The 57,671-nt window shown below is 74.0% G+C and carries 50 protein-coding genes and 1 pseudogene (1 of these 51 running past the window's edge); 29 read left to right on the forward strand and 22 right to left on the reverse strand.

The genetic code is table 11. The features are described from left to right. Positions 1 to 107: 107 nt before the first annotated feature. The 16 genes from ACR807_RS14680 to ACR807_RS14755 all read left to right on the forward strand — a co-directional run bounded on the left by ACR807_RS14680 (position 108) and on the right by ACR807_RS14755 (position 14,536). On the forward strand, positions 108 to 1,625 hold the full coding sequence (locus ACR807_RS14680) for a phage tail sheath family protein (protein WP_438921853.1): 1,518 nt from the start codon (positions 108 to 110) through the stop codon (positions 1,623 to 1,625). Between the two features lie 27 nt (positions 1,626 to 1,652). Then, positions 1,653 to 2,096, forward strand: a complete 444-nt coding sequence (locus tag ACR807_RS14685; protein WP_306745517.1) for a phage tail protein — start codon at positions 1,653 to 1,655, stop codon at positions 2,094 to 2,096. Then, on the forward strand, positions 2,096 to 2,554 hold the full coding sequence (locus ACR807_RS14690; protein ID WP_438921854.1) for a hypothetical protein: 459 nt from the start codon (positions 2,096 to 2,098) through the stop codon (positions 2,552 to 2,554). Before ACR807_RS14685 ends, ACR807_RS14690 begins: the two co-directional genes overlap by 1 nt. Continuing rightward, positions 2,551 to 2,709 (forward strand): DUF6760 family protein, encoded by a 159-nt coding sequence (locus ACR807_RS14695; protein WP_438921855.1) that lies wholly within the window; start codon positions 2,551 to 2,553, stop codon positions 2,707 to 2,709. Before ACR807_RS14690 ends, ACR807_RS14695 begins: the two co-directional genes overlap by 4 nt. Positions 2,710 to 5,260: 2,551 nt before the next feature. Continuing rightward, on the forward strand, positions 5,261 to 5,425 hold the full coding sequence (locus ACR807_RS14700; protein WP_438921856.1) for a hypothetical protein: 165 nt from the start codon (positions 5,261 to 5,263) through the stop codon (positions 5,423 to 5,425). Positions 5,426 to 5,443: 18 nt separating this feature from the next. Next, the gene (locus tag ACR807_RS14705; RefSeq protein ID WP_438921857.1) at positions 5,444 to 5,869 is read left to right on the forward strand and encodes a phage tail protein; all 426 of its coding nucleotides are present in this window, start codon (positions 5,444 to 5,446) and stop codon (positions 5,867 to 5,869) included. A 14-nt stretch (positions 5,870 to 5,883) separates the two neighbouring features. Then, positions 5,884 to 6,588, forward strand: a complete 705-nt coding sequence (locus ACR807_RS14710) for a CIS tube protein (protein WP_438921858.1) — start codon at positions 5,884 to 5,886, stop codon at positions 6,586 to 6,588. Then, positions 6,585 to 8,402 (forward strand): VgrG-related protein, encoded by a 1,818-nt coding sequence (locus tag ACR807_RS14715; RefSeq protein WP_438921859.1) that lies wholly within the window; start codon positions 6,585 to 6,587, stop codon positions 8,400 to 8,402. The genes ACR807_RS14710 and ACR807_RS14715 overlap by 4 nt, the downstream gene beginning before the upstream one ends. An 18-nt stretch (positions 8,403 to 8,420) precedes the next feature. Next, positions 8,421 to 8,732 carry a PAAR domain-containing protein gene (locus tag ACR807_RS14720; protein ID WP_438921860.1) on the forward strand — a complete coding sequence of 104 codons (312 nt, stop codon included), beginning with the start codon at positions 8,421 to 8,423 and terminating at the stop codon, positions 8,730 to 8,732. Between the two features lie 4 nt (positions 8,733 to 8,736). Beyond that, entirely contained in the window at positions 8,737 to 9,135 is a 399-nt protein-coding gene (locus ACR807_RS14725; RefSeq protein ID WP_438921861.1) for a GPW/gp25 family protein, read from the forward strand. Between the two features lie 2 nt (positions 9,136 to 9,137). Next, positions 9,138 to 11,075 carry a putative baseplate assembly protein gene (locus tag ACR807_RS14730; protein WP_438921862.1) on the forward strand — a complete coding sequence of 646 codons (1,938 nt, stop codon included), beginning with the start codon at positions 9,138 to 9,140 and terminating at the stop codon, positions 11,073 to 11,075. Then, complete coding sequence (locus ACR807_RS14735) at positions 11,072 to 11,614, forward strand: phage tail protein (protein ID WP_438921863.1); 543 nt, start codon at positions 11,072 to 11,074, stop codon at positions 11,612 to 11,614. Before ACR807_RS14730 ends, ACR807_RS14735 begins: the two co-directional genes overlap by 4 nt. Next, positions 11,607 to 12,509, forward strand: a complete 903-nt coding sequence (locus ACR807_RS14740) for a zinc-ribbon domain-containing protein (protein WP_438921864.1) — start codon at positions 11,607 to 11,609, stop codon at positions 12,507 to 12,509. The genes ACR807_RS14735 and ACR807_RS14740 overlap by 8 nt, the downstream gene beginning before the upstream one ends. A gap of 20 nt (positions 12,510 to 12,529) precedes the next feature. Next, positions 12,530 to 13,666, forward strand: a complete 1,137-nt coding sequence (locus ACR807_RS14745) for an NAD-dependent epimerase/dehydratase family protein (RefSeq protein WP_438921865.1) — start codon at positions 12,530 to 12,532, stop codon at positions 13,664 to 13,666. A 116-nt stretch (positions 13,667 to 13,782) separates the two neighbouring features. Then, entirely contained in the window at positions 13,783 to 14,358 is a 576-nt protein-coding gene (locus ACR807_RS14750; protein WP_438921866.1) for a helix-turn-helix transcriptional regulator, read from the forward strand. Between the two features lies 1 nt (position 14,359). Beyond that, positions 14,360 to 14,536 (forward strand): hypothetical protein, encoded by a 177-nt coding sequence (locus ACR807_RS14755; protein ID WP_438921867.1) that lies wholly within the window; start codon positions 14,360 to 14,362, stop codon positions 14,534 to 14,536. A gap of 165 nt (positions 14,537 to 14,701) precedes the next feature. Here ACR807_RS14755 and ACR807_RS14760 read toward each other — a convergent pair whose 3' ends face one another. Next, on the reverse strand, positions 14,702 to 18,106 hold the full coding sequence (locus ACR807_RS14760; RefSeq protein WP_438921868.1) for an ATP-binding protein: 3,405 nt from the start codon (positions 18,104 to 18,106) through the stop codon (positions 14,702 to 14,704). Between the two features lie 223 nt (positions 18,107 to 18,329). Further along, positions 18,330 to 22,022: an ATP-binding protein gene (locus ACR807_RS14765; protein WP_438921869.1), complete on the reverse strand. Its 3,693-nt coding sequence runs from the start codon at positions 22,020 to 22,022 to the stop codon at positions 18,330 to 18,332. A gap of 341 nt (positions 22,023 to 22,363) precedes the next feature. On the opposite strand from ACR807_RS14765, the gene ACR807_RS14770 reads away from it, so the two are divergent. The 4 genes from ACR807_RS14770 (at position 22,364) to ACR807_RS14785 (ending at position 24,988) form a co-directional block, all read left to right on the forward strand. Continuing rightward, complete coding sequence (locus tag ACR807_RS14770; protein ID WP_438921870.1) at positions 22,364 to 23,551, forward strand: serine hydrolase domain-containing protein; 1,188 nt, start codon at positions 22,364 to 22,366, stop codon at positions 23,549 to 23,551. 126 nt (positions 23,552 to 23,677) lie between these two features. Then, complete coding sequence (locus ACR807_RS14775; RefSeq protein WP_438921871.1) at positions 23,678 to 23,950, forward strand: hypothetical protein; 273 nt, start codon at positions 23,678 to 23,680, stop codon at positions 23,948 to 23,950. Beyond that, complete coding sequence (locus ACR807_RS14780) at positions 23,899 to 24,666, forward strand: S8 family serine peptidase (protein WP_438921872.1); 768 nt, start codon at positions 23,899 to 23,901, stop codon at positions 24,664 to 24,666. The genes ACR807_RS14775 and ACR807_RS14780 overlap by 52 nt, the downstream gene beginning before the upstream one ends. A 238-nt stretch (positions 24,667 to 24,904) precedes the next feature. Further along, positions 24,905 to 24,988 carry a hypothetical protein gene (locus tag ACR807_RS14785; RefSeq protein WP_438921902.1) on the forward strand — a complete coding sequence of 28 codons (84 nt, stop codon included), beginning with the start codon at positions 24,905 to 24,907 and terminating at the stop codon, positions 24,986 to 24,988. A 7-nt stretch (positions 24,989 to 24,995) separates the two neighbouring features. Here the strand turns inward: ACR807_RS14785 and ACR807_RS14790 are convergent, their stop codons facing one another. Further along, positions 24,996 to 28,028 (reverse strand): family 78 glycoside hydrolase catalytic domain, encoded by a 3,033-nt coding sequence (locus tag ACR807_RS14790; RefSeq protein ID WP_438921873.1) that lies wholly within the window; start codon positions 28,026 to 28,028, stop codon positions 24,996 to 24,998. A 313-nt stretch (positions 28,029 to 28,341) separates the two neighbouring features. On the opposite strand from ACR807_RS14790, the pseudogene ACR807_RS14795 reads away from it, so the two are divergent. The 3 genes and pseudogenes from ACR807_RS14795 to ACR807_RS14805 all read left to right on the forward strand — a co-directional run. Further along, positions 28,342 to 29,790, forward strand: a pseudogene (locus tag ACR807_RS14795) (endo-1,4-beta-xylanase); the annotation flags it as partial. A 189-nt stretch (positions 29,791 to 29,979) separates the two neighbouring features. After that, positions 29,980 to 30,369: a cellulose binding domain-containing protein gene (locus tag ACR807_RS14800; RefSeq protein WP_438921903.1), complete on the forward strand. Its 390-nt coding sequence runs from the start codon at positions 29,980 to 29,982 to the stop codon at positions 30,367 to 30,369. A gap of 1,095 nt (positions 30,370 to 31,464) precedes the next feature. After that, the gene (locus ACR807_RS14805) at positions 31,465 to 32,052 is read left to right on the forward strand and encodes an LURP-one-related family protein (RefSeq protein ID WP_438921874.1); all 588 of its coding nucleotides are present in this window, start codon (positions 31,465 to 31,467) and stop codon (positions 32,050 to 32,052) included. A 15-nt stretch (positions 32,053 to 32,067) separates the two neighbouring features. Here ACR807_RS14805 and ACR807_RS14810 read toward each other — a convergent pair whose 3' ends face one another. The 9 genes from ACR807_RS14810 to ACR807_RS14850 form a co-directional block, all read right to left on the reverse strand. Continuing rightward, a complete protein-coding gene (locus ACR807_RS14810; RefSeq protein WP_438921875.1) occupies positions 32,068 to 32,832 on the reverse strand; it encodes a hypothetical protein in 765 nt (254 codons plus the stop codon). A 27-nt stretch (positions 32,833 to 32,859) separates the two neighbouring features. Then, entirely contained in the window at positions 32,860 to 35,022 is a 2,163-nt protein-coding gene (locus tag ACR807_RS14815; RefSeq protein ID WP_438921876.1) for an MMPL family transporter, read from the reverse strand. Between the two features lie 48 nt (positions 35,023 to 35,070). After that, positions 35,071 to 36,372 (reverse strand): hypothetical protein, encoded by a 1,302-nt coding sequence (locus ACR807_RS14820; RefSeq protein ID WP_438921877.1) that lies wholly within the window; start codon positions 36,370 to 36,372, stop codon positions 35,071 to 35,073. 36 nt (positions 36,373 to 36,408) lie between these two features. Further along, positions 36,409 to 37,338 (reverse strand): hypothetical protein, encoded by a 930-nt coding sequence (locus ACR807_RS14825; protein WP_438921878.1) that lies wholly within the window; start codon positions 37,336 to 37,338, stop codon positions 36,409 to 36,411. 27 nt (positions 37,339 to 37,365) lie between these two features. After that, positions 37,366 to 37,866 (reverse strand): type II toxin-antitoxin system RatA family toxin, encoded by a 501-nt coding sequence (locus tag ACR807_RS14830; RefSeq protein ID WP_438921879.1) that lies wholly within the window; start codon positions 37,864 to 37,866, stop codon positions 37,366 to 37,368. A 1-nt stretch (position 37,867) separates the two neighbouring features. Beyond that, a complete protein-coding gene (locus ACR807_RS14835; RefSeq protein WP_438921880.1) occupies positions 37,868 to 39,148 on the reverse strand; it encodes an aspartate aminotransferase family protein in 1,281 nt (426 codons plus the stop codon). Between the two features lie 17 nt (positions 39,149 to 39,165). Then, positions 39,166 to 40,296 (reverse strand): acyl-CoA dehydrogenase family protein, encoded by a 1,131-nt coding sequence (locus tag ACR807_RS14840; RefSeq protein WP_438921881.1) that lies wholly within the window; start codon positions 40,294 to 40,296, stop codon positions 39,166 to 39,168. After that, positions 40,293 to 41,897: an aldehyde dehydrogenase family protein gene (locus ACR807_RS14845; protein WP_438921882.1), complete on the reverse strand. Its 1,605-nt coding sequence runs from the start codon at positions 41,895 to 41,897 to the stop codon at positions 40,293 to 40,295. The genes ACR807_RS14840 and ACR807_RS14845 overlap by 4 nt, the downstream gene beginning before the upstream one ends. Positions 41,898 to 42,122: 225 nt before the next feature. Beyond that, entirely contained in the window at positions 42,123 to 42,554 is a 432-nt protein-coding gene (locus ACR807_RS14850) for a helix-turn-helix domain-containing protein (RefSeq protein WP_438921883.1), read from the reverse strand. 1,072 nt (positions 42,555 to 43,626) lie between these two features. On the opposite strand from ACR807_RS14850, the gene ACR807_RS14855 reads away from it, so the two are divergent. The 4 genes from ACR807_RS14855 (at position 43,627) to ACR807_RS14870 (ending at position 47,641) form a co-directional block, all read left to right on the forward strand. Then, entirely contained in the window at positions 43,627 to 44,229 is a 603-nt protein-coding gene (locus tag ACR807_RS14855) for a DUF4956 domain-containing protein (RefSeq protein ID WP_438921884.1), read from the forward strand. Then, the gene (locus ACR807_RS14860; RefSeq protein ID WP_438921885.1) at positions 44,226 to 45,044 is read left to right on the forward strand and encodes a polyphosphate polymerase domain-containing protein; all 819 of its coding nucleotides are present in this window, start codon (positions 44,226 to 44,228) and stop codon (positions 45,042 to 45,044) included. The genes ACR807_RS14855 and ACR807_RS14860 overlap by 4 nt, the downstream gene beginning before the upstream one ends. Continuing rightward, positions 45,035 to 47,128, forward strand: coding sequence for a CotH kinase family protein (locus ACR807_RS14865; RefSeq protein WP_438921886.1), 2,094 nt, complete (start codon positions 45,035 to 45,037; stop codon positions 47,126 to 47,128). The genes ACR807_RS14860 and ACR807_RS14865 overlap by 10 nt, the downstream gene beginning before the upstream one ends. Before the next feature lie 153 nt (positions 47,129 to 47,281). Beyond that, positions 47,282 to 47,641 (forward strand): histone-like nucleoid-structuring protein Lsr2, encoded by a 360-nt coding sequence (locus tag ACR807_RS14870; RefSeq protein WP_438921887.1) that lies wholly within the window; start codon positions 47,282 to 47,284, stop codon positions 47,639 to 47,641. A 6-nt stretch (positions 47,642 to 47,647) separates the two neighbouring features. On the opposite strand, the gene ACR807_RS14875 is transcribed toward ACR807_RS14870, so the two are convergent. Together ACR807_RS14875 and ACR807_RS14880 are read right to left on the reverse strand one after the other, a co-directional pair. Further along, a complete protein-coding gene (locus ACR807_RS14875; protein ID WP_438921888.1) occupies positions 47,648 to 48,757 on the reverse strand; it encodes a sensor histidine kinase in 1,110 nt (369 codons plus the stop codon). Continuing rightward, positions 48,757 to 49,410, reverse strand: coding sequence for a response regulator transcription factor (locus tag ACR807_RS14880; protein ID WP_438921889.1), 654 nt, complete (start codon positions 49,408 to 49,410; stop codon positions 48,757 to 48,759). Before ACR807_RS14880 ends, ACR807_RS14875 begins: the two co-directional genes overlap by 1 nt. Positions 49,411 to 49,526: 116 nt before the next feature. Here ACR807_RS14880 and ACR807_RS14885 point away from each other — a divergent pair, with 116 nt between their 5' ends. Continuing rightward, positions 49,527 to 50,918 carry a S41 family peptidase gene (locus ACR807_RS14885; protein WP_438921890.1) on the forward strand — a complete coding sequence of 464 codons (1,392 nt, stop codon included), beginning with the start codon at positions 49,527 to 49,529 and terminating at the stop codon, positions 50,916 to 50,918. Between the two features lie 48 nt (positions 50,919 to 50,966). On the opposite strand, the gene ACR807_RS14890 is transcribed toward ACR807_RS14885, so the two are convergent. The 6 genes from ACR807_RS14890 to ACR807_RS14915 all read right to left on the reverse strand — a co-directional run bounded on the left by ACR807_RS14890 (position 50,967) and on the right by ACR807_RS14915 (position 54,298). Then, on the reverse strand, positions 50,967 to 51,746 hold the full coding sequence (locus tag ACR807_RS14890) for a hypothetical protein (protein ID WP_438921891.1): 780 nt from the start codon (positions 51,744 to 51,746) through the stop codon (positions 50,967 to 50,969). Then, on the reverse strand, positions 51,743 to 52,666 hold the full coding sequence (locus ACR807_RS14895) for an ATP-binding cassette domain-containing protein (protein ID WP_438921892.1): 924 nt from the start codon (positions 52,664 to 52,666) through the stop codon (positions 51,743 to 51,745). The genes ACR807_RS14890 and ACR807_RS14895 overlap by 4 nt, the downstream gene beginning before the upstream one ends. Then, on the reverse strand, positions 52,663 to 52,926 hold the full coding sequence (locus ACR807_RS14900) for a helix-turn-helix domain-containing protein (RefSeq protein WP_438921893.1): 264 nt from the start codon (positions 52,924 to 52,926) through the stop codon (positions 52,663 to 52,665). The genes ACR807_RS14895 and ACR807_RS14900 overlap by 4 nt, the downstream gene beginning before the upstream one ends. Further along, positions 52,926 to 53,405 (reverse strand): DUF2975 domain-containing protein, encoded by a 480-nt coding sequence (locus tag ACR807_RS14905; RefSeq protein ID WP_438921894.1) that lies wholly within the window; start codon positions 53,403 to 53,405, stop codon positions 52,926 to 52,928. Before ACR807_RS14905 ends, ACR807_RS14900 begins: the two co-directional genes overlap by 1 nt. A 76-nt stretch (positions 53,406 to 53,481) precedes the next feature. Further along, the gene (locus tag ACR807_RS14910) at positions 53,482 to 53,985 is read right to left on the reverse strand and encodes an STAS domain-containing protein (RefSeq protein WP_438921895.1); all 504 of its coding nucleotides are present in this window, start codon (positions 53,983 to 53,985) and stop codon (positions 53,482 to 53,484) included. Positions 53,986 to 54,091: 106 nt separating this feature from the next. Beyond that, complete coding sequence (locus ACR807_RS14915; RefSeq protein WP_438921896.1) at positions 54,092 to 54,298, reverse strand: hypothetical protein; 207 nt, start codon at positions 54,296 to 54,298, stop codon at positions 54,092 to 54,094. 87 nt (positions 54,299 to 54,385) lie between these two features. Here ACR807_RS14915 and ligA point away from each other — a divergent pair, with 87 nt between their 5' ends. Further along, positions 54,386 to 56,377: an NAD-dependent DNA ligase LigA gene (ligA, locus tag ACR807_RS14920; protein ID WP_438921897.1), complete on the forward strand. Its 1,992-nt coding sequence runs from the start codon at positions 54,386 to 54,388 to the stop codon at positions 56,375 to 56,377. A 190-nt stretch (positions 56,378 to 56,567) separates the two neighbouring features. Here ligA and ACR807_RS14925 read toward each other — a convergent pair whose 3' ends face one another. Then, entirely contained in the window at positions 56,568 to 57,203 is a 636-nt protein-coding gene (locus ACR807_RS14925; RefSeq protein WP_438921898.1) for a hypothetical protein, read from the reverse strand. A 376-nt stretch (positions 57,204 to 57,579) separates the two neighbouring features. After that, positions 57,580 to 57,671: the 3' portion of a hypothetical protein gene (locus ACR807_RS14930; protein WP_438921899.1), read on the reverse strand. Its footprint extends 577 nt past the window's final position; the window shows 92 of its 669 coding nt (coding positions 578-669); its start codon lies beyond the right edge, outside the window; its stop codon occupies positions 57,580 to 57,582.

Raw genomic sequence — 57,671 nt, forward strand, 5'->3', positions numbered from 1 at the left:
GCGGGAGTGCCCCCGGCAGGGGTCCGGCGGTCCTGCCGCCCGGTGCGCCGCCCGACGAAACTCGTCCTCAGCAGAGCGGAAGAACGCCCGACAGACGAGGAGCGACCATGCCGCAGTACCTCTCCCCCGGTGTGTACGTGGAGGAGGTCCAGACCGGGGCGCGACCGATCGAGGGGGTCGGCACCGCGGTCGCCGCCTTCGTCGGGTTCGCCGAGCGCGGTCCCTTCCACCAGCCGACCCTGGTGACCAACTGGAACCAGTACGTGCGCGAGTTCGGCGGCTTCACCGAGGGCGCCTACCTGCCGCACTCGCTGTACGGCTACTTCGCGAACGGCGGCGGCGCGGCGTACGTGGTGCGCGTCGGCGGCGCGGCGCGGGAGGCCGAGCCGGTGGCCGCGGTGCCCGCGGTGCTGGGCGGCCTGCGCATCACCGCGCTGCCGGCGGCGGGACCGGACGTGACCGTCGAGGTCGCCGACGCCGACGGCGAGAACCCGCCCGAGGACCGGTTCAAGCTGCTGGTGCGGCAGGGCGAGCGGGTCGTGGAGACCTACGACGTGTCGACCCGCCGCAACCTCAAGAACTACGTGGTGACGCAGGTGACCGAGCGGTCCAAGCTGATCGCCGTCACCGAACAGGCCGGCACGGCGCTGAGCAGGCCGGACAAGCAGTCCGTCGCGCTGCCCGCCGCGCCCGCCGACGCGGCGAGGCCCGCGAAGGTCGACGCGAACGAGTACGTCGGCGACCCCGAGGCCCGCACCGGCTTCGGCGGCCTGGAGAACGTCGACGAGGTCACCATGGTCGCGGTGCCCGACCTGATGAGCGCCTACCAGCGCGGCATGATCGACCTCGAAGGCGTGAAGACCGTGCAGAACGCGGTCATCGGGCACTGCGAGCGGATGGGCGACCGGGTCGCCCTGCTCGACGCCCCGCCCGGCCTGTCGCCGCAGCGGGTCCGCACGTGGCGGCAGGACGAGGCCAACCACGACTCGCGCTTCGCCACCCTGTACTACCCGTGGATCAAGGTCTTCGACCCGGCGACCGGCCGCAACTCCCTCGTGCCGCCGTCCGGGCACGTCGCCGGCGTGTGGGGCCGCAGCGACGCCGAGCGCGGCGTGCACAAGGCACCGGCGAACGAGGTGATCCGGGGCGCGGTGGACCTGGAGGTCGCGCTCAGCAAGAGCGAGCAGGACCTGCTGAACCCGGTCGGCGTGAACTGCCTGCGCTCGTTCCCCGGTCGCGGCATCCGGATCTGGGGCGCGCGCACGCTGTCGTCCGACCCGGCGTGGCGCTACCTGAACGTGCGGCGGCTGTTCAACTTCCTGGAGGAGTCGATCCTGATCGGCACCCAGTGGGTGGTGTTCGAGCCGAACGACGACCGCCTGTGGGCGGGCATCCGGCGCAACATCACCGCGTTCCTCACCGAGCAGTGGCGGCAGGGCGCGCTGTTCGGCCGCACCCCGGCCGAGGCGTTCTACGTCAAGTGCGACCGGGACAACAACCCGCCGGAGTCGATCGACCTCGGGCAGGTCGTGTGCGAGATCGGCGTGGCGCCGGTCAAGCCCGCCGAGTTCGTGGTCTTCCGGCTCGCCCAGTTCTCCGACAACACCAGCCTCGTCAGCGAGTGACCTCTTCCCTTGTGAAAGGCGGCAGCCATGGCAGACGGTGATGCCCTCTCCACGCACATCTTCGGCCTCCAGCTCGGCGCGTACGTCGTCGAGTCGCTCCAGGAGGTCAGCGGTGTGACCGTCGAGGAGGACGTGGTCGAGATCTCGCAGGTGACCCCGCAGGGCAAGCCGCTGCTGCGCAAGCAGCCCGGTGCCCGCAAGGGCGGCGAGATCACCGTCACCCGCGGGATGGACAAGAGCAAGGAGTTCACCAAGTGGCTCAAGGAGACCCTCAACAAGGGTGACGTCGAGTCCGCGCGGCAGAACATCACGATCGAGATCATGAACAGCAAGGGCGAGACCGAGCGGCGGCTCAACCTGGTCAACGGGTGGGTCAGCCGGTGGGAGGGCCCGTCGCTGAAGGCGGGCGAGTCCAGCGCCGCGACCGAGAAGGTGACGATCACCTTCGAAGACATCACCCTCGAAGACTGATGCGCCGCCGGGTGATCGGCCTCGACTCGCTCGACGAGCTGGCCGAGGTCAAGAAGAAGCCGGTCGCCACCCCGCCCGACGCGCCCGCCGCGCTCACCGAGTTCGAGTTCGAGCTGCCGCGCGGCTACGTGGACGGGGACGGCCAGGTCCACCGGCACGGCCGGATGCGCCTGGCCACCGCGCGGGACGAGTTGAGGCCGCAGATCGACCTGCGGGTGAAGGAGAACCCCGGGTACCTGAGCGTGCTGCTGCTCAGCACGGTGATCACCGAGCTGGGCGAGGTCGACGAGGTGAACGTGGGCGTGGTGGAGCGCATGTACGCCACGGACATCGCCTTCCTGCAGGACTTCTACCGGCGGATCAACAGCGAGGGGCACACGCGGGCCGGGGTGTCGTGCCCGTCGTGCGGGAGCGCGTTCGAGGTGGACCTGGCCGGTGGTCGCCTGGGGGAATCGTGACGTACGCGGCCGACCGGCTGCACGAGGAGGTCGCGTACGTGGCCTACCACTTCCACTGGCCGCGCGACGAGATCCTCGACCTGGACCACCGCGAGCGGTTGCGCTGGGTGACGGAGATCGCGCGCATCAACACGAAGGTGAACGAAGGGGGGTGACCCGATGGGCTTCTGGTCCAGATCCCGCACGCCGGCACCGGTTCCTGTTCCGGTTCCCGTTCGAGCTGGTCGGTCTACTTCGGACGGTGGTTGGCGCGCCGCGCCGAGGATGGAGGGCGTGCTGCAGCGAACGTCGATGGCCGTGACCGACGGCCTGCGCTTCCGCGACAGCCTGGCCGCGTGGCGCGGCCACACGATCAGCGGCGACCTGGGCCACTCGGTCACCTCCACCGCGCCGGCCGGTGTCGTCCACGGCGTGGCCCGCCCGACCGGCGTGCCGGGCGAGTACTCGGCCGCGCACCCACTGACGTTCGCCCACCGCCCGTTCGACGGCGGGGAGGGTGGCGGTGAGGGTGGCGGCGGAGAGAGTGGCGGAGAGGAACCCGCTCGCCCCGTGATCGGTTTCGGTGCCCGAGCGCGGAGCATCGCCCGCGCCCTCACCCGGACCGGGCGGCGCGGCGGTGCAGTCGGCGGTGCGGAGGCGCGGAACGGAACCGGCTCCGGGGTCGGTCCCGTGGTCGCTCGCAGCACTGCTCAGGGTGTCGCTCCGGGGGCTGCTCCAGGCACCGGGTCCGGCGTCGGCGGCGCATCACGCGGCGGATCAAGCGGCGGAACGGGAACCAAGGCCGGTGCTGGGACGAGCGGCGGGTCCGGCACCCGGTCGGGCGCGGGGCCTGGCGGCCGGTCGAGCGGCGGGACAGGTGCCGGATCGAGCGGTGGGTCGGGTGCCGAGCCGAGCGGTGGGTCGAGCACCGGGGCAGACAGCAAGACGGGCCTCGGCCCGAGCACCGGAGCAGGTGGCAAGGCGGGCGGCGGACCGAGCGCCAGGTCTGGCACCAGGGCGAGCAGCGGGCCGAGCACCAAGGCGGGCGGCGGATCGAGCGCCGCGCCGGGAACCGGGTCCGGTAGCCGGGCGGGTAGCGGACCGGGCGCCGGAGTCGGCGGTGGGTTGGGTGGCGACTCCACCAGTGTGCTGGGCATGGGGCCGAGCGGTGGGTTCGCCGGCAGTCTGGGCGCGGGAGCCGGCGGGGTGTTCGGCGGCGGGTCGGGTACGGGTTCTGGCGGCGGACCGGGCGCAGGGTCGAGCAGCGGAGCCGGCGCAGGCTCGGGCAGCGGACCGGGTTCGGGTGGCGGGACCGGCGTGGGTCCGGTCGCGCACTCGGGCGGCGGAGCTGGGGCCGGAGCAGGCGCGGGCGGCAGGCCGGGCTTGAGTTCAGGCGGCTGGTCCGGCGCGGGTTCGGGCGGCGGGCCAGGCTCTGGCGGCGGGACCGGCGCAGGTTCAAGCGGTAGGGCCGGCGCGGGTTCGAGCGGCGGGCCGGGCTCTGGTTCGGGCTCGGGCGGCGTGGTCGGCGCGGGCTCGGGTGGTGGGTCGGGATCGGGATCGGGCGGCAGGTCCGGGGCGGGCTCGGGTGGCGGGGCAGGGTCCGGCGTTGGGCCGGGTAGTTCGGTGGCCATGCCCGTGGTCGGCTCGAATGCGGGTGGCGGTGGTGCCCGATCGGCTTCAGGGGCCGGGAGTCGGTCCGGGGGGTCGGCGGGTAGTGGGAGTGGGGCCGCTGGTGGTGGCGGTGTGTCTCGGCCTGCTGGGGGCGGTGCCTCCGGTGGGCGGGGTGGGACCGGGGTTGCGGTCGGTCGTACGGGTGGGGGTGGGGCTCCGCTGCTGGGGTCGGCTTCACCTGCGGTGCAGCTCAGGGCCATTGGGCGGCCGTTGATCTCGGCGCGTCGCGAAGTCACCCCGCTTCGGCCGCTTTCCGTTGTCCGACAGGGTGTTCCCGGTCATCCGCCGGTCAGGACGTCCCCGGCTCCGGCTCCGGCCCCGGCTCCGGTGGAGCCGGTTGTTCAGCGCAAGATCACTCGAACGGGGACACCTGGTACACGTCCGGTGATCGGGATCGGCTCGCCGCTGCCCGAACTGCCGCCTACCGCGTCCGGTGAGCCCGCCGGTGAGCCCACCAGTGAGGCTGTCGGTGCTCCTGCTGCCTCTCCGGTTCAGCGTCGGGTCACCCCGCCCGTCGTGGTCCGGCAGCCGACGACCGGGTCAACACCCGAGCGGCGCGCACTGCCGGTGGTGCCGCTCGTCCAGCGCAGTGCCGGGAAGGCGGATCTCCGGACCGTCCCGCTCATCGCCGATCGGCCGCTCGCCCGGCCTCCCGAACGTCAGGGGTCCGCGTCCGCGGCCCGTCCGGTCGTCCCCCTGCGGCACTGGGGACCGGGATCACCGGCGGTTCAGCGGTCGCCGCAGCAGACGCGACGGGTGCAGGAACCGGGGCGGGTGCAACTGCCGCGATCGGCGGGAGCGGTGGGAGCGCTCGGGACAGCGGGAGCGGCGGGAACGGCGGGAACGGCGGGGAGTGGCGGTGCGCGGCCCGAACGCCTGCCGGTCAAGCCCGCTTACCCGCCCCGGGTCATGGAGCCGCCGGTCTCGGCCCCGGCCCCGGCGCGGGCCGTGCAGCGCGGTACCGCGACGCCGCACGCCCGGGTGGTCCAGCGATCCGAAGCACCGGCCGGCGCAACCACGGCTAGCACGACGAGCACGAACAGCACGGCCGGCGCGGTGAACGCGGCGAACGCGGCAGGCTCCGCCCGGCACGGCACCAACCCCAGGACCGACCTCGAAGACCTCGCCCGCCACCTCGTCGACCCCGTGGGCAGGTTGCTCCGCGCCGAACTGCGGCACGGCCGCGAGCGCGCCGGGCGGCTGCACGACCGGCGCCGGTAGAACCAGAAGGGAAACCCCGTGTCCGACACGATCTTCGCCACCAGCGTGTTCTTCCGGCTCTCCATCGCCGGCAACGACCTCGGCGCGTTCCACACCTGCGACGGCATGGGCGCGCAGATGGAGGTCGAGCAGTTCACCGAGGGCGGCAACAACGGGTTCGCCCACCAACTGCCCTCGCGCATCACCTGGTCGAACATCACCATGACCCGACCGGTCACCTCCGACAGCGCCAAGGTCGTGAAGTGGCTGAACGACGTGATCAAGCGCGTCGAGCGCAAGGACGGCGAGATCGTCGCGCTCACCCCCGACATGACCCCGATCGCGAGCTGGCAGGTGCAGGGCATCGTCCCGGTCCGCTGGCAGGGCCCCTCCTTCGACCCCGGCAGCTCGCAGGCGGCCGTGGAGACCCTCGAATTCGCCCACGAGGGCATCGAAGCGTCCTGAGAGGACCACAGAACATGCCGAAGGCAGGAGCGAGCCTGACGCGCGCCCAGCTGGTGGTGATGGAACCACCGGCGACGGCGGGGGCCAAGCCGGGCGGCCGGCTCGCGAGCGTGAAGTTCCAGTTCAACCCGAACTCGCTCCAGCTGGCCAAGAGCACCGAGTGGCGGCGCACGCCGGCGCGGATGGCGGGCGAGACGTCGCTGCCGGAGTTCGTCGGCAGCGGCCCGCGGACGCTGTCCGTGGAGGTCTTCCTGGACGGCACGGCCAAGCACGACAACTCGGTGGAGAACCGGGTGCAGCAGCTGCTGACGGCGTGCGTGCCGACGAAGGCGAGCCTGGCGAAGAAGAAGCCCGCGAGCCCGTGGGTGCGCTTCGAGTGGGGCACGTCGAAGACCACGTCGTTCGACGGCGTGCTGTCGAACCTGTCGGTGGACTACTCGCTGTTCGACGTGGACGGCAAGCCGCTGCGGGCGCGCTGCGCGCTGTCGATCGAGGAGGCCGGGGTCGACACGCCCGGCCAGAACCCGACGTCCGGGTCGCGCGAGGCGCGGCGGGCGCACCGCGTGGTGGCCGGGGACAGCCTGCCGCAGCTGGCGTGGCGCGAGTACGGCGACGCGACGGCGTGGCGGGTCATCGCCGAGGCCAACGACATCGACGACCCGATGGTGCTGGTGCCCGGCACGGAGCTGCTGGTGCCCGGTGTGGAGGAGGTCCGATGAGCAAGGCCGGCAAACCGACCGCGGCGTCGTTCACGGTCAAGGCGGGCGGCCTGCCCGCGTCGTGGCACAACGACCTGGTCAGCTGCGTGGTCGACGAGAGCGTGGGGCTGCCCGACTCCGCCGTGCTGACCTACCGCGACCCGGGCCGCGAGGCGCTGGACAAGGGCGGCGTCACCATCGGCAGCCCGGTCGAGGTGTCGGTGTCGGCGACCACGGGCACCGCCCGGGAGCTGCTGTTCACCGGCGAGGTCACGTCCCTGGAGGTCGACGCGGACTCGACGGGCAAGTTCACCGTCATCCGCGCGATGAGCAGGGCGCACCGGCTGTTCCGGGGCCGCCGGGTGGCCGGGTTCACGAACATGTCGGTCAAGCGGATCGTCACGCAGGTGGTGAAGGGCGCCCGGCTGAAGGTCGGCCGGATCGACGTCGCCTCGGTGATCCACCCGCACCTGAGCCAGCCGGGCATCTCCGACTGGGACTTCCTTCAGCAGCTCGCCCAGGAGCACGGCGCGGTCGTGCGGGTCGACGCGAAGGGCGTGCTGGACTTCGTGCGGCCCGCGCCGGCGGCGAGCGCGCCGGCCCCGACCAACGTCGCGCACCCGTGCGTGCTGGAGCTGGGCCGCAACGTCCGGGTGCTGCGCGCCTCGCTGACCAGCGCGGACCAGGTGCAGGAGGTCGAGGTCCGCGGCTGGGACGTGCGGGCGAAGGCGCCCCTGGTGTCCACCTCGCCCGCCGTCACCAGCACCGCGGTCGTGCCGGGCGCCAAGCCGGCCGACGTGGGCCGCGCGTTCGGCACGAAGGCGAAGACCCTGGTGTTCGACACCCCGTACGGCACGGACGCCGAGACGAGGGCGGCGTCGAAGTCCCTGGCGGGTGCGATCAGCGCCGGGTTCGCCGAGGTCGAGGCGGTCGCGGCGGGCCAGCCGAAGCTGCGCGCGGGCGTCCCGGTCACGCTCGCCGGCGCGGGCACGCAGTTCGACGGCAAGTACACGGCGACGTCCGTGCGGCACGTGCTGGACGCGGTGGACGGCTACCAGACCACCGTCACGGTCAGCACGTCGCCGGACCGGTCCCTCGCGGGCCTGGCGACGGGGGCCAACGCGCCCGCCCGGTCGGCCCGCGTGCCGGGCCTGGCGGTCGGGATCGTCACCGACGTCAAGGAGGTCGGCGGCGAGCGCGGCTGGGTGAAGCTGACCTTCCCGTGGCTGGACAAGTCCTACGTCAGCGACTGGGTGCGCACCGTGCAGTGGGGCGGCGTGCGCGGCGGCGGCGTGTTCAGCCCCGAGGTCCGCGACGAGGTGCTCGTGGGCTTCGAGCAGGGCAGCCTGGACCGCCCGTACGTGCTGGGCGGCCTCTACAACGGGGTCGACAAGCCCTCGCCGCACGCCGTGCCGCTGGTGGACCGGCGCAGCGGCCGGGTGAACCGGCGCTCGCTGGTGTCGCGCACCGGCAACCGGCTCGAACTGCTCGACGGCACGACGGCGTCGGGTGTGCGGGTCGCCAGCGGGGACGAGCGGCTGGAGGTCGTGCTCGACGAGCTGAAGTCCGAGCTCGTCCTGCGGGTGCGCGACGCGCGCGGTCGCCGGGTGCTCAGCTCGATCACCATGACCGACCGCGGCATCACGATCGACGCCGGCACCGGCGAACTGCTGCTCAAGGGCCGCGACGTGACCGTCGAGGCCACCCGTGACGCCACCGTGAAGGCGACCCGCGAGGCCACCGTGAAGGCGACCCGGGGCGTCACCGTCGACGGCGGCCTCAAGGCCGTGGTGCAGGGCACGGTCGTGCACCTCAACCCCCCGTTCCCCGTCTGAGCACGAGAAGAGGACGACATGCCACCCGCAGCCCGGTTGGGCGACCAGACGAGCCACGGCGGTGCTCTCGGACCGCCGTTGCCCCCGGCCGCGATCAGGGTCGCCTCGGTCCGGATCGAGGGCCGTCCCGCCGCCGTCGTGGGCAGCACGCACGGCTGCCCGATGCCGCCCCACGCGGCGCTGGGGCCCGGGAACCTCGTGGTGCCCGGCCCCGCCTCGCTCGGGAAGCCGGTGCTGATCGGCGGTCTCCCGGCGGCCCGCGTGGGCGACAAGACCACCTGCGGGGCGCAGGTCGTGCTCGGCGCGCTCACCGTGCGGATCGGGGGCTGACGCCGTGGACTTCGTCGGACGCGGCTGGGGTTTCCCGCTGCGCGTCGGCCCGACCGGCGGCATCGGCATGGTGGAGCGCGACCAGGAGATCGCCGAGGCGATCCGGCTGGTCCTGGGCACCGCGCCCGGTGAGCGGCCGATGCGGCCGGAGTTCGGCTGCGGCATCCACGACCACGTGTTCGCCTCCGCCGACGGCGCCACCGCCGGGCACCTGGCGCGCGAGGTGCGCGCCGCCCTTGAGCGCTGGGAGCCGCGCGTCGAGGTGGACGACGTCGTGGTGGCCTTCGACTCGGTGGACGTCGGCACGCTCTACATCGACGTGCGCTACACCGTCCGCACCACCAACGACCAGCGCAACCTGGTCTTCCCGTTCTACACGATCCCGGACGAGGGGGGCGACTAGCCGTGGCGCTGCCCGCACCGAACCTCGACGACCGCAGGTTCCAGCAGCTCGTGGACGAGGCCAAGCGCTACGTCCAGCAGAGCTGCCCGGAGTGGACGGACCACAACGTGTCCGACCCGGGCGTGACGCTGATCGAGGCGTTCGCGCACATGGTCGATCAGCTCGTGTACCGGTTGAACCGGGTGCCCGAGCGCAACCACCTGGCGTTCCTGGACCTGCTCGGCGTCACGCTGTTCCCGCCGACCGCGGCGCGGGCGGAGGTGACGTTCTGGCTGTCCGCGCCGCAGGAGGACACCGTGCTGCTGCCCGTCGGCACGGAGGTCGCGACGGCCCAGGTGGAGCAGGACGAGCCGGTCGTGTTCGCCACCACCGAGGAGCTGCCCGTGGTGCCGTGCGCGCTGGAGCGCCTGGTGACGCGGACCGCGGCGGGCGAGCACGCCGACCGCTCCCGCGACCTGGAGGCGGGCCGGGACGTGCGGTGCTTCCAGGCGGAGCCGGCGGCCGGTGACGCCACCCTGTTCGGCCTGTCGAACGCCGTGCCGCGCTGCGTCGTGGTGCTGCGGCTGGACAGCCGGGTCGAGGGCATCGGCGTCGACCCGCGGCAGCCGCCGCTGGTGTGGGAGGCGTGGGACGGCCAGGACTGGGTGCCGTGCGCGACCGACGAGGACACCACCGGCGGCCTGAACCGGCCGGGCGAGGTGGTGCTGCACGTGCCCGCCGGGCACACCGCGTCGGTCGTCGCCGGGCACCGGGCGGGCTGGCTGCGCTGCCGGGTCGTCGAACCGGTGCGCGAGCAGCCGTTCTACGCCGAGTCGCCGACCGTGCGGCGGGCGGAGGCGTTCACCCTCGGCGGCACGGCGGTCGTCGAGCACGCCGAGACCGAGGTGGACGTGCCGCTGGGCGAGGCGGCGGGCGTGCCGGGGCAGCGGTTCCTGCTGCCCAGCGCCCCCGTGCTGCTCGACGGCGAGCCGCCGGTGGTGCGCGTGTCGGAGGGCGAGGGCTGGCAGGACTGGACGGCGGTCGAGCACTTCGGGCTGTCCGGCCCCGACGACCGGCACGTGGTGCTGGACGCGGCGCGCGGCGAGGTGGCGTTCCCGCCGGCGGTGCGCGAGGCGGACGGGTCGCTGCGCCGGTACGGGGCGGTGCCCGCGAAGGGCGCGGTGGTGCACGTGCCGCGCTACCGCACGGGTGGCGGCCGGGCGGGCAACGTGGCGCGCGGCACGATCACCGTGCTGCGCAGCTCGGTGCCGTTCGTGGCGGCGGTGGAGAACCGCGAGGCCGCGCGCGGCGGGGTGGACGGCGAGACGGTCGCGGAGGCCAAGCTGCGCGCGCCGCACCAGCTGCGGGTGCAGGAGCGGGCGGTGACCGCGGAGGACCACGAGCACATCGCCCGGGTGGCCGCGCCGTCGCTGGCGCGGGTGCGGTGCCTGCCGGTCGAGGGCGGCGGCGCGCGGGTGCTCGTCGTGCCCGACGCGGTGGCCGACCGGGGCGACCGGCTGCGGTTCGAGCAGCTCGTGCCCACGGCGGACGTGCTGCGGGCGGTGGCCGCGAAGCTCGACGAGCGCCGCCTGCTGGGCACCCGGATCGTCGTGGAACCGCCGCGCTACCAGGGCGTCACGGTCGTCGCGCGGCTGGCCGCGGCGCACGCGGCCGAGACGTCCCGGGTGCGCGAGGAGGCGCTGGACGCGCTGCACCGCTACCTGAACCCGCTGCGCGGCGGCGTGGACGGCACGGGCTGGGAGTTCGGCCGGGCCGTGCAGTTCGGCGAGGTGTTCGCGGTGCTCCAGCGGGTGCCGGGGGTGCGCCTGGTGGACGAGGTGCTGCTGTTCCCGGCGAACCCGATCACCGGGGCGCGCGGCACGCCCGGCGACCGGGTCGAGGTCGCGCCCAACGCGCTGGTGTTCTCCCACCAGCACCAGGTAGTGGTGGCCGGGCCGTGAGCCGCGCCGCCCTGCCCGAGCTGCCCAGCAGGCACCCGCTGGGCGCGGCGCTGCCCGCCCTGTACGCCGCCGACGACCTGGCGCAGCGGTTCACCGCCGGGCTGGACGCCGTGCTGTCCTCGATCCTGTCCACGATGGACAACCTGGCCGCGTACTTCGACGCCGACCTGGCGCCGGCCGACTTCCTGGAGTGGCTGTCGTCGTGGCTGGCCGCCGACCTCGACCCGGCGTGGCCGGAGCCGCTGCGCCGCGAGGTCGCGTCCCGGGCCGTGGAGCTGCACCGGCTGCGCGGCACCGCGCGCGGCCTGGTGGCCCGGCTGGAGCTGTGCCTGGGCGTGCGCGCCGAGGTGCTCGACGGGGCCGGCGCGGTGTGGTCGCCGGACCCGGACGGCGAGCTGCCCCCGGATGTCGGGGCGGTCGTGGTGCGGGTGCGGCCCGGCAGGTCCGGGCCGGTGGACCGGGCGGCGGTGGAGGCGCTGGTCGAGGCGGTGCGGCCGGTGCACGCGACGTGCGTGGTGGAGGTGGTCGGCGGTGGCTGAGGTGACGGCCGACGACGTGCGGCACTGCCCGCAGTGCGGCGCGCCCGTGCCGGACGGGGACGACTTCTGCGGCAACTGCGGCACCTACCTGGGCTGGGTGCCGAAGGCCGAGCCCGAGGCGTCGCCCCTCGCGCTCACCCTGGAACCGGTGCCGCCGGGGCGGCCGGCGATCCGGCGACCGCTGCCGACCGCCGCCGCGCGGGACGCCGTGGTCGGGCCGCCGTGCCCGTCGTGCGGCACGGCCAACCCGCCGGACCGGCGGTTCTGCCGGCGCTGCGCCACGCCCCTGCGGACCGCGGCGCGCAAGGAGTCCGCTCCCCGCCGGACCCGGTGGCGCTGGGGCGGCGACACGTCACGGTGGCTGCGCAGGCTGGCGGCGCTGCTCGCGGTGGTGGTGCTGGTGGCGGTGGCGGTGCTGCTGGAACCGTGGGCCGTGCGGTGGCTGGAGGACCTGCGGGACCGGGTGTCGACGCCGGCGGCGATCGCGCCCAGCGGCACCAGGGCCACCGCGGAGGTGCCGGGCCACCCGGCGTCCAACGCCGTGGACGGCCTGTCGAACCGGTACTGGGGCGCGCCCGCCGCGGGCGACGCGGTGGAGTTCACGTTCGCCTCGCCGTTCCGGCTGCTGTCGGTCGTCGTGCACACCGGCGCGGGCGCGCAGCCGGAGGCGTTCACCGCGCAGGGCCGGGCCACCGCGGTCGACGCCGTGGTCACCTCGGTCGACGGCACGCACCGCACCGTGCCGCTGTCGCTGGGCGACCGGGCCGGGCCGCAGCGCACCGACACCGCGATCAGCGGCGTGGTGCGGGTGCGGCTGGTCGTGAAGCAGGCCGCCGGGCTCCCGCCGGGCGGGCACGTGGCGCTGGGCGAGGTGGAGTTCTTCCGCCGCCCGTGAGCAGTCGGAGAGGAGCGGACGTGGACGTCGTCGTGGTCACCGGTTCGGCCGGGCTGATCGGCGGTGAGGCGGTGCGGGTGCTGGCCGACCGGTTCGACCTGGTCGTCGGGGTCGACAACATGATGAGGAGGGACTTCCTGGGCGCGGCGGCGGTGGGCGCGGCGGTCGAGGCGCCGGCCAACTCCCGGCACCGCGCGGTGGACGTGCGGGACCAGGAGGCGTTCGGCGCGGTGCTGGCCGAGTACGGCTCCGACGTGCGGCTGGTCGTGCACGCGGCCGGGCAGCCCAGCGCCGAGTGGGCCGCCGACGCCCCGCTGGTGGACTTCGGGGTCAACGCCCTGGGCACGGTGAGCGCGCTGGAGGCCGTGCGGCGGTGGTGCCCGGACGCGGTGGTGGTCGTGGTGTCCAGCCGGCAGGTGTACGGCGCGGCGCCGGACTCGTTGCCGCTGGTGGAGACCGCGACCCGGTGGGAGGTGGACCCGGCGCACCCCTACCACGAGCACGGCGTCGACGAGTCGCTGCGGCTGGACCGCGTGGACCGCACGTTCCTCGGCGTGTCGACGCTCGCCGCCGACCTGGCCGCGCAGCAGTACGCCAGGCGGCTGGGCATGGCCGTCGGCGTGTTCCGGTGCGGCAGCGTCACGGGCGCCCGGCACGCGGGCGTGGAGCGGCACGGGTTCCTGTCCCACCTGGTGCGCAGCGCCGTGCGCGGGGCCGCGTTCCAGGTCATCGGGCACGGCGGCAAGCAGGTGCGGGACGTGCTGGACGCGCGCGACCTGGTGGAGATGTTCTGGCGGTTCTACCTGTCGCCGCGGCCCGGCGAGGTCTACCACGCGGGCGGCGGCCGGGAGCACGGCGCGTCGGTGCTGGAGTTCATCGCGCGCTACGAGTACCTGACCGGGCAGGAGGTGCGGTTCGACTACACGCCCGGACCGCGGTTCGCCGACGTCCGGTGGTGGCTCACCGACACCCGCCGGTTCCGCCGCGACTACCCCGGCTGGCGGCCCGCGCACGACCCGTCGGAGGTGCTGCTGTCGCTGCACCGGCACTGGGGCGGAACGGCCCTTGACCTGGGCGGGTCAGGCGGTGTTGAGTTCGTCCACCAGGGTTCTCCACGGCTCTTGAGGGACGCCGGCCGGCGTGAAGAATCCTTGTAGACGCGGTTGAGAGGGCCTGAAGCCGCCCCCAGCAGACTCGGAAGCGCAACGCGAGACTGTGGGAGGCAGCGGTGGAGCGAATCCGGGTCGCCGTCCAGGCGACGGATCACCTGAGCATGACCGGTCTGACGACCTACCTGGGGTCGAGGCCCGAGATCGAGGTCCTGGGGGCCGCGCAGCACGCGCGGGCCGAGGTGGCGGTGGTCGCCGCGCCGCGCCTCACCGCGGAGGTCGCGTCCCGCCTGCGGCGGGCGGCGGCCCAGGTCGGGGCGCCCGTCGTGCTCATCGTCGACGAGGTCGGCGAGACCGACGTGCTGGCCGCCGTGGAGTGCCGGGTCGTGGCCGTGCTGCAACGCGCCTCGGTGACCGACGAGGTGGTGCTGCGCAGCGTGCTGTCGGCGGCGACCGGCGGTGGCGCGATGCCGCCGTCGATGGTGTCCGAGCTGCTGCGGCACGTCGAGCGCCTCCAGCGGCAGGTCGTGGCGCCCGAGGGCGGGCCGAACCAGCTCACCTCGCGGGAGGCCGACGTGCTGCGGCTGATGGCCGACGGGCTCGACACCGCGGAGATCGCCGGCCGGCTGTGCTACTCGGAGCGCACGATCAAGAACGTGTTCTACGGCATCACGACCAGGTTGAACCTGCGCAACAGGCCGCACGCGGTCGCCTACGCCCTCCGGAAGGGGATGATCTGACGTGGAGAAACCGATCGAGCGCACCGGCGCCTCCCTCCGCCACGTGGTGGACCTGGCGCTGCGGGGCCTGAGGTCCGGGCCCGGCCGCGCGCCGCACCCGGCGCGGCCCCGGCAGTGGGTGATGACCCCCGACGGGGTCATCGACGGCCCGCGCGACGAGGAGCCGGCCGGCCGCTGACCGGCCGCCGGCCGGCACGGGCGCCGTTGGGGAACGGCGGCCGGCACGGCCGGGCACCACCGCACCACCGCACCACCGCACCACCGCACCACCGCACCACCGCACCACCGCACCACCGCACCACCGCACGCGACCGAACCACCGCCGGGTCCTCCCGCTCTCGGGTCAGCGGGACAGCGCGACCTCGCCCGTCGCGCGGCGGACGTCCCACTCCGCGCCGAACCGGCGGTAGTGGGCGACCGCCTCGGCCAGCGCGGTCCCGGCCTCCGCGCCGCGACCGGCGCGCGCGAGCAGCACGGCGCGGTCCTCCAGGGTCTGCGCCAGCTCGAACGCCCGGCCGACCGACCGGTAGTGCCGCACCACCGGGACCAGCCCGTCCGGGTCCTCCGCCAGGACCGAGCGGCACCGCTGGGCCGCGGCCGCCGCACGCGCCGCCGTCGCCTCGCGCTCCGCCTCGGTCTCGCACGCCCGCGCCGCCGCGAGCGCCGTCGACCGGTCGCCCGCCTCCAGCGCCAGCCGCACCAGCTCGGGCAGCCACTGGTGCCTCAGCATCATGTCCGCGTACCGGGTGTCGAGGATCGCCCCGAGCACCGACACCGCGCGGGCCGGGTCGCCCTCCCGCGCCGCCGCCATCGCCTGCGCGGCCACCAGGAAGTCGCAGTTCTCCCGGTACGCCTCGGTCACCAGCGGCAGCGTCAGCCCCTGCTCCAGGTGGTCGGCCAGCCGCTCGCCGTCGTCGCGGTGCGCGGCGATCAGCGCCGCCACCCCGTGCAGCAGCACCGGCGCGCCCTCCCGCAGGCCGAACCCGGTGAACCCCGGGTCGCGCAGCACGCCGTCCAGCCGGGCCACCGCCTCGTCCCACCCGCCCAGCCAGTACTGGTGCACGGCCGCCGCCAGGTGCAGCCCGGCCACCGGCGTGGTCCGCCCGGCCACCTCGAACGCCAGGTCGAGGTTCCGCCCGGCCTCGTCGAGCCGGTCGAGGCACTGGAGGGTGAAGATCCGGTTGTCCAGCAGCAGCAACCGCAGGTCGGTGAGGCTCACGTCGGTGCCGACGACGTCCAGCGCCTGGTCGAGGTGGGCCACCGCGCGCGGGTAGTCCCGGCGCACCGCCTCCACCTGCCACAGCACCTCCAGCGCCTGCGCGAGGGCGAACGGGTCCGCCGCCCGCTCCCCCGCCTCGATGGCCTGCCGCGCGCTGGCCTCGGCGCCGTCCAGCTCGCCCACCCCGGCCCGCTGCACCAGCGCCAGCAGCGACAGCAGCCGGGCGCGCCACCGGTCCGACAGCACGGGGTCGGCCAGCGCCTCCCGCGACGCGGCCACCGCGTCCTCGGCCCGCCCGCCCCGGTACGGCATGTAGGCGAGCGTCCACCGCACCTCGGCCACCCGGTCGGGGTCGCGCAGCCGCGTCAGCGCCCGCCGCGCGTGCTCCTCTGCCTCGACGTCCCGGTTGACCCGGAACAGCGCGCTGCTCAGGTGCGCCATCAGCGCGGCGTCCCGCTCGTCGCGCGCCACCGACGACCGCAGGCACCGCTGGAGCAGCTCGACGGCCACCAGCGGCGCCCGGTAGACCAGCGCGGGCGCCTGCTCCACCAGCCAGTCCAGCGCCCACGCACCGACCTCGCCGTCCGCGGCGAGCAGCTGCTCGGCGACGTGGTCCACCGCCGCGCCGGACGCGGCCAGCGCCTGCGCGGCCTGCTGGTGCAGCGCCGTGCGCAGGGCCGCGGGCGTCCCCTCGTACAGGGCCTGGCGGATCAGCGGGTGCCGGAACGCCATGCGCGGCCCGGCGTCGCTGAGCACCCCGGCCGCCAGCGCCTCCTCCAGCCGGGCCGCCAGGTCGAACACCGGCGTGCCGAGCACCACCGACAGGTCGCCGACCCCGAACTCGCCGCCCAGCAGCGCCGACCAGCGCAGCACCTCGCGCGTCGGGTCCGACAGGAAGTCCAGCCGGCCCGTCACCGCGGACACCAGCGACAGCGGGGCGCGGTCGAACGCGGTGTCGACGACCTCGGCGACACCGGTGTCGACCTGCACGACCTGCTCGCGCACCAGGGCGTCCGCGACCTCCCGCACGTACAGGGGGTTGCCGGCGGCGCGGGCCGCGATCCGGCGCAGCCCCGGTCCGGGCACCGCGCCGACCAGGCGACCGACCAGCCCGGCGACCTCGGCGTCGGCGAGCGGGGCGAGGTCGAGCACCGTGCCGCCGGACGACTCGGCGTCCCGGCGCAGCCGCGCGATCTCCGCCCGGTGGGGCACCGGGCGGGCCACGCCGACCAGCAGCAGCGGCTGCCGCCGGGTGAGCGCGGTGAGCCGGTGCCACACGCGGGCGCTGGACTCGTCGGCCCACTGGAGGTCGTCGAGCGCGAACACCAGCGGGCCGTCCGCGCACAGCAGCTCCACCAGCGACACCAGCCGGTCCACCGCCTCGACGACGGGGTCGGCCTCGCCGAAGATGGACCCGGCGGGCCGCTCCTGGGCGAGCGCGTGCGCGGCGGCGGCCCGGCGCGGGTCGGGTGAGCGCGCGTCCACGGCGAGCGCGTCCAGGGCGAGCCGCAGCGGGAACCGCGTGCCCAGCTCGTCGGCCACGGCGAGGGCGATCCGGTGCCCGGCGCGCCCGGCCCGCGCGAGGACCGCGCCGAGCAGCGCGGACTTGCCGATGCCCAGCTCGCCCTCGACCCAGAGCACCCGGCCGTGCCCGGCGCTGACGTCGTCCACCAGGCGGCCCACCGCGGCCAGCTCCGGGCCGCGCCCGACGAGGTCGACGTCCGGTGGCCGGGGGGCGGGCGGCGCGGGCGGCTCGTACCGGCGCCCGCCCGCGAGGATGCGCTCGTGCGCCTCGCGCAACCGCTTGCCCGGCTCGACCTCCAGCTCGGTGACCAGCACCCGCCGGGCGTCCCGGAACACCTCCAGCGCCTCGGCGCTGCGGCCCGACCGGTGCAGGGCGAGCATCAGCAGCTCGCGGGCGCGTTCGCGCAGCGGTTCGTCGGCGACCAGCGAGGTCAGCCCCGCCACCGCCTCGACGTGCGCGCCCGCCGCGAGGGCCGCCTCGCCGTGCAGCTCGCGGGCCGCCGTGCGGGCCTCGCCGAGCCTGCGCCGCTGCGCCTCGGCGAACGGGCCGGTCAGACCGGCGAGCGCGTCGCCCCGCCACAGGGCCAGCGCCGCCTCCGACGACCGCCGCGCCGCCTCCGGGTCGCCGCCGGCCAACTGCCGCCGGGTCGCGTCGAGGAGCGCCTCGAACCGCGCCACGTCCACGTCGGCGGGGTCCACCGCCAGCCGGTAGCCGGAGCCCGCCGACACCAGCAGCCGCGACGGCGTGCCGCGCGGGCGGTCCGGCTCCAGCGCCTTGCGCAGCACCGACACGTAGGTGTGCACGCTGCCCTCGGCCGTGGCCGGCGCGCCCTCGCCCCACACGGCCGCCACCAGCTCGTCCCGGGTCACCCCGCCGGCGCGCAGCGCGAGCACCGCGAACACCGCGCGGGGGCGCGACGAGCCCAGCGGCACCTCCCGGTCGCCGGCCCAGGCGCGCACCGACCCGAGCAGCTCGACCCGCACCACGCCCGTCACCCGGTCCACCACTCCCCCACCGTCGCCGTTCCCGGACCCGCCGCCCGGCGACGGGCCGAACGACCCGACCCGACCCGCACCACGTCCACCACCCCGCCGAACACCTTTCAGCCACCCGCGCCGCGCGCGGGCGCACCGATCCGGCCGACCCGCCCCGGACCGCGCCCGTCACCCCGGCCGGCATCCCCCGGCCCCGCCGCGCGGGGGCGCGACGAGCCGGGCGGCACGCCCGTCACCCGGTCCACCACCCCTCGGCCGTTCCCGCGCCCGTCCCCGTTCCCGCGCCCGTCCCGGCCGCGCGTCGCCGGACGGTCGCGCGCCGCACGTCGTGCACCGCCCCGAACTCGCGGTAGCCCCGCACCGCCTCGTCGAACGCGACCCGGTCGCGCGACAGCACCGCCGCGTCCTCCAGCGCCTCCGCCAGCTCCACCGGCCGGCCGACGGCGCGGAACCTCCCGGCGGCGGCCACGATCCCGGCCGGGTCGCCGTCGACGAGGCCCCGGCACCAGGACAGCGCCGCCGCGGCCCGCGCGGGTTCCCGCTCCGCCGCGGCCTCCTCCTCGGCGACGGCCAGGGCGCGCCCCGCCACGTCGCGCCGCCCGTGCGCGACCGCGAGCCGGGTGACGAGCGGCAGCCACTGGTGGCGCAGCACCATCTGCCCGGCGGCCGACACCACCGGCTCCAGCAGCGCGAGCGCCTCGTCCGGCCGGCCCGCGCGTTCGGCCAGCACGGCCCGCGCCACCAGCAGGAAGTCGCCGTGCTCGCGGTCCGACGGCGTCACCAGCGGGTGCGCGGTGGCGGCGTCCAGGTGCGCCTCGGCCGTCTCCACCCGGTCGCGCCGGGCCGCGACGAGCGCCGCCACCCCGTGCACCAGCAGGGCCAGGCCGTGCTCGCGCAGGCCGAACGACGTGCCGGTGCCGTTCGCCAGCGCCCGAACGCCCTCGGCCGCGGCGGCGTCCCAGCGGCCCGACCAGTAGTCCTGCACGGCGGCGGTGACCCGCACGGCGGGCGAGGCGGTGCCGCCGGCCAGCTCGCGCGCCGCGGCCAGCACCCCGTCGGCCTCGGCGAGCCGGTCCAGGTTCTGCAACGTGAACGCCTTGTTGTCCATCAGCCCCAGGCGCAGCTCGGTGAAGTCCGGCCGCCCGCCGGTCAGCAGCAGCGCCCGGTCGACGCGCGCCAGCGCGCCGCGGTGGTCGCGGCGCACCGAGTCGACCTGCCACAGCGCCTGGAGGGCGTGCGCGACGGCGAACTCGTCGCCCGCCTCCTCGCCGCGCGCCACTGCGCGCAGCGCCGTCTCCTCGGCCGCCGCCACGTCGTTGAGCCCTTCCCGCAGCACGGCCGCCAGCAGGGCCTCCAGCCGCGCCCGCCACGCCGGCGGCACGGCGGCGTCGGCCGCGGCGGCGCGCAGCGCGTCCACCGCCTCCGCCGCCCGGCCGTCGCGGTACCGGGCGTGGGCCAGTATCCAGCGCATCTCGGCGGCCCGGCGCGGGTCGCGGGTGCGCGCCAGCACGTACCGCGCCTCGGCCTCGGGCCTGCGGCCGAGCCAGAACATGAGCCGCGCCAGCAGGGCGGCGAGCCGTTCCCGGTGCTCGGCGTCCGGCGCGGGCCCCTCCACGACGGCGCGCAGCAGCCGGACGGCGGTGTCCGGGGCGCGCTTGCCCAGGGCCGTGCCGCGGGCCACCAGCCAGTCCACCGCCCACGGGTCGACCGCGCCGGGCGCGGCGGCCAGCTGCTCGACCACCAGCTCCACCGGCGCGCCCGCGGTGGCCAGCGCCTGCGCGGTCCGGCGGTGCAGCGCGGTCCGCACCGCGGCGGGCGTGCCGTGGTAGAGCGCCTCGCGGATCACGACGTGCCGGAACGCGAGCTTCGGGCCGGCGTCGTCCAGCACGCCCGCGGCGGTCGCCTCCTCCACTGCGGCGATCAGCTCCGACGACGGCCGGCCCAGCACGGTCGCCGCGTCGCCCAGGGCGAACTCGGTGCCCAGCAGCGCGGCCGACCGGAGCACCTCCGTCGTCTCCGGGGACAGGAACGCCAACCGCCGCGCCAGCGCGGCGACCAGCGAGCGCGGCGGGTCGTCGTCCAGCGGCACGGAGGTCTCGGCGACGCCGTCGCGCACCCGGATCGCCTCGTCGCGCAGCAGCGCCTCGACCATGTCCCTGGTGTAGAGGGGGTTCCCGCCCGCGCAGTCCACGACCGTCCACAGGCTCTCCCCCGGCACCGCGCCCAGCAGGGACGCCAGCAGCGCCGTGCCCGCCTCCGCGGACAGCGGCCTGAGCCGCACCACCCGGCCGCCGGAGTCGACCACCGCGCGCCGCACCTGGTCCACGTCCGCCCGCCGGGGCACCGACCGCACCGCCGCCACGAGCAGCAGCGGCAACCGGTGCGCCACGCGCAGCAGGCGGTGCCACATCAGCACACTGGCCTCGTCCGCCCACTGGAGGTCGTCCACGACGACGACCAGCGGCGCCTCCGCGCACATCTCGGCCACCAGGGCCAGCAGCCGGTCGACCACCACCGGCACCGGGTCACCCACGGCGGGGACGCGCAGCGCCCGCGCCAGCTCCGCCCGCCTCGGGTCCGGGGAGGTCTCCGCGACCCCGAGGGCCTGGAGGGCGACCCGCAGCGGCGTGCGCGGCCCGACCTCGTCCCCCGCGCCCCACGCCACCCGGAAGCCCGCCGCGGCGGCACCCGCCAGGCCCTCCGCCAGCAGGGCCGACTTGCCGATGCCCGGCTCGCCCTCCACCCACACGCACCGCCCGCGCCCGGCGGCGGCGTCGACCAGCGCCCGGCGCAGCACGCCCGCTTCCAGGTCCCGCCCCACGAACACGTCCCCCGGCCGGCCGGGGGCGACGTGCCCCGCGAACCCGCCCACCAGGTCGCGTCCCAGGGGAACCCGGTCCAGGGGAACCCGGTCCAGCGGAACCCGGTCCAGCGGAACCCGGTCCAGCGGAACCCGGTCCAGCGGAATCCGTTCCGGCGCAATCCGGTCCGGCGCAATCCGGTCGGCGGGAACGCGGTCCGGCGCAATCCGGTCCAGGGGAACCCGGTCGGGCGGGAGGGGGCCCCGGTTCGGGAAACCCCGGTCCGGGGAAACGCGGTCCGGGGAACCCGGCTCGGGCGGGCCCGGTAACTCCCCGGCCGGTTCGTCGTCCAGCACCCGCTGGTGCGCCTCGCGCAGCGCCGCGCCGGGCTCGATGCCCAGCCGCTCCACCAGCACGCGCCGGGCGTCCTGGAACGCCTCCAGCGCCTCGCCGGACCGCCCGCCGCGGTGCAGGGCGGTGATCAGCAGCGCCCGCAGGCCCTCGCGCAGGGGGTGTTCGTCCACCAGCGCCGCGAGGTCGGCGACCACGTCGACGTGCCGCCCCAGCACGAGGGCCAGCTCGGCCCGCCGCTCGGCGACCGCCAGCCGCAGCTCGCGCAACCGGGCCCGCTGCGCCTCGGCGAACGGTCCCGGCACGCCGGACAGCGCGTCGCCCCGCCACAGCCCCCGCGCGAGGTCCAGCTCGGCCAGCGCCGCCGCCGGGTCCCGGGGCGCCAGCGCCGCCGCGCGCTCCCGGTGCCGCTCGAACCGGTGCACGTCCAGGCCGTCCTCGGACAGCTTCAGCGAGTACCCCGACCCGGCCGACACCAGCACCCGCGCCACCGCACGCTTGGACCGCGCGGGTTCCAGCACCTGGCGCAGGCCGGACACGTAGGTGTGCAGGCTCGCCGCCGCCGTCGCGGGCGGGGCGTCGCCCCAGACACCGTCGACCAGCTCGTCGCGCGACACGACCTGGTCGGCACGCAGCGCGAGCACCGCGAACACGGCCCGCCTGCGCGCCGTGCCCAGGTCCACCTCGACACCGTCCCGCCACGCCCGCGCAGGACCGAGCAGTGCGGCGGTGACGGGAACAGTGGCGCTCGTCACCATTTCCGTCCAATGCACCTGGAATGCGATCCGATCGGCCTCTTGCCCGCTTTACACCGGTGGTGTAAAGCGAATGCTAAATACGTTGCCCGCCCTGACCACGCCAGGTTATCACGGAGTAACACAATGCTCTTGACCTGCGTCGACTGAATTCACCAAGCGAGACGCACGACCTTTCGACATTCGCTCTCCGCACTATTAGCGCCGACTGCGCGGCATCGCCGGGGACAAGCCTATTGGACACGGCCCCGCGCCGTCGCCATCCTCCGGGCTGATCCGGGCCTACCCCCGCGGGGGTAAGCGGAGTTGCCGTCCAGGGGCGACGACACGAGCCCGCGCCGCGCCTAGCTTTCGTTGTCATGAAACGACTTCTCGCCCCCCTGCTGGCCGCCGCGCTGACCGCGAGCCTGGTCGGCGCGGCGCACGCCGACCACCAGCGCCCCTCCACCCTCCAGCGGGACGCGGACGCCCTGCTCGCCCAGGGCGCGCCGGGGGTGCTGGTGGAACTGGACACCCCGCGCGGCGACGTGGACGTGCGCAGCGGCGTGGGCGACACGACGACCGGCAAACCCGTGCCGTGGAACGCGAAGTTCCGCATCGGCAGCTTCACCAAGACCTACGTCGCCGCGACCGTCCTGCAACTGGTCGGCGAGGGCAGGCTGTCGCTGGACGACACCGTCGAACGCTGGTTGCCGGGCGTCGTGCGGGGAAACGGCAACGACGGCGGCCGGATCACGGTGCGGATGCTGCTCCAGCACACCAGCGGCCTGCACAACTACGTGCTGCAACTGCCGTTCGTCTTCAAGGACCGCGAGTTCGAGGCCAACCGCTTCCGCACGGTCACCGCCGAGGAGGCCGTGTCCCTCGCCGTGCGGGTCGCGCCGGACTTCCCGCCGGGCGAGCGGTGGCTGTACTCCAACACCGGCTACGCGCTGGCGGGCATGATCATCGAGCGGGTGACGGGCCGCAGCTGGCAGCACGAGGTGCGCACGCGCATCCTCGACCCGCTGCGCCTGCGGGATACCCACCTGCCGCACACCTCGCCGTTCATCCCCCGACCGCATGCCACAGCGTACGAGCGCTTCCCCGAGAAGGGCCTGGAGGCCGACCCGGCGGACCCGCGCTACGGCGAGGCGATCGACGTCACCGTCTACAACCCGTCGTGGGGCGGCGCGGCGGGCGACATGATCAGCACCACCGACGACGGCAACCGCTTCCTCAAGGCCCTCATGGCGGGCCGGGTGCTGCGCCCGGCGCAGCTGGCCGAGATGAAGCGCACCGTCCCGGCGACCGCCTTCGAGCAGGGGTGGCCGGGCGTGCGGTACGGCCTGGGCCTGATGTTCATCCCCAACGAGTGCGGCGGCTACTGGTCGCACGGCGGTGACATCCCGGGCTTCAAGACCCGCAACGGCGTCACCGACGACGGCGCCCGCGCGGTCACCGTGTCCATCAACACCGACTCGATGGTCCCGACGCCGGGCACCGCGCCCGCGCCGCACGACCCGGTCGCCCCGCTGGTCGACCACGCCCTCTGCGGCACGCGCTAGCCGCGACGCCGGCCGCTGTCCGGAAGTGGCCGGCGGCCGGCCCCGGGCGTCCCCGCTGCCCACACTGGCGGCTTCACGGGAGCGGATCGGGGAGGTGCGCGGCGTGGGCGGGTGCCGGAGGGCTCGATGACGGCGTTCGGGGCGGTGGTGGCGCCGGCGACGGTCGCGGTGTTCCCGCAGGCGGGCGCGGCGTTCCCACAGGCGGGCGCGGCGTTCCCGCAGGCGGGCGCGCCCCCGGCGGGGGTGTGCCGCAACGCCGAGCCGGCGCGGCCGGTCGTCGCGCCGGTGCCGTGGGCGCAGCGGGTGCTGGCGCCGAGGTCGGTGTGGCCGCACAGCACGGGCGAGGGGTGCTGGTCGCCGTGGTCGACTCGGGCGTCGACACCGACCACCCGCAGCTGAGCAGGCCGGGGAAGGTGCCGGCGGGCCAGGACTTCGACCTCGTCGGCGACCTGCCGGGGAACTTCGACTGCGTGTCGCACGGCACGGCGGTGGCGAGCGTGATCGCGGCCGACCCGGTCGACGGCGTCGGGTTCGCGGGCCTCGCGCCCGGCGCGCGGGTCCTGCCGGTGCGGGTGACCGAGCGGGACGTCGCGGAGGGCGGCGGGTCGGCCGCGTTCGACCCCGTCGTGCTGGCGCGGGGCATCTGGTACGCGGCCGAGCAGGGCGCGGACATCGTCGCGGCGGCGCGGGCCGGCGGGCACGACGTGCGCAGCGGCACGAGCTTCGTCGCGCCGTTCGTGTCCGCGACGGCCGCCCTGGTGCGGGCGAGGTGGCCGGAGCTGACCGCGCCGCAGGTCGTCGCCCGCCTCCTGGCCACGGCCGGTCCGGCGCCGGGCGGTGTCGGCGACGCGTACGGCGCGGGCCTGGTGGACCCGTACCGCGCGGTGACCGAAGGGCTCGCGGTCGGCCCGCCCGCGCCGCTGCCCGAGGTGGTCGTGCCGCCGGAGGACCCGGCCCGGGTCGCCGCCGCCGCGTGGTGGGCGCGGCTCGGGATCTCCGTGCGCACGATGCGCCGCGTGGTGTCCGACCTGATGGACCGGCTCGGCGCGCGCAGCCGCTTCCAGGCAGGGGCCAAGGCCGCCGACCGCGGCCGGCTGGTGGACCGGGCCGGCTGACCGGAACACGCCGGCCGGAACACGCGGACCGGGGCGGGCCGACCGACGGGCCGCCCCGCCGGGGTTCCGCTACCGTCGCTCCTCGTGCGCGTACTGGTCACCGAGGACGACGACCTCCTGGTGGCCGTCGACGACTACCTGGTGAAGCCGTTCGCGGTGGTGGAGATGGTCGCCCGGGTGCGCAGCCTGTGCCGCCGCCTGGGACGCCGTCGTCCCGCCGAGGTCGAACGCCCTGGACGTGGTCGTCGCCCAGCTGCGCGACAAGCTCGGCCCGCCGCCGCTCGTGCGGACCGTGCGCGGGGTCGGCTACGCCCTGCCCTGAGCCGCGCTCACAGCCGCGACACGAACCGCCACCGGCCCGGCCCCACCCGGTACACCGCGAAGCCCGGCTCCTCGCCGGCCGCCTCCGCGCCGTCCTGCGCCGTCACCGCGCCCGGGTCGCCGGTCGGCACGTGCACCTCGGCCGTGGACCCGGACGGCACCACGGCGACCAGCTCCAGCACCGGGCCGCGGGTCGACCACTCGACCGACGCCTCGCCGCGCACGGTGGTGGTGGTCTTGCGCGCCCACGTGACGCCGACCCGCGCGTCGGGCCGGATCGTGAACGCCCGGTAGCCGTCGTCCCCCGGCCGCAGGCCCGCGACGTGCTCGTACAGCCACTGCACGACGCCGCCCTTGAAGAAGTGGTCGCGCGAGCGGGAGTGCTCCTCCCACATCTCCCACATGGTGTCGGCGCCGAGGTCGAACCAGAACCCCCAGCTCGGGTAGGTCCGCTGGGTGGCGACCGCGTGCGCCACCTCCGGGAAACCGTGGCGGGTCAGGGCCTGGAGCAGCACGCTGGTGCCCAGCGCGCCGGTGTCCAGGTGGTCGTCGCGGGCGCGCACGTCGTCCGCCAGCCCCTGCGCGACCGCGCCCTCCGCGCCCGGCGGCACCAGGCCGAACTCCAGCGCCAGGGCGTTGGACGTCTGGCTGTACCGCCCGTTCCACCCCGTGCGGTACCGCGCGCCGTCGAAGAACGCGGCGTTGACCGCGTCCCGGCACGAGTCGGCCACCGAGCGGTAGTGCGCGGCGGTGTCGTGCTCGCCCAGCAGGTCGCCCACCTCGGCCGCGCACAGCAGGGCGCGGTGCAGGTACGCCGTCGCGCTCAGCCGGGTGTCCTCCGGCGGCAGGCCGCCCGACCCCGGCGGCAGGTAGTCGCCCAGCCTGGTGGTCGCCAGGCCGCCCTCCAGCCGCGCGACCTCCCAGTCCAGGTAGCGGACGACGCCCGGCCAGTGGTCGGCCACGACCCGCTCGTCGCCGTAGTACCGGTGGAACTCGCGGACCAGGTACGGGTACACCGTGGTCCACTCCGGCGCGGGCGCGGCGTCGTCGGCGTAGCCGTAGCGGCCGGTCGGCACGACCACCGGCAGCCGACCGGCCTCGTCCTGGCTGTCGGCGAGGTCGCCGAGCCACTTGGCGAGGAACCGCTCCGCCGCGAACGCCTGCATCAGCACGCCCGCGCCCAGCTGCACGTCGCCCGTCCAGCCGTTCTTCTCGAACGTGGGCGTGTCGGTGAGGATGCCGTGCAGGTTGTTGAGCAGCGTCCGCCGCATCGCCCGCTCCAGCTGCTCGAAGAACGGCTCCGAGCAGCCGAACGACCCGATCGCGGGCACGTCGGTGTGCACGACCCGGCACACCAGCTCGCCGCGCCGGGGCGGCCGGGGCAGGCCGGTGACCTCGACGTACCGGAAACCCTTGTAGGAGAAGCGGGGTTCCCACGTCTCGGTCCCCCGGCCGGAGCAGGTGTACTCGTCGGTCTGGTGGCGGCCGGGCACCAGGGCGTTGCCGGTCGCGACGGTGCCGTCGTCGGTCAGCTGCTCGCCGTGGACCAGGCGGACGACGGTGCCGGCGGGCGCGCGGACGGTGAGCTTCGTCCAGCCCGCCGACGTGCGGCCGAAGTCGGCGACGTGGACGCCCGGGCGCGGTTGGGCGACCGACACCGGCAGGACGTCGCCCACCACCCGCACCGGCTGGTGGGCCTGCGCCCGGACCGCGCCCCGGGGCGGGTCGACGACCACCGCCGGGCGCCAGTCCCGGGGCACGTGCCGGGCGTCGTGGGACTCGCCCGCGTACAGCGAGTCGGTGCGGGTCGGGCCGTCCGCGACCCGCCACCCGGTGCCGGTGCCGATCGAGGTCTTGGTGCCGTCGCGGAAGGTCACCAGGAGCTGCGCCAGCAGCTTCGGCTCGGCGCGCCAGGTGGCGTGCTCGTGGCCCCACGCGGTCGGCGTGGTCAACCCGTAGAACCCGCGGCCCAGCGTCACCTCCAGCGCGTTCACGCCGGTGGTGAGCTGCCGGGTGACGTCGTGGGTGGCGTGCAGGACGGTCACGTCGTAGTCGGTGAAGCCGGGGTCGAGGACGTGGTCGCCGACGCGGGCCCCGTTCAGCCACGCGTCGTGGTAGGCCAGGCCGCACAGGTGCAGGCGGGCGCTCGCCACGGGCTTGGCGAGCCGGAACTCCCGGCGCAGGACCGGCGCGGGCGTCTCCACGACCACCGAGACGGCGTCGCCCCACGGCGGCGCGCCGTACGGGCCCAGCACCGCCGCGGGCGTCCACGACGAGTCGTCGAACCCGGGCTCGTGCCAGCCGGGCTGCTCGGTGTCGGCGGCCAGCCACCCCGGTCCGGTCACCAGCTCGTGCGCGGTGCCGTCGACGAGGTCGACCACCAGCCGCGCGATCAGCCCGGCGGGGTTGGGCCCGTCACCGCGGTTCGTGGTGGCCGCCGCGAGCACGACCCGGCCGCCCGCGCGGCGGACGTGCTCGGTGACCACCGCGCCGCGGCCGTGCTTCCAGGCGTCGACCCGCTCCTCGTTCCACAGCACCGGTTCGCCGTTCAGGTGCAGCACGAAGTCGTCGTCGCCGGTGGCGACCACGCGGGCGCGGGCCACGGCGCCGGGCACGTCGAGGGCCGCCCGGAACCAGCGCGTGCCGGGCGGGGAGAACTCCCCGTCGTGCGCCCAGACCCAGGACGCGGCCTCCAGGCCGGGGAACTCCCCGTCGCCCGCGCCGATCCACTCCGCGTCCCACGGCGTGCCGAGGAAAGCCGTTTCCCACCAGCGCTCCGCGCTCCACGCCGAGGGCCGGCCGCGCTGGTCCCACACCCGCACCCGCCAGTGGTAGCGGGTGTGCGGCGCGAGGGGCGGCCCGCCGTAGGGCACGCCGGTGGTCCGGTCGGACTCGACCTTGCCGGAGTCCCAGACCCCGCTCACCACGACCTGGTAGGCGGTCTGCCGCACGGACGGCCGCAGCACCCAGGACAGCCGGGGCGCGGCCACGTCCGTGCCGAGCAGGTTCTGCGCGTACTCGACCGCGGTCCGCTCCACCACGTGCAGTCCCCCCGGACGCCACCGGGCCCGACCTACGCCGGCGCGGGCCTCCCCGGCAGGCTACCCCCGCTCCACGCGGCGGTCGATGCGCCGAAGAGTGGTGACTTCAGCCCTCGCTACCGCAAGACATGAGCCGACACTTTCGTAAGTTGCGGAAGCGAGTTGACCTCTCTGTACCGGCATTTTGGCGTCTCTATAGGTGATTGCAAGTGCTTGACGACCTCCGACCAGGCCCTTAGTTTACGAAAGCGTCACCCGGTTCGATCGAAACTTTCGAATCGCCCTGTGCCGTGACGACACCTTGGAGGAAGTGATGTCCAGAACTGCTGTCACCGCCGCCGGCAGGCCGGCGCACCGGGGCGGGCCGAACCGCGCCGCGGTGGTGGCCGGCGTCGTCGGCCTGCTCGCCGCGACGGCCGTGGTGCTGCCGAGCATCGCCAGCGCCGGCACCACGCTGGCCGCGTCGGCCGCGGAGAAGGGCCGGTACTTCGGCACCGCGGTCGCGGCGAACAAGCTCTCGGACTCGACCTACGTGGGCATCCTGAACCGCGAGTTCGACATGGTCACGGCCGAGAACGAGATGAAGATGGACGCGACGGAACCCCAGCGCGGCCAGTTCAGCTACGGCAACGCCGACCGGATCGTCGACCAGGCGCGCGGCCAGGGCAAGCGGGTGCGCGGGCACGCCCTGGCGTGGCACTCGCAGCAGCCCGGCTGGATGCAGTCCATGGAGGGCTCCACGCTGCGCCAGGCGATGCTCAACCACGTCACCCAGGTCGCCACGTACTACCGGGGCAAGATCTACGCCTGGGACGTCGTCAACGAGGCGTTCGCGGACGGCAGCTCCGGCGGCCGGCGCGACTCCAACCTCCAGCGCACCGGCAACGACTGGATCGAGGCCGCGTTCCGCGCGGCGCGGGCGGCGGACCCGGGCGCGAAGCTCTGCTACAACGACTACAACACCGACAACTGGTCGCACGCCAAGACCCAGGGCGTCTACCGCATGGTGCAGGACTTCAAGTCGCGCGGCGTGCCCATCGACTGCGTCGGCTTCCAGGCCCACTTCAACAGCGGCAACCCGGTGCCGAGCAACTACCACACCACGTTGCAGAACTTCGCCGACCTCGGCGTGGACGTGCAGATCACCGAGCTGGACATCGAGGGCTCCGGTTCCAGCCAGGCCCAGCAGTACCAGGGCGTCGTGCAGGCGTGCCTCTCGGTCGCCCGCTGCACCGGCATCACCGTGTGGGGCATCCGCGACACCGACTCGTGGCGCGCCTCCGGCACCCCGCTGCTGTTCGACGGCAGCGGCAACAAGAAGGCCGCGTACACCTCGGTCCTCAACGCCCTCAACGCGGGCGGTGGCACGAACCCGACCACCACCACGACCACCACGACGGGCCAGCCGGCGCCCAACTGCCCCAACGGCTACGTGGGCCTGACCTACGACGACGGCCCCGGCACCAGCACCACGCAGCTGATCAACGCGCTGCGGTCGGCGGGCCTGCGGGCGACGTTCTTCAACCAGGGCAACAAGATCGGTGGCAACACCGCGCTGGTGCAGGCGCAGCGGCAGGTGGGCTGGGTCGGCAACCACAGCTGGTCCCACCCGCACATGACCCAGCTGAGCCAGGCGCAGATGACGTCGGAGATCTCCCAGACGCAGCAGGCGATCCAGCAGGCGACGGGCGAGGCGCCGAAGCTGTTCCGCCCGCCGTACGGCGAGACCAACGCCACGCTGAAGTCCGTGCAGGCGCAGTTCGGCCTCACCGAGGTGCTGTGGAGCGTCGACTCGCAGGACTGGAACGGCGCGAGCACGGCGGCCATCGTGCAGGCGGCGTCCACGCTCCAGAACGGCGGCGTGATCCTGATGCACGACGGCTACCAGACGACGCTCAACGCCGTCCCGCAGATCGCCGCGAACCTGGCGAGCCGCGGCCTGTGCGCGGGCATGATCTCCCCGTCGACCGGCCGCGCCGTCGCGCCCACCGACAACCCGGGTGGTCCCACGACCACCACGACCACGCAGCCGGGCGGCGGCTCCTGCACCGCCACCTACCGGACGTCCCAGCAGTGGGGCGACCGCTTCAACGGCGAGGTGACCGTGCGGGCGGGCTCGTCGGCGATCAGCAGCTGGACCGCCACCGTCTCGGTGACGTCGCCGCAGCGGGTGACGGCCACCTGGAGCGGCACGCCCAGCTGGGACGCGAGCGGCAACGTGATGACGGTGAAGCCCAGCGGCAACGGCAACCTCGCGGCCGGCGCGAGCACGACGTTCGGCTTCACCGTGATGGCCAACGGCCAGTGGGCGGCCCCGACCGTCTCCTGCGCCACCCCGTGAGGCCGCACCCCGTGGGGTGAGCCCCGCGAGGTGAGCCCCGCGAGACCCCCGACCCGCCGCGCTGTCCCGGTCGACGAGGACCGGTCAGCGCGGCGGGTCGGCCCGTCCCGGCCCCGCGAACCCCAGCCCTTCCGACCCCGGCCCCTCCAACCCCGGCCCCTCCGACCCGGCCCTGCGAACCTCAGCCCCTCGAACTGCAGCCCGGCGGCGCCGCCCACGCGGACGTGCTCGGCGGCGGAGACCTCCCCCGCCGAGGCGGCCTCGCCGAACGCGCCGGGGACGAGCCCCGCGGCCTGCTTCACGGACTCGACGGCCGGCCCGTGGGTCGGCCGGAACGCCGCCGCGAGCCGGCCGCCGAAGGTCTCCCCCTCGCCGGCGAGCACGCGCATCGCGCCCACCAGGTCGACGGGTTCCAGGGACACGTCGTCGCCCATCACCGGCCCCCTTCCGCCAGTCGCCGGTCCAGCTGGTGCAGGAACGGGTCGAACTCCACGTCGAACCCCTCCGGTGTCGCGCCCGGGTCCAGGAACGGGCGGGTGATGCCGAACGCCTGCCGCCGGCGTGGCCGCCATGTCCTTGCTGCCCAGCAGGCGGGTGCCGCTGTCGCGGTACTGGACGAACTCGCCGGCCGGGTAGTCGTCGCCCCGGTTGCGCACCTCGACCCGCTCCGGGTCCAGCACCACCGACACGTTCCCGTTGACCTGCCCGAACTCGCCCGGCAGGCCGCTGTTGAGCAGGTCGTAGTCGATGGACAGGCCGCCCGGGTCGGCCGCGCGCACCTCGAAGCTGTTGGGGACGTAGCCGTGGCCGACCCCGATCTCCCGGACGTCGACCACGATGTCGTCGACGGCCCACCCGCCCTCGATGGTGCTGGGCTGCACGGTGAGGCCGACCTCCCCGGTGCGGGTGTCCCAGGCGACCGCGAACCGGTGGCTCGCGTTCGGGTCGGTCGTGGGTCCCCGGTCGTCGCCGTGGCCGCCGCCGACCCGCCCGGCGCCGTCGACGGCGGCCAGCGCGCCGGCCGGTTCAGGCCAAAGGTGATCTTCACTCGGTCGGGTGAGAGACTGCGGTCACCACCGGAGTCAGGGGACGGCCATGCACCCACAGTCGATGAACGTGCTGCACATGCACCAGAAGGTCACCTTGATGGTGAACCGCTACGAGGTCTTCGCCGACAACGGCGGCGAGCCGGGTCACCTCGTGGCGTTCGTCGAGCAGAAGCGGATGGCCTTCAAGGAGCAGGTGACGATCTTCACCGACTCCGGCAAGGGGCAGGTGCTGGCGGGCTTCCGCGCGCGCAAGGTCATCGACCTGGGCAGCGGCTACGACGTGACCGACGGCGACGGCCGGTCCATCGGCTCGTTCCGCAAGGACTTCGGCAAGTCCCTGACCAACTCCACCTGGCACCTGGACCAGCCGGGCGCGCCGACGGCCACCGGGCGGGAGCGCAACGCGGGCATCGCGATCCTGCGCCGGGTGTGGGGCTTCCTGCCGTTCGTCAACAACGTCCCGTTCCCGTTCCGCTTCCACTTCGACTTCGCCCGCGGCGGGCAGCCGGTGTTCAGCGTGGAGAAGAAGACCTGGGTGCGCGACCACTACCTGATCACGATCGCCGACCCGCACGTGGACCGCCGCCTGGTGATCGCGCAGGCCGTCGCCGTGGACGCGCTCCAGTCGAGGTGAGCCGGGCCCGGCCCGCTACCGCGCCACGCGGCCCACGCGGAACTCGTTGCCGTGGTAGCAGGCCAGGACCGCGTCCATCATGGCGTTGCAGAACCGCCGGTAGGCGCTCTCGGTGACCAGGGTCTTGAACCAGGTCCACCGGTCCACCCGGGTCAGCGCCATCAGCGGCGGCACCGGGAAGTTCTGGCACGCCAGGAACGCCACCCTGGTGCCCCGGCCGTCGGCGGTGCGGGTGAACGAGGTGTACCCGTCGTCGCACACCGCCGAGCCGTTCGGGCTGTGCACGGTGAGCATCCACACCCGCTGCTCGTCGGGGCCGTAGTCGACCTTCTCCAGCTTGTAGACGTCGAGGTCGTCCTTGCCGAAGTACGCGGCGTAGTTCGGCTGCGGCAGGGCGACCACGCGCACGCCCTGGTGCACGGACCGGCCCTGCCCGTCCCGCGCCACCACGCGGGTCGTGACGCCGAGGGAGTCCCGGTAGAACCGCCCGACGTGGCTGATGTCGACCCGGGAGGTGAAGTCCTCGAACGGCACGTCGAACGTGCGCTCGCCGTAGAACAGCACGGTGTCGCCCTGGTGCACCCAGCGCATCCCGCGCCGGTCGAGCGGCACCTGCGCGAGCTGCCGCTCGACGTCCTCCAGCTGCGGGATGATCTTCTCGTAGTCGGCCTCGTGGTACAGCCCGAGGTCGATGTCGAAGGACGGCTCCACCCGGTCCACCGTGGGCTTGGCGAAGACGATCCGCGTCGCGCGGGCGACGGCCGAGAGCACTGAAGGCACGGTGCCGGGACCTTTCGTGAGTGGGTGTCAGGACAGGTCGTCGGAGGGCGCGCGGCCACCCACGACCTCGGGCAGGCGTTCCCCGACCGGCGGCGCGGGACGCCGCCCGGAACCCGGGAACCACCAGTTCCAGCGGCCCATGAGCTGCATGCTCGCGGGCACCAGGACGCCGCGGACCACCGTGGCGTCGATCAGCACGGCGAACGCCAGGCCCACGCCGAGCTGCTTGAGCGGCGTCACGTCCGAGAGCGCGAACCCGAAGAACACCGCGATCATGATGGCCGCGGCGCTGCTGATCACGCGGCCGGTGCGCGCCACGCCGTCGATGATCGAGGCGGTGTTGTCGCGCGTCTCCGCGTACCGCTCGGCGATCCGGGAGATGAGGATGACCTCGTAGTCCGTGGACAGCGCGATGACGATGGCGACGATGGTGATGGGCACGATCGGGTGCAGGTCGGCGGGGTCGGACCAGCCGATCAGCGACGCGCCCAGCTCGGTGGTCGACAGCAGCAGCAGGCCGCCGGTGCTCGCGCCCAGCGACACCACCACGAGCAGGACCGCCTTGATCGGCAGCACGATCGACCGCATGGCGACCACGAGCAGCAGCAGCACCAGCCCGAGCAGCACGGCCAGCATCAGCGGCAGGCTCGCGAACAGCGCGTCGGTGGCGTCGACGCGCATGGCGGTCTCGCCGCCCACGTCGTAGGAGACGCCGTCGAGCCGCCCGCGCAGGTCGCCGTCGCGCAGGCTGCGCACGAGGTCGTGGGTGCGGTCGTCGGACGGGCTGTGCTCGGTCGCGACGCTCACCCGGTAGACGTCCGGGCGGTCCAGCGCGACGGGCACGGCCGCGCGCACCCCCGGCGCGTCCGACAGCACCTGCGCCACCCGCTCGGCCTGGGTGCGCGCCGTCCCGGCGGTCGCCCGCACGACGACCTCCACGGGCGAGATCACGCCCGCCCCGTAGGCGTCGGCGGCGGTCTCGGTCGCCTGCCGCACCTGCGAGTCCGGCGGCATCGCGCTCGCGGACGGCAGGTCGACCCGGTCGGCCAGGTCCAGCGCGGGCACGCAGAACAACGCCAGCAGCACGGTCGCGCCGACCAGCCAGCGGCCGGGCCGGTCGGTCACCCGCTTGCCCCAGCGGGCCCAGGAACCGGACAGCTCGGCGTCCACGACCACGGCCCCGCCGGACTCGACCAGCCGCTGCCGGTCCTTCTTGCGCAGGATGCGCAGGCCCAGCATCCGCAGCACGATCGGGGCGCCGAAGAGGGCGGCCACGATCGCCGCCACCGTCACCAGGATCATGCCGAGCCCCGCGGTGCGGATCGCCCGCGAGTCGACCAGGAACATGGTCGCCTCGGCCACCACGACGGTGAGCCCGGACCAGGCGATGGCCGTGCCGGTGGTGCGCATGGCGTTCCGGATGGCGTCGTCCACGCCCACCCCGCGCAGCACCGACTCGCGCACCCGCTGCACGAGGAACATCGCGTAGTCGACGGCGAGCGCGAGGCCCACCATCGACGCCGCGTTCGTCACGTACTCCGAGAACGGGATGCCGTACGCCAGCGCGCCCGCCGCGCCCAGCCCGCCGACCAGCGCGGACAGGCCGATGACGAGCGGTACGACGGTCGCCCACAGCGCGCCGAAGGTGAGCAGCAGGACGACCAGGACGATGGGCAGGCCCACCTGCTCGGCCCGCAACAGGTCGCTGCGGGAGAGCTGGACCAGCTCCTCGCGGTGGGCGCCGTAGCCGCCGAGGAACACCTCGCCGCCCTCGGCGGTCAGCCCGGCGTCGAGCAGCTCGTTCGCCACGTCGATCGAGCCGTCCACGCCGCCCTCGGCGGAGATGCCCAGGACCGCGATCGGCCCGGACCCCGCCGCGGGCGGCGGCAGCGGCAGCGGCGCGACCTCGCGGACCCCCTCGGTGGCCGAGATGGCCGAGGTGATCGGCTCCAGCGCCGCCGCGCCGCCCTCCGCCGGCCGGCCGGTCACCACCACGAACAGCGACGGCACGCCGTTGGCGCCCAGCTCGCGCGCCACCGCCTCGGCCTGGCTGGACCCCGACGCCTCGCCGCCGGGCACGGCGCGGCCCTCCAGCCCGAGGGCGAAGAACCCGCCGACGACGGCCAGCAGCACCCAGCCGACCAGGACGAGCTTGCTGTTCCGGAAGAGGAAGTCGGTGAGGCGGTCCAACGGGACTCCTGGTTCGGGCGGGCGGTTTCGCTGGTGCCGTGCGGTCCGCTAGCGGGGGCGGACCTTGGTGCGCGCCCGCGGTTGCCGCTGCGGGCGCGCGGGCGGGGCCGCCGGCGCCGGTGGTTCCTTCGCCGCCGCCGGCGGGCTGATCAGCGTGCTGTGGTGGAAGCCGAGCCGGGGATCGCTCCACCAGCGCAGGCCGTTGTCGAACTCCTGCAGCTCCGGCATGCGCACCCGGAGCCGGACGGTGTTCTCCGGGTAGTCGTACACGGTGATCTGGTTGAGCCCCCGGTTGGCGGTGAACAGCAGGGACTGGTCGGCGGAGAGCTGGCAGGCGTACACCGAGTCCACCATCGCACCCCGGGCCACCCGCAGCGCGCGCAGGTAGTGGTGGCTCTGCGTGAGGGCGGAGCCGCGGCTGAAGGTGTCCACGAGGGTGCGCGCCACCTGGCGGCCCGCGCGCAGCTGCGCCCGCAGGTTCGGCCGCTCGTCGAGCACCCGGAACGACGTGAAGCTCGCCAGGTCGATCATGACGATGGTGCCGCTGGCGCCGTTGCAGTAGATCAGCTCGCGGTCGGAGATGCACACGTCCGAGTTGATGTGCGCGGGCGTGTCGTGACCGGCCGACCAGTGCCGCAGCACCTGGCCGGTCTCCGCGTCGATCTCGAACGCGTACTCCTTGAACTGGGCGATGCTCCACTCGTGCCAGTCGCGCCCGTCCTGCGGCCGGACCCGGAACGACAGCGCGTAGAAGCGGTCCTCGGAGGGGTGGGCGACGACGTGCCAGCAGGTCGCGGGCAGCTCCACCCGGCGCGCGGTGCGGGTGTGCAGGTCGAAGATGCCGACCTCGCACGCCTCACCGCGCCCGGGGTGGTCCATGCCGCCGTAGACCAGGTACCGCCCCGACGCCGTGGTCTTCATGGCGTGCGGGAGCTTCACCCCGTGGTCGCCCAGCCGCTCGGCCTTGTCCAGCCGCTGGAGGTCGGTCATCCACAGGCCGTCGCCCATGGCGGCGACGGCCTGCGTGTCGTTGATCCAGGCGACGTGCGTGCTGCCCTTGATGGACGAGTCGGTCGGCTCGAACCGGAGGGTGGAGATCCGCTGGACCTCCTCGGCCGTCGCGGTGTCGTAGAACATCAGGTGCTGGCCGGTGCTGCCGAGGAAGCCGACCCGCCGGTCCGGGCTCACGCTGACCGCGTGGCCGCCCGCCATCCCGTCGTAGTACTCGACGTCGTAGGCGTACCGACCGGTCGCGGGGTCGTACCGGAAGATGCAGACCCCGGCCCGTCCCTCCAACCCGTTGAGGCCGTTGCCGTCGAGAGCGATGTGGAACGCGTACGGGTACTCCATCAGGACCCCTCCTCTCTCGTCGCCGGTGGGAGTCGCTCAGCGGCGCTTCTTCGCCCGGCGGCTGCGGTTTCGCAGGAAGAGGGCGGTGGCGGCGGCGGCGGCCAGGGCGCCGACGACGCGCTTGGACGACCCCTTGCCCCGGTTGGGGCGGCCGATCCCGATCTCCTGGCCCTCGTAGCGGGAGATGATGTTGTCGACCGTGTCGTTCCAGAAGTTCATGTACGCGGACTCGGTGAGCATGGTGCGGAACCACACCCAGCGGTCCAGCCGCAGGGCCACCATGACGCGCGGGCGCGGGAACGCCTGGCGGGCCACGAACACGATGTCGGTGCCGCCGCCCGCGGCGCGGCGGAAGCCGAGGTAGCCGTCGTCGGCCGAGGTGGACGCGTTGGGGCTGCACACGGTCCGCATCCAGTTGCGGACCTCGTCCTTCTCGTAGGTCATGTGCTCCAGCTTGTAGACGTCCAGCTCGTCCTTGCCGAGGAACGCCGTGTAGCGCGGCTGGGCCAGCGCGGCGATCCGCTCGACCTGGAGCGTCGGCCGGCCGGCCGCGTCGCGCTGGAGGACCTGGGTGTTGATGCCCAGCACGTCCCGGAAGCAGTCGCCGACGCGGCTGACGTCCACGCGGGAGACGAACTCGTCGTAGTCCATCTCGAAGTGGCGGATGCCGTAGAACAGCACCGCGTCGTCCTCGTGGATCCAGCGGACGCCGTCGCCGTTGAGCGGCACGTCCTCCAGCAGCTTCTGCCAGCGCTCGGCGGAGTCGGTGTCGTAGTGGAACTCCGGCGAGCGGAACTCGTCCAGGTTCAGCTTCACCGGCAGCCGCTTGCGCGACAGCGTGGACGGGGCCAGCGAGATCTGGCCGGCGCGGAACAGCTGCCCGGGCGACAGGTCGGTCAGCAGCTTGCCCTCGGGCACCGTGTTCGGCGCGGCGTGGGCGTGGTAGAGGTCGCGGGCGTTGCCCATGGTCTCACTCCTCCTGGGGTTGGTCGGTCAGACGCCGGCGACGGCCTGGGGCCGGCGGATCTCGCGTTGCGGGACGACGGTGCCCTCGGGGAACTGCACGGCGTCGCCGAAGAGGCCGAGCAGGATCAGCTGCACGACGTCGGTCAGCACGCGCTCGGCGACCGGCTCGACGATGCTGGCCAGCGACGGCACGCCGAAGTCGAAGTCGGCGATGAGCGCCGTCTTCACGCCCTCGGGCGTGGGTTCGAGCACCCAGCCGCCGTGGAACTCGTCGAAGTCGCCGTCGGTCTGGTTGAAGTCGAGCCGCAGTTCGTCGCGGCGGAACCAGTCGTCCTCGGTCCACTGGAGCAGGCCGTTGCGGAACTCGACGACCCAGTGGCTGCGGGCGGTGCCGTCGCCCGGCCGGTCCATCTCGACCGAGCGGACGACGTCCACCAGTTCGGCGTAGTGGCGGAAGTCCGCCAGGGTGTCGAAGACGGTGCCGGCGTCGACACCGCGGACGAGGGCGTGGATCTCTACGTGGCGCACGTCAGCTTGCTCCTGTGGAATCGGCGGTGGGGTAGCGCGCCGAGAGCTCGGCGCAGGCGCCGTCGAACGCGGAGACCAGGAAGTCGACGTCGTCGTCGGTCATCACCGCGGGCGGCGTGAACCGGAGCACGGCACCGGCGTTGAGCGAGTAGTTCACGATCAGGTGGCGGTCGACCATCTCGGCCAGCAGCGCGCCGGCCAGGCCGGGGCCGCGCATGTCGACGCCGATGAGCAGGCCGACGCCGCGGACCTCGCGGACCAGGTGCGGGCAGCGCCGGTCGACGACCTCCCGCATGGCGGTGATCAGCACGTCGCCCAGCACGGCCGCGCGCCGGACCAGCCCGTCCTGCTCGACGGCCTCCACGGCGGCGCGGGCGGCGGCCATCGCGATGGGCGCGCCGGAGAACGTCGACGTGTGGATGAACGGGTCCTTGGCGAACGCCTTGAACACCGAGGGCGTGGCGACCATCGCCGACACCGGGACGATCCCGCCGGACAGGCCCTTGCCCACCAGCATGATGTCCGGCGTCACGCCCTCGCGGTCCGCGCCCCACCACGTGCCGAGCCGGCCCATGCCGGTCTGGATCTCGTCGAGGACCATCAGCGCGCCGTGCTGGTCGCAGATGGCCCGAACGTCGCGCAGGTAGCCCTCGGGCGGCACGACCACGCCGCCCTCGCCCTGGATCGGCTCCAGCACGACGCACGCCTCCGGCCCGGTCGCCAGCTCGGCGGCGAGGGCGTCGGCGTCGCCGAACGGCACGTGGCTGGTGTCGGGCAGCAGCGGGCGGAACGGGTCCTGGTACAGGTCGTTGGCGGTGACGGAGAGCGCGCCGAGCGTCTTGCCGTGGTAGCCGTTGGTCGTGGAGACCAGGCGGCGCCTGCCCAGCGTGCGGGCGAGCTTGATCGCGGCCTCGGTGGCCTCGGTGCCGGAACCCGCGAAGTGCACGTGCGCGAGCCCGTCCGGCAGGACCCGGCCCAGCGCCTCGGCGGCCCGGGCGGCCTCCGGCTCCAGCAGGATGCGGGAGGCGATCGGGTTGGACCTGATCTGCCGGATGACGGCCTCTTCGACGTGCGGGTGCCGGGCGCCGTGGATGAAGACGCCGTAGCCGCCCGCGTTGAGGTAGCGCCCGCCGTCCGAGGTCTCGATCCACGCGCCGCGCGAGGCCACCTCCATCTGCGTGCCGAAGACCTCGGAGATCTTGGCCCGGCCGCGCGAGAGGTGGCGGCGGTAGAGGTCGAGGACCCCCTGGTAGTCGAGCCCCTGCTCGACGGTGGCTGTCACGGTTGCTCCTCCGGTCTTCAGTCGATGACGACCGGACGGCCGGCGAACCACCCGAGGAGGGCGTCGGCCGAGCTGTTCCGGGACGGTGGGTGGAAGCCGATCGCGTGCACGGCGGCGGACAGGTAGGCGACCTCGGACGAGCCGACGTACGCCATGCCGCCCAGCAGCTCGACCGCCTTCGCCGCGGTGGACCGGACGGTGTCGGCGACGGTGAACCGGGTGATCAGGGCGCGGGCCAGGCCGTCGTTGCCGCCGTCGCCGTCGTCGAGGTTGCGGGCCGCGCCGTCGAGCGCCAGGGCCGCGCCCTCGACGGCCATGCCGAGCCCGAGGCGCTCGTGCGCGGAGCCCTTGCCGGCGAGCAGGACCCGTTCGACGAGGTTCATCGCGACGCCGAGGTAGCAGGCGGTCACCAGCAGCTCGAACCAGACGAAGCCGAGCGTCTGGAGGTCGTCCAGCTCGCCGTCCAGGCCGGTCCGCAGCTCGACGATGAGGTCCGGGTGGACCTCGACGTCCTCCAGGACGACCGAGTCGGACTCCGCGCCGGCCAGCGCGAACGACCCCCAGAAGGGGGTGACGGTGATGCCGGGCGCGGCGGCGGGGATCAGCGCGATGCCCGTCCGGGTGCCCTCCTCCGGGTGCTCCAGCAGGACGCTCGCGGTGAGCAGGTCCATCGACCGCGACAGGCTGCACGGCTGCTTGCGGCCGCTGACCCGCCAGTTCGCGCCGTCCCAGACGCCCTTCATGGTCGGCGCGAGGATGCTCGACGAGGTGCGGCCCTCGGCGAACCCGGACGCCATGAGCCGCTGGTCGCGGGCCACGCCGTCGAGCAGCATCCACTCCAGGCCGGTGCTGGACCCGGCCAGCGCGACCAGGCTGGCCACCGAGAACTGGTGCATCGTGGTGGCGACCGCCAGCGACGGCGAGCGCGCGCCGATCGCGCGGGTGACCCGGACGGCGTCCACCGCGGTCGCGCCGCCGCCGCCGTGCACGGTGGGGATGAGCAGCCCCGCGCCGCCGGCCGAGCGGTACAGGCCGACGCCGGGGCCGCCCGGCGCCTCCAGCTCCGCGAACGGGATGGACGCGAGCTTGCCGTCCAGGCCGGGCAGGTAGCGGTCGCAGGTCTCGCGCTCGGTGCTCAGCAGCCTCATCGCCCGACCTCCGCCGACGCCGCCGACTCGAACACCGCGACGCGCGGCTGCACGCCCTCGGCGATGCTGATGCCCTGCAGGTGCGACGTGCGCAGCAGCGGGTAGTTCAGCTCGCCGAACGGGCCGCCGGTCAGGCCGGTGCCGCCGTGCGTCGACAGGCACGGCACGAAGCCGATGTGCGAGTCGTTGACCTTGAGCAGGCCACCGTTGGTCACCCGGGCCGCCACCGCCTCGATCACGTCGGGGTCGGTCGCCCACAGCGAGTTGCGCAGGCCGTACTTGTTGCCGTTCAGGAAGGTGATCACCTCGTCGAGCAGGGTGCCGTCGTCGGCCGACGGCACGACGACCGGGAGCAGCGGGAAGAACGTCTCCTCGCGGACCGCCGCCAGGTCGCGCGCCCCGGCGAGGCCGTCGACGCGCAGCACGGTGGGCGCGAGGAACGGGCCGGTCTCGGACACGGCGCCGTCCAGCTCGACGCGGTGGCCGCCGGTGACGACGGTCGCGCCCGCGGCGGTGGCCTCGTTGAGGTAGTTGAAGTAGTCGTCGGTCCGCATGACCGGCGACAGCAGCACCTCGGGGTCCTCCGGGTAGCCCGGCCGGATCTTCGCGGCGAGGCTGGCCAGCCGCGCCAGCAGCCGGTCGGCGACCTCGGGGTGCACGACGGCGTACTTGGGCACCATGCAGATCTGCCCGGAGCCGAAGAAGCTCTCGGTGAGCGCCTCGGCGGCCAGGTCGAGGTCGGCGTCCTTCCAGACCACGCAGCCGTCGTTGCCGGCCAGCTCCAGCACGGGCTTCTTGCCGCGCGCCACGGCGTCCTGGCCGAGCTGGATGCCGCGCTCGCTGCCGCCGAAGAAGAAGATGTCGTCGACCAGCGGGCTCTCCAGCCACTGGTTCATGATCTTGTTGGGCATCCCGCAGACGAGGCTGAGCGTGCCGGGGGGCGCGCCGAGCTCGTCCAGGATCGGGGCGACGATCTCGCGCCACACGAACATCACGCCGTAGGGCGAGCTGCGCGGCGCCTTCACGACCAGCGAGTTGCCCGCGACCAGGGCGGGGACGCCGAGGACCGAGTTGGACGCGGCCGCGTTCTGCGGCGGGCTGAGCACCACGACGCCGTCGGGCTTGCGCACCAGCACCAGTCGGCGCGGGCCGATCCGGTGCTCCTCGCGCATCTGCCTGCGCCACAGGTCGAGCGTCTCCGGCGCGGTGCCCTGGAGGACACCGGCGATCTCCCACTCGGCCAGCCGGCGCGGGTGCCCCTCGGCGACCAGGACGTCGACGAACTCCTCGCGCCGCCGCAGCACCTCCTCGTGCACCCGCTCGCCGAGCCGCATGCGGGTCTCCAGCGGGAACGCGCCCCACGCCGGCGCGGCCTCCTTGGCGCGCACGAGGGCTTCCTGGAGGTGGGCGTCGCTCGTCAGCGCACAGCGGGCCGCGATGGCGGGGTGCGAGTCGCCGTCGTCGCGCTTGCCCCGTTCGAGTTCCCGCTTCACCTTCAGGTTCGGCAGGAAGTCGTCCAGGAGCGCGGACGCCCGGACCGTGTAGACCCAGGATTCGGAGGGAACATCTGCACCGGCAATATAGGACCCGTATGAACGCATGACAAAGAGACCCCCATCCGGTAGCGCCACTCCACAAACGTAAGACCAGCCTGCCGGTCGAGCGGGCGGTCCTTCAATTGGACTTTGGTCCAATTCGGGTGGCGACAGTGTCGAAAAACATCGGCACCGCGGCGGTCCGCGGCGCGCGACAGGGCGCGCGGCACCGGCCGGTCATATTCACCGACGGAACCGCGAACCTACTGAAGAATTAAACAGCGAAGCCGGTCAGGCGGACTCACCGTGCCTGAGCGGTGACGCACCGGAAATGGACGAGGAGACCGGCGGCACCCCGTCACCGGTCATCTGGAACACCAGCGACACGAGCCCGGCCTGCAACCGCGACTCGACGACGAGCTTGGCCATCACCTGGGCGACGTGCGCCTTCACCGTGCGCTCGGAGACGGCCAGCCGGTTCGCGATCGTGCGGTTGGAGGCGCCCACGCCGAGCAGCAGCAGCACCTCGCGCTCGCGGGTCGAGAGCAGGGCGACCCGGTCCAGCAGGGAGCGCCACGTCGCCGAACCGCTCCACAAGGCCAGGTCAGGGGACGCGACGGGGAACGTTCCCCGGCCGGCGGGCCGGGCCCGGAACGGCAGTACCGAGACCGGCGCGAGGTCCGGGTGCGCCCCGGCCGGGTGGTCGTGCACTTCGTTGCTCACGTTGAGCCTTCCATCTTCAGCAACACGCGGCGGGGGGTTGCGGAACACCCGCAGGCCGCGGCGGCGCGGTCGGCGGGTCCCTGGACGGCTGCCCGGACATTCACCCCCGGGCACGGAAAATCGACACTGCTCATCCGACCCGACACGGGTCCACCGGACAATGGTGGCCGCACTGCCACCGCCCGAGATCGCTCAGGGTCACCGGACGGATACGGGCGCGGGGGTCACCGGACCGCCAGTCGAGACGATCCGGCCGAACCGACCAGCCGAGTCGCGCCCCATATCCGCAGATACCCAAAAAACATCGACCTCCAGGTCCGTACCACACCAAGACCGCTGCGGGCAGCGGTGACGTCAGTTTCCGGAAAGTCCGCGGACAACCGGTCGGTGCATCTTTCTCGACGGCCGACCCGCTCGTCAACGAACGTTCCGGCAACGCGATCGGCGGCGATTCCCACCCCAACGGGTGACAGGACGCCAAACCGACGTTGTCGGATTCGCCCACTCGGAGCACTTCCGGCCCGGAGGGGCGTCCTTCCCCTTGACGCCCCGCCCGCGCCGCCGTTCCGCCGGTCGGACCGGGACTTCGGCTCCCCGCACGGATCGGCACCCGAACGGACGACCCCGACAAACCGGACGTCGGGCGTCATGCCACCCCGTGTGGGAACCGCACACCAGAACCAGAGCGCGCGGCACGTCCGCTGATACACCGAACCCAGGTGAGACGTGCGCCACAGCATCGCTCACCTGGGCCTTCTGGCGCGGGGCGACATAGCTGGAAGTTGCGCAACTTTCGAGACCGTCCGCGGATGGCCCGCCCCGACGTGCACCGTCGCCGAGCACGGGCGAAAACCTTGCTTGATCGACTCCGACCAGCGAAGGACGGGCGTTTCAATACGCAGAGTCATCGGTCAGGTTCATTGACGTGACACCGCGATGCGGCCTATCGTTTCCACAGAGTTCCCGAAAGTTTACTTTAACAACCGAAAGTTTCGGCGACCGTCCCCGCAGACCCCCGCCAAGAAGCGGGCGGTGCCCGCCAACCCGGCAGTGGCTCAGGAGGACGCACGAGATGTCCCAGCTCGTCTTGTTCGCGGTCGACATCTGCGCAGTGGTGTTGCTCGTGTTCGGTCTCTACTTCCCCCGGCACCGCCGGCGCGACCTGGTCGTCGCCTACCTGGGCGTGAACATCGGCGTCCTCGCCGTGGCGAGCGCGCTGAGCACGAGCGAGGTGGGCGCGGGGCTCGGCCTGGGGATGGCGCTGTTCGGCGTGCTGTCGATCATCCGGCTGCGCTCGACCGAGCTCGACCAGCACGAGGTCGCGTACTACTTCTCCGCCCTCGCCCTGGGTCTCCTCGGCGCGCTGAGCACCAGCTCGCCGTGGCTCAACGGCGGCCTGATGGGCCTCATCCTCGCGGTGATGTTCCTCGGCGACCACCGGCGGCTGTTCCGCGACTACCGGCACCAGGTCCTGGTCCTCGACTCGGCCGTCACCGACCAGGTCGCGCTCGTCGCCCAACTGGAGCAGCTGCTCGACGCACGGGTGCACACCGCCACCGTGCAGCGGCTCGACCTGGTCAACGAGACCACCGTCGTCGACGTCCGGTACGCGGTGACCACGCGCGGCCTGGTCACCGCGACCGGCGCGCCCGCCCGGACGGGGGTGCGCCGGTGACCACGACGTCCCTCGCCCACGCCCTGGCCCGGCCGGCCCCGGTCGGGCTGGCCGAGCTGATCGACCGCGCCGCCCTCCAGACGAGGGTCGACCGGAAGTACGTCGTCCCGGAGGACGCGCTGCCCCGCCTGCTGGCGGAGCTGGCGCCGGGCACCAGGGTGCTGGAGGTCGACGGCCGGCGCACGTTCCACTACGAGTCGGTGTACTTCGACACCCCGCGCCTGACCAGCTACCACTGCGCGGCGTACCGCAGGCGGCGGCGATTCAAGGTGCGCACCCGCACGTACCTCGACTCCGCCCAGTGCTGGCTGGAGGTCAAGATCAGCGGGGCGCGGGGCAGCATCACCAAGCACCGGCTGCCGTACCACCCGCGCGACTGCGGCACCGTGCACCCGGGGCGGGACTTCGTCGAGGAGACCCTCGCCCGCGAGTCGATCGGCCCCACCACCGGCAGCCCGCTCGACCCGGTCCTGGTCACCGACTACCGCCGCGCCACGCTGCTCCTGCCGGACGCCGCCGGCCGGGTCACCATCGACACCGACCTGAGCTGGCGGGACGCCGACTCGGAACTGCGCCTGCGCGGCCTCGCCGTCGTCGAGACCAAGTCCCCGTCCGCCGCCACCCAGGTCGACCGGGTGCTGTGGCAGCGCGGGGTGCGCCCCGTCCGCATCTCCAAGTACGCCACCGGTCTGGCGGCCCTCCGCCTCGACCTGCCGGACGCGCCCTGGCGGCGGACCCTGCGCCGCCACTTCCGCGACACCGCGCCCGCCCTCGCCCTCTCCCACCGTCCCGAACAGGAGGCATCGTGCGCTTGACCACCCGCAGCAACGGAGCCGCGGCGACCCACCGCACCACCGGGGTCGCGGTCGCCGCCGTGCTCCTCACCGCGTTGCTGGTGCCGCTGTCGGCGGGCGCCGAGCCGGCCGCACCGCAGGCGGCCCCCGCGAACACCGCCGCCGCCGACACCGCGGCGGCCGAGGCGGCGGCGGACGACCTGGTCGGGGACATCACGTTCTCCGTGCCCAGCGGCACCTTCCAGGGCCAGGTGTCGGTGTCGCTGGGCACCGCGATCACCGGGGCCCAGGTCCGCTACACCACCGACGGCAGGCTGCCGACCGCGCAGTCCGCGGTGTACCCGGGCACGCCGCTGACGTTCACCCGCACGACCCAGCTGCGCGCGCAGGCGTTCGTCGGGCAGACGGCGTCCGGCGCGCCCGGCACGGCCATGTACACCGCCCGCGCCGCCGCCACGACCGCCCACGACCTGCCGGTGGTCGTGATCGACTCCTACGGCGCGGGCAAGCCCCAGCGGGAGTACTTCGACGCCGCCACCACGATCTTCCAGCCCGCCCCCGGCGGGACGACGTCGCTGGCCGCGACCCCGGCGGTCGCCACCCGCGCCGGCTTCAAGCTGCGCGGGCAGTCGTCGGCGTCGTTCGAGAAGGCGCCGTACCGGGTGGAGTTCCGGGACAACGCGGACGACGACGCGGACTACCCGGTGCTGGGGATGCCCGCCGACTCCGACTGGGTGCTGCGCGGGCCGTTCACCGACAAGGCGCTGGTCCGGGACGCCCTCGTCTACGACCTCGGGCGGGAGATGGGGCTCAAGGCGCCCCGGTACGCGTTCGCGGAGTTCTACCTCAACACCGACGCCACGCCGGTGGGCGCCGAGGACTACATGGGCGTCTACATGCTCGTCGAGACGATCAAGAACTCCAAGGACCGGCTCGACCTCAAGAAGCTCAAGGAGGACGACACCACGCTGCCGCGCATCTCGGGCGGGTACATCTTCAAGTTCGAGTGGATGGCCGCCGAGGAGCCGACGCTGCCGTGCACCGGGCCCGCGGCCACCTGCTGGAACTACCTGGAGGTCATCGACCCCGACCCGCTGCAACCCGCCCAGCGCGACTGGTTGCGCGGCCACGTCCAGGAGTTCCACGACGTGCTGCGGGCGTCGAACTTCGCCGACCCGGTCACCGGCTACCGGAAGTACATCGACGTCGGCTCGTTCGTCGACCACCTCATCCTCAACGAGCTGAGCCGCAGCATGGACGCCTACATCCGCAGCGCCCACTTCCACAAGGACCGCGACGGCAAGATCGTCGCCGGGCCGCTGTGGGACTTCGACCTCACCTTCGGCGTGGGCGGGTTCTTCCAGAACGACCAGGTCGCGGGCTGGCAGCACCAGCAGACCCGGCAGCCGGTGGCCAACGACTGGGTCCCCCAGCTGCTGCGCGACCCGGCGTTCGTCGACCAGGTCAAGTCGCGCTGGCAGTCCCTGCGCCGCGGCCCGCTCTCGGACGCCTCCGTGCAGAGCAGGGTCGACACCCTCACCAGGCCGCTGACCAACGGCGCGCAGCGCAACTTCCAGCGCTGGCCCAACCTCTCCTCCGCCACGGTCGGCTTCTTCCGGACCCCGACCGCCCCCACGTGGCAGGGCCAGGTCCAGGCCATGCGGGACTGGATGCAGCGGCGCAGCGCCTGGCTGGACTCGACCGCCGGCTGGGGCGGCCCGACCAGCACCACCACCAGCACCAGCACGACGACGACCACCACCACCACCACGACGACCACGACCACCACTCCCCCGCCCGGTCCGGCCCGCTGCACGGCGGCGTACCTGGTGACCAACAGGTGGTCCGGCGGGTTCCAGGGCGAGGTGCGGGTGACCGCGGGCAGCACGGCGATCACCAACTGGACCGTGTCCTGGACCGCGCCCGCCGGGGAGACGATCACCCAGGCGTGGAACGCGACCCTCACCACCCAGGGGACGACGGTCACCGCGCGCAACGCCTCGCACAACGGCGCGGTCGCGGCCGGCGGCACCACCTCGTTCGGGTTCCTCGGCTCCACCACCGGGACGCCCGGGGCCCCCACCCTGTCCTGCGTGGTCGGCTGATCAGCCCCGGGCGCGGCGCGGTGGCCACGCGCCGCCGCGCCGCACCCGGGAAATCCGGTAAAACGCGCGTCGTGCGGGCAAGTCGCAGCGCGTGCGAAGTCGGTCTTGTAGGCTGCCGCCTTCACCGCAACGCTGATCACCAGTGAGGTGTCCGTGGCTCAGAAAGTGCTCGTCCAGCTCATCGACGACCTCGACGGCACCCCGGCCGAGGACGGACAGACGGTGTCCTTCGGCCTCGACGGCGTCTCCTACGAGATCGACCTCCGCCCGCAGAACGCCGACCGGCTCCGCGACGCCCTGGCCGACTTCGTCGCCGGGGCGCGGAAGTTGGGCGGTCGCCCGAAGCGGGCGGTCGCCGGGGCACCGGTCCGCCGCCCCGGTTCGGAGGCCAGGAACAAGGAGCAGACCAAGGCGATCCGCGAGTGGGCGCGGAAGAACGGCCACGACCTGGCCGACCGCGGCCGCATCCCGGCCGGTGTCATCGACGCGTTCGAGGCGGCCCACCGGAGCTGACGCGCGTCAGGTGAACGCGACCGCGACGGCCAGGCCGCCCTCCCGCCTCGGCGTCGCAGTGACCCGCGCGCCGTGCGCGGTCGCGATCGCCCGCACGATCGACAACCCGAGCCCCGGGCCGTGCCCGGTCCTGGCCCGCCCGGCCCGGTGGAAGGGCTGGAACAGCCGTTCCACCTCGTCCCCCGGCACGACCGGGCCGGTGTTGGTCACCGTCAGCGCGCCCGCGCCGCACGACACCTCGACCCACCCGCCGGGCACGTTGTGCCGGACCGCGTTGTCCACCAGGTTCGCGACGAGCCGCTCGGCGAGCGCGCGGTGCCCGGACACGGGGCACGGCCCGACCGACACCCGCAGCACCACGTCCGCCGGCGGGCGCGCGTCGACCACCTCGGTCACCACCTCGGCGAGGTCGAACGGGTGCCGGACGTCGAGGCCCGCCTGACCCCGGGCCAGGGTGAGCATGGCCTCGATCAGCCGCTCCTGCTGCGCGCCCGCGGCGAGGACCCGTTCGTGCGCCGCGCGCAGGGACCCCACCGTCGCGTCGGGGTCGTCCAGCGCCACCTGGCCGATGGCGCGCTGCCGGGCGAGCGGGGTGCGCAGCTCGTGCGACGCGGTGGCCACGAACCGGCGCTGCGCCCCGAACGACGCCTCCAGCCGGCCGAGCAGCTCGTCGACCGTGTCGCCCAGCTCCTTCAGCTCGTCGTCCGGGCCGGCCAGGGCGAGCCGCCGGTGCAGGTTGGTCGCCGAGATCTCCCGCGCGGCCGCGGTGACCGCGCGGAGCCTGCGCAGCACGCGGCCCGCCACCCACCAGCTGAGCGCGAGGACGAGCACCACCATCATGGCGAGCGCGACCCCGGACTGGACCAGGAGCTGGTCGAGCACGTCCCGGCGCTGCGCGGCCAGCGCCTCCTCCGCCTGGAGGACGACCTGCTCGGCCTCGACCGGGGGCAGCGGCCCGCGCTCGCCGGGCAGCCGGGGGTGGAACAGCCGCACGTCGCCCGTCGGCGTCACCGCGTGCCGCACCAGGAAGTACGTGACCGCCAGCGCCGCCGCGCCGCAGAGCAGGAACAGCGCGCCGTAGAGCAGGGTCAGCCGCAGCCGCACGGTCCGGCGCATCAGACCCGGTACCCGCTGCGCGCGACGGTCTCGACCACGGGCGGGTCGCCGAGCTTGGCGCGCAGCCTGCTGACCGTGATCTTCACGGCGTTGGTGAACGGGTCGGCCGCCTCGTCCCACACCCGTTCCAGCAGCTCCTCCGCCGACACCACCCGCCCGCCCGCGGCCAGCAGCAGTTCGAGCACGCCGAACTCCTTCGGCGCCAGCTCCAGCAGCCGGTCGCCGCGGGTCGCCCGGCGGCGCGCGGTGTCGACCACCAGGTCGCCGCTGCGCAGCACCGGCGGCACGGCCGGGTGCGCCCGCCTCGCCAGCGCCACCACCCGCGCCACGAGCGCCCGGAAGTCGAACGGCTTGGGCAGGTAGTCGTCCGCGCCGAGGCCGAGCCCGTCGACCAGGTCCTCGGTGGTGGCCGCCGCGGTCAGCATCAGGACCCGGCTGCGGCGGCCGGCCGCGATCAGCTCGGCGCACACGTCGTCGCCGTGCGTGCCGGGCAGGTCCCGGTCCAGCACGACCACGTCGTAGTCGGTGCACAGCGCCCGTTCCAGCCCGCTGGTCCCGTCCAGCGCCACGTCGACCGCCATGCGCGCCCGCCGCAGCCCGGTCGCCACCGCGTGGGCCGTCTCCTCGTCGTCCTCGACCACCAGAACCCGCACGCGCGCCAGTATCGCCGGCCGCCGGTTTCGCCGGCGTCTCGTCGCGACCGATACCCCGCCGACACCGCCCGCCGCGTAGAACTCGCCCCCTGCCCACGACCTGAGGGGGAACTCCCGTGACACGCAGATGGCGCCCGATCACCGCCGCCGTGCTGGCCGCCGTGACCGCGCTCGCCGGCGCGGTGGACGGCACCGCGGACACCTCGTCGGCCGAACGGCCACCGGCCTGCACCAGCCCCACGCCGGGGCCGCGACCACCGACGCCGACACCGCCCACGGCCACCACGGTCGGCCAGGTGTACCGGTGCGTCTTCGACAACCACTACAGCGGCCCGGTGCTCGACAGCCGCGCGCTGCTCGTGCCCGCGTTCGCCGCGCTCACGCAGGAGCTGCAACGCCGCGGCCTCGACCGGCCCGACGCCACCCTGCCCGCCCTCACCGGCCGGCGGGACGCGGACTGGACCGCGTTCGCGAAGGTGTACCGGCGGATCGCGGACGCGCTGCCGGACGACGACGCCCGCGCGGCGATCGCCACCGCCGCGATCCGGGCCGTGGTGGACGCGCTGGACGACAACCACGCGCGGTGGGTCGGCGGGTTCACCCCCAACCCCTACGGCCTGTCCCTGTCCGTGCTCGTCGGCCCCGGCGACGTCGATCCGGTGGCGGGCGACCCGGCCCACGTCACCGACATCGCCCCCGGCAGCCCCGCCGACACCGCCGGCCTCCGGCCGGGTGACGAGGTCCAGGCCGTCAACGGCGTGCCGCTGTTCGTGAACGGCGTCCTCACCGGCGGCGCGCTGGCGTGGCTCACCCGGGCCGAGGTCGGCTCGACGGCCACGATCACCGCGCGCCGCCCCGCCACCGGCGAGGTGCTCACCGCGACCGTGACCGCCACGCCCTACCCGTTCCCGCCGCGGGAGGTCCGGGCGCGGCTCGTCGACGGCGACGTCGCCCACGTGACGCTGCCGGGCTTCGCCCCGGAGCTGGTCGACCGGGTGCTCGCGGCCGTCGCCGAGCTGCGCGCGACGACCGCGCTGCGCGGCGTGGTCCTGGACCTGCGGGGCAACGGGGGCGGCAGCCCGGTGGCCGTCGCCAGGATGCTCGGCGCGCTCGCGCACGGCAGGACCACCAGCTACTGGTGCGACGTGAAGGGCCGCTGCGCGCCCAACCGCACCGACGACTCGGTGGAGCTGCTGGGCGTGCCGTTCGTCGCGCTCACCGACCGGCGCTGCGCGTCGGCGTGCGACTCGTTCGCCGCCGCGGTCAAGGACCTGGGGCTGGGCGCGCTGGTCGGCACGCGCACCGCGGGCGCGGTCTCCGGCCCCGCCCAGCCGTACCTGCTGGACAACGGGACGGTCCTGGCCCTGCCGAAGCTGCACGAGATCGGCGCGGACAGGGAGGTCGTGGACACCGTCGGCGTCGCGCCCGACCACCACGCGCCCCTCACCGCGGCCGACCTGTCCGCCGGCCGCGACCCGGGCCTGGACAAGGCGGTGTCCCTGCTGTGACCGCCACCGGGTGCGGCACCGCGGAGTGGTGCCGCACCCGGCGGTGGGTCAGCGGTCGGCGTCGTCGCGCGCCAGCCGCAGCCACCCGAGCAGCAGCGCGCCGCCCGCCCACGCCAGCAGGGTGACCACCGAGGAGGTCCGCGTCATCCCGGGCACCTCCCCGAGCAGCAGGAACGCCGCACCCGAACCGGGCAGGACCTCGGCGAGCGCGGAGGTCCAGGCGAACCCGAAGTTCGGCAGCATCAGCGGCAGCACGAGCATCAGCAGGAACACCGCGACCAGCGTGCCCGGGGTGCTGCGCAGCAGGAACCCGAGCCCCACCGCGAGGACCCCGCCGGCCGCGAAGACGAAGGCGACGGTGGCGAGCACCTCCACCCCCCGGTCGGCGGCGAGGCCGAGCAGCGGACCGGCCGCGACGAACGCGGTGAGCGCGGCGGCGGTCGCCAGCAGCACCCCGAGCACCGAGGCCACGCCCACCGCCACGGTCGTGCGGGCGAGCAGGAGCACCCCGCGCCGCGGCGTCCACTGGAGGGTCGGCACGATCCCGCCGGTCGCGTAGTCGGACGTCACCGCGCTCAGCGCGAGCGCGAGCAGCGCGAACTGCCCCGGCAGCGCGGGGACGGACGCCATCGCCCACGCCGAGCCGCCGGGCGGCGTGCCCGGGTCGGCCGCCGCCTCCAGTGCGGCGACCGCGCCGATCCCCACCATCGTCACCGCCGCCGCGGCCAGGAACCACCACGTGGCCCGGACCGTCCACAGGCGCGTCCACTCGGCGGCGCACGCGCGGGCGAACACCCGTCCGGTGTGGACGGTCCGCGCGGCGGTCACCGCGCCACCCCGGCGGTCTCGCGGGCGCGGTGCTCGACACTGCCCCCGGTCAGTTCCACGTAGGCGTCCTCCAGTGAGCCGCGCACCTCGGAGAGGTGGTGCAGCGGGACGTCCCGGGCGTGCGCGAGCTCGCCCACCTCCTCGGCGCCGGCGTTCTCGACCAGCACCTCGCGGTCGTCGACCCGGTGGGCCTCGAAGCCCGCGTCCCGGAGCGCGGCGAGGAGCCGGTCCGGTGCCGAGCTGCGGACGCGCACGCGGACGTGCCCCAGCCCGGTCAGCACCTCCTCCGTCGTCGCGTCGGCGATCAGCCGGCCGCGCCCGATGACGACCAGGCGGTCCGCGACCTGCTCCACCTCGCTCAGCAGGTGGCTGGAGACCAGCACGGTGCGCCCCTCGTCGGCGAGCCGGCGCAGCAGCGCGCGGGCCCACCGGACCCCGTCGAGGTCCAGCCCGTTGACCGGTTCGTCGAACAGCAGCACGCCGGGGTCGCCGAGCAGCGCCGCCGCGATGCCCAGGCGCTGCCGCATCCCGAGCGAGTAGCCCTTGATCCGGCGGCCGGCGGCGCGGTCGAGCCCGACCTCCCCGAGCACCTCCTCCACCCGGCGGCGCGGGATGCCGTTCGACCGGGCGGCCACGAGGAGGTGGCCGCGCCCCGTGCGACCGGGGTGCGCCGCGCCGGGGTCGAGCAGCGCGCCGACCTCCCGGAGCGGTTCGGCGAACGCCGCGCACGGCCGGCCGTTCACCAGCGCCGTCCCGGACGTGGGCCGGTCGAGGCCGAGCACGATCCGCATGGTCGTGGACTTGCCGGCGCCGTTCGGCCCGAGGAACCCGGTGACCTTGCCCGGCTCGACGTCGAACCCCAGGTCGTCGACGGCGAGGACGGCGCCGTAGCGCCTGGTCAACCCGCGGACCCGGATCACCGGCCGACCCCTTCCCCGCGGACCTCGTGGACCCCGTCCCCGTCGGGCTCCTCGCCGTCGTCCACCCACTCCAGCAGGTCGCCGGGCTGGCACTCCAGGACCCGGCACATGGCCTCCAGGGTGCTGAAGCGCACGGCCTTGGCGCGGCCGTTCTTCAGCACGGCGACGTTGGCCGGCGTGAGCCCGACGCGCTCGGCGAACTCGCCGACGCTCATCTTGCGCTTGGCCAGCTCGACGTCGATGCGCACGACGATCGGCATCAGATCACCGACTCCAGGTCGTCGCGCAGCGTGGTGGCCTGCCGCAGCAGCGCCCGCATCACGACCATCAGCAGCCCCAGCACGGTGATGCCGATCAGCACCAGGAACATCAGCAGCAGGTTGCCGGGCCCGCCCCCGCTGAAGCCGACGAAGAGGAACACGGCGGTGAACGTCACCCAGCCGGCGGCGATGGCCCACACGATCGCGTCCACCCACCGCAGGGCGTGGTCGCTGAAGATGCGGTCGTCCTTGACCAGGTCGAGCAGCTTCCAGGTGGCCACGACGACGACCTGGACGCACAGCACCCAGAAGACGGTCACGGCGGTCAGGGGCCACCGGAGGTGCGCCGACCCCGGCGACTCGCGCGCCATGTCGGCGAACTGGCCGGGCAGCGACATGACCTGGAGCAGGAGCAGGACGCCGAACAGCAGCACCAGGAACACACGAAGAGCGGCAACCGCTCGATGCTCTGCGAACATGCATCGATCCTCGATGGCCACCTATCGAAAGTCAATCGGTAGCTATCGCTTTACGGTAACCATCCTGTGAAGATCCCTAGGAGGACCACCACGAGAAGCCGTCGGTGCCGCCCTGGTACCGGCCGTCGTCACCCTGGTACCGGCCGTCGTCACCCTGGCGCCGGCCGTCGTCGCCCTGGTACCGGCCGTCGCTCCGGTGCTCGTCGTCGCGGCCCTCCACCCGGGCCACCGCCTCCTCCACCGTCGAGCACAGGCCCAGCAGCTCGCCCACGTCGGTGACCCGGATCGGCTGCACCACGGTCCGGTGCCCGGCGACCACGGCGAACCCGGCGCCCAGCCCCGTGGCCCGCTCGTGCACCTCCATCAGCACCGCGATGCCCAGCGACCCGAAGAACTCGACCCGCCTGAGGTCGACCACCAGCGCGGCGGGCGCGCCGTCCAGGCAGGAGAACAGCTCCTGGCGCACCTGCCGGTAGCTGTCGGTGTCGACCTCGCCGCGCACCTCCGCGAACACCACGCCGCGGCGCCGGGCGACCACGACGCCGACGTTCACCGGGGGAAGGTGGACGTCCTGCTCCACGGGGCTCCTCCACACGCTCGGTCCCGGTTCACCCGGAGCGGTTACCCGGTCGTCCCCCTCCCGACACCTGCTCCCGGCGACGAGGACGCCCCCGGCAGCCGGGTGCTCAGGCCGAGGACCTGGTGAGGAGGTGCCGGGGTGACGCGCGGCGCATCGCCGCCGCCACCAGCCAGAGGCCCGCGAACAGGGTGCACCAGGCCCACCACGGCGCGGCGGACGCGGCCAGCCCGCCGCCGAGGGCCGCGGCCACGGCCGCGTGGGTGAACCGGCGCTGCCGCCGGGTGGGAACCGCCGTGCGGTGGTCGAGGCCCATGCGCCCATGGTCCGAGCCGGCCGGGCGGTCCCGGTACCGCCCATCGGGTTGCCGGTGTTGTCGGTGGTCGTCGGTAGTTTGTGCGCCGTGAACGCTGAGGAACGCATCCGGGGACTCGCCGACCAGGTCGTGGCGCTGCGCGACGCGTACTACCGGGGCTCGCCGCTGGTGGCGGACGCCGAGTACGACGCGATCGAGGACGAGCTGCGCGGGCTGATCCAGGCCAACCCGGACCTCGCGCCGGACCCGAACCCGCTGGAGCAGGTGGGCGCGCCGACGGTGCTGCACGCGCCGGTGCGGCACTCGCGCCCGATGCTGTCGCTGGAGAAGGCGACCAGGCCGGAGCAGGTCGCCGCGTTCTTCGACCGCTTCCCCGGCCAGCCCGTGGTGGTCATGCCGAAGCTCGACGGCCTGTCGCTGGCCCTGGTCTACGAGGACGGCCGGCTGGCCCGCGCGGTCACCCGGGGCGACGGCACGACGGGCGACGACGTGACGTTCCTGGTGCGGGCGCTGGCCGACGGCGTCCCGCAGCGGGTCGACGCGCCGGGCCGGGTGGAGGTGCGCGGCGAGGCCGTGATGCTGCGCTCCACGTTCACCGCCTACAACACCGAGCACCCGGACAAGCCGCTGATCAACCCGCGCAACGCCGCCGCGGGCACGCTGCGCGCCAAGGACCCGGCCACGGTCGCCGGGCGGCGCCTCCAGTTCTTCGCCTTCGACCTCGACACCTCCGAGGGCGGCGCGGCGGCCGACCTGGAGCACGGGCTGCGCTCGCTCGGGTTCGCCGTCGCCGACATGCGGCACCGCGGCACCGCGGAGGAGGCGCAGGCGGTGATCGGCGAGATCGAGGCGCGGCGCAACGACCTCGACTACGACCTGGACGGCGCCGTGCTGCGGCTGGCCGACCGCGACGCCTACGCCGCCGCCGGGACGCGGTCGAACTCCCCGCGCGGCGCGCTGGCGTTCAAGTTCGCCGCCGAGGAGAAGACGACCGTGCTGACGGACGTGGTCTGGGACGTCGGCAAGACCGGCAAGATCGCCCCGGTCGCCCGCCTGGAACCGGTGTTCGTCGGCGGCACGACGGTCACCAAGGCCACCCTGGCCAACCAGGAGGTCATCCGGGCGCGCGGCATCCGGATCGGCGACACGGTGCTGGTGCGCCGAGCGGGCGACGTGATCCCGTTCGTGGCGGGCGTGCTCGACGAGTCCCGGCGCACCGGCGCGGAGCGCGAGATCGTGCCGCCCACCGAGTGCCCGTCGTGCGGCCACGCCCTGACCGAGCAGGGCAACAGCCGGGAGCTGTTCTGCACCAACGTCGCCTGCCCCGCCCAGACCGTGCGCCGGTTGGTCCACTGGGCGTCGCGCGCGGCGGCGGACATCGAGGCCGTCGGTCCGGTGTGGATCGAACGCCTCGCCGAGGCGGGCCTGCTGGAGAACCCGTCGGACTTCTACACCCTCACCAGGGAGCAGCTGCTGGAGTTCGACCGCATCGGCGAGACCTCCGCCACCCGCATGATCGACTCGATCGCCGCGAGCCGGGACGTGGGCCTGCGCCGGGCGTTGATCGGGTTCGCGATCCCGATGGCCTCCGAGGGCACCGCCACCCGCCTGTGCCGCGCGGGCTTCGGGTCGCTGGAGGAGGTCGCCGACGCCGGCGAGGAACGCCTCGTCGCCGTCGAGGACATCGGCCCGAAGGTCGCCGCCTCCCTGACCGAGCACCTCACCCGCCTGCGCCCCGAACTGGAACGGCTGCGCGACCGGGGCGTCTCCCTCGACGTGCGCGAGGAGGACCTGCCCCCGGTCATCGCCTCCGACGCGCCCCTGGCCGGCAAGACGGTCGTCGTCACCGGCGCCATCAGCGACCCGCGCTCGGGCGAGAAGGTGCCCCGCCCCACCTTCCAGCGGCTGTGCGAGAAGGCCGGCGCCACCACCGCCACCTCGGTCTCGGCCAACACCGACTACCTGATCACCGGCGCGGACGTCGGCGCGAGCAAGCTCGCCAAGGCCGAGAAGCTCGACGTCGAGGTCGTCGACCAGGGCGTGGTCTGGCAGCAGCTCATCGCCGCCGGCATCGCCTGACCCACCCACCGGCGGTGGCTGTGCCTGTGATTGATAGTTGGCCCCTGTGATCGATAGCTGCGACCCCAGTTACTGACTGAGCACTTCAGTTGGCCAGTGAGCACGAGAGTTGGCCAACTGTTCTTCGCAGGGGTGCAGAGAAGCTTCGGTGATGGTGTCGGAAGCTGGCTTCCGACACCATCGACCACTGCTACGCCGCGTCCAGCGTGATCGCCTGCCAGAAGGCGACGTAGCCCGCTGCTTCACCGACGAGCTGGGCCCTGATGTCCCGACGGTTGGCGTTCTTCCTCAGCGTGTGCAGTTGACCCCGGCGTGTGTCCAGGATCGCCGCGGTCGCGCCCGGCCGCAGGTCGGGCATCATGTCTTCCATCATCAGCAGGATGAGGCTGGCGGCGTCCTGCGTCAGCGGCTCGGCCTTCAGATAAGGAAGGATCACCAGTTCGGACCCGTCGGGCTGACGCAGTCCGAACAGCCGGGACAGCGTGGCAGTAAGCCCCGCGTGAGTCCATGCAGCGGTGTTGACCTTGACCTGGGTGCCCTTGGTGCGGGACCTCCAGGTCAGGAAACCGGCGGCGATCTCCCGGTAGTGCAGTTCCTGATGGGCCTCACGGGTGCCGGCGACACACTCCTCCATCACCCTGGTGGGGTCGACGGAGCTGATGGCGCGCGGCATGGCCGCCAGGATGGTGTTGTAGTAGTGGTATGCCTGGGCTTGGGGGTCCAGGTACCGGCGGACGTGAGCCTTCATCATCTCGCGCCGCTTGCGGGGCGGGCTCAGGACGTAGTCGAGCCACACGGCCGCACTTACTTTGACAGCTTGTTCCACGTAGTTTCTCCTTGTATCCATACGTGGACAGCCATCAGGCGGGTGAACCCGCCCACTTGCCTTGCATCCGTGCAAGCAGTGCGTCTACAGTAAAGGTGCGAACCTGAGTAGACGTGATGGCTGCTGCGGCAGCTGATAGAGCTGCGTCTCCAGCGTACCGGAGAGATCGTGATTGCCCAACCCGCCGGTTGTGTGATCTCGGTCTCTTTCGGATTTTAGCAGGTCAGAGTCGACCGGCCTGCACGGCGAGTGATCGTTGGTGGGAAGATCGTCCGTTTGCTTATGGGCCTGCAAGCCCGAACGGGCGTCGGGAGCCACTCGTCTCGTCCATGCGGCCTTCTCCTGCTGTGATGTCGACGTCCGACGATGTGCAGGTTCATCCGGCCTGCTTTGCCGCATGATCGTCAGAAGTCCTGTTGCGGAACTCGGTGTGCTTGTCGCGAGTCGCCGGTCGCTGCGGGATCCGGT

The organism is Saccharothrix sabaoui (assembly GCF_051756985.1).
In the GTDB taxonomy this organism is placed as follows: domain Bacteria; phylum Actinomycetota; class Actinomycetes; order Mycobacteriales; family Pseudonocardiaceae; genus Actinosynnema.

Excerpts from the sequence above, each read along its gene's own strand:
- ACR807_RS14825 (WP_438921878.1), bottom strand. The coding sequence starts at position 37,338 with ATGGGCAACGCCCGCGACCTCTACCACGCCCACGCCGCGCCGAACACG.
- ACR807_RS14855 (WP_438921884.1), top strand. The coding sequence starts at position 43,627 with ATGTCCCAGCTCGTCTTGTTCGCGGTCGACATCTGCGCAGTGGTGTTG.
- ACR807_RS14820 (WP_438921877.1), bottom strand. The coding sequence starts at position 36,372 with ATGGAGTACCCGTACGCGTTCCACATCGCTCTCGACGGCAACGGCCTC.
- ACR807_RS14680 (WP_438921853.1), top strand. The coding sequence starts at position 108 with ATGCCGCAGTACCTCTCCCCCGGTGTGTACGTGGAGGAGGTCCAGACC.
- ACR807_RS14710 (WP_438921858.1), top strand. The coding sequence starts at position 5,884 with ATGCCGAAGGCAGGAGCGAGCCTGACGCGCGCCCAGCTGGTGGTGATG.
- ACR807_RS14900 (WP_438921893.1), bottom strand. The coding sequence starts at position 52,926 with ATGCCGATCGTCGTGCGCATCGACGTCGAGCTGGCCAAGCGCAAGATG.
- ACR807_RS14685 (WP_306745517.1), top strand. The coding sequence starts at position 1,653 with ATGGCAGACGGTGATGCCCTCTCCACGCACATCTTCGGCCTCCAGCTC.
- ACR807_RS14690 (WP_438921854.1), top strand. The coding sequence starts at position 2,096 with ATGCGCCGCCGGGTGATCGGCCTCGACTCGCTCGACGAGCTGGCCGAG.
- ACR807_RS14875 (WP_438921888.1), bottom strand. The coding sequence starts at position 48,757 with ATGCGCCGGACCGTGCGGCTGCGGCTGACCCTGCTCTACGGCGCGCTG.
- ACR807_RS14750 (WP_438921866.1), top strand. The coding sequence starts at position 13,783 with ATGACCGGTCTGACGACCTACCTGGGGTCGAGGCCCGAGATCGAGGTC.
- ACR807_RS14770 (WP_438921870.1), top strand. The coding sequence starts at position 22,364 with ATGAAACGACTTCTCGCCCCCCTGCTGGCCGCCGCGCTGACCGCGAGC.
- ACR807_RS14775 (WP_438921871.1), top strand. The coding sequence starts at position 23,678 with ATGACGGCGTTCGGGGCGGTGGTGGCGCCGGCGACGGTCGCGGTGTTC.
- ACR807_RS14715 (WP_438921859.1), top strand. The coding sequence starts at position 6,585 with ATGAGCAAGGCCGGCAAACCGACCGCGGCGTCGTTCACGGTCAAGGCG.
- ACR807_RS14915 (WP_438921896.1), bottom strand. The coding sequence starts at position 54,298 with ATGGGCCTCGACCACCGCACGGCGGTTCCCACCCGGCGGCAGCGCCGG.
- ACR807_RS14905 (WP_438921894.1), bottom strand. The coding sequence starts at position 53,405 with ATGTTCGCAGAGCATCGAGCGGTTGCCGCTCTTCGTGTGTTCCTGGTG.
- ACR807_RS14840 (WP_438921881.1), bottom strand. The coding sequence starts at position 40,296 with ATGAGGCTGCTGAGCACCGAGCGCGAGACCTGCGACCGCTACCTGCCC.
- ACR807_RS14845 (WP_438921882.1), bottom strand. The coding sequence starts at position 41,897 with ATGCGTTCATACGGGTCCTATATTGCCGGTGCAGATGTTCCCTCCGAA.
- ACR807_RS14800 (WP_438921903.1), top strand. The coding sequence starts at position 29,980 with ATGATCTCCCCGTCGACCGGCCGCGCCGTCGCGCCCACCGACAACCCG.
- ACR807_RS14720 (WP_438921860.1), top strand. The coding sequence starts at position 8,421 with ATGCCACCCGCAGCCCGGTTGGGCGACCAGACGAGCCACGGCGGTGCT.
- ACR807_RS14805 (WP_438921874.1), top strand. The coding sequence starts at position 31,465 with ATGCACCCACAGTCGATGAACGTGCTGCACATGCACCAGAAGGTCACC.